Genomic DNA, 57,671 nt, shown 5'->3' with positions numbered 1-57,671 from the left:
CACATAGCGGAGCAAGTAATAGTGTTGTTTTTTATTCGCCCTGCATCTTTTACAAAGCGATATTCATATAAAACTCGTTTTAACGTGTCTAGGTCAGTTAGCCCGCAAGACTCGTCAGAGGTATTGTTTAGCTCATCAAGTGCAGCTGTAAGGTTTCCTGCGACCATTTCGGCATGATTGAGAATAACCTTAGCGTGGGACTCTATCCTGTTATCTGCACTAGCCAACCATAAAAGCTGTGTCACTCCAAATGAGAACAGCACTCCAACTGTCAGGCATCCAGCTAAATAGCACAGAGTGCTTTTTTCGAGCTTTTTCATGCGCACCGCACCACCCATGATTCCCTATTTCCGCCTTATGCCATATCTCTGTGGGGTTGCATAGGGGCTATATGAGCATTTTCAACCATCACGCTATGCGTGACGGCGCTGGACAAATCCAGCGCCAAATGCTGGCCCTAACAAGTCAGGGCCAGCCGGACAAATCCGGCTAAAAACCAAAGCCTCGGACAAGTCCGAGGCGCTGGACAAATGTAAGGGATCCATCATCCCCACATTCCAAGCGTCCACCTGATTCACGATGCTGCGCTCCCGATTTCTTTCTGGAGCCAGCCCACCATGATGCGTCCCGACAGCAAAGTCGAAAAAGTCTACCTCTATCCCAAGTCCGTGGACTTTCGAAAGTCCATCGACGGGCTCACTGCCCTGGTCGAACTGGATATCAAAGTCGCCGTGTTCGACCCGGTACTTTTCGTCTTCCTCAATAAAGCCCGCAACCGCATTAAGGTGTTGTACTGGGAGCGCAACGGCTTCTGCCTTTGGCTCAAGCGCCTCGAAGCCGAGCGTTTCAAAACCTCCCCCGACGCCACCGACGAAGCTATCATTCTGACCGTCCAGGAACTGAATTGGCTACTCGACGGTTTCGATCTCTGGCGCAACCGTCCGCATCAGGTTTTGACACCCCGTTTCGTCGCTTGAGCCGGTATAATCCGGGCCATGATTTCAGTGCCCGATGACCTTCCTGACGACCCTGCCGCGCTCAAACAACTGCTTGCGCAGTTGTTGGCCGAGCGCACGGTCGATAAAGGCCAGATCGTCGATCTTAAAGAACAGGTCAAGCTGCTGCGCGACCGACTGTTCAATCGCAAGTCGAGCAAACCGTCGAGTCCAACACACCCCAACTGGCGTTGTTTAACGAACCTGAAAGCCAGTGGGTACCTGCCGCTGATGATGCTGACGAAGACGTTGTTGCCCCGACCGAGCCGCGTGGCAAACGCAAACCCCTGTCGGCTGACCTACCACGTATTGAAGTCATTCATGACTTGCCCGATCACGAACTGACTTGCGCCTGTGGTTGCCGCAAACACGTGATTGGCGAGCAAACCAGCGAACAGCTCGACATCGTGCCGATGCAGATCCGTGTGCTCAAACACGTACGCAAAGTCTATGGCTGCCGTGGTTGCGAAACTGCGCCGGTCACCGCTGGCAAGCCGGCGCAATTGATCGAAAAGAGCATGGCCAGTCCCAGCGTGCTGGCCATGTTGCTGACCACCAAGTACGTCGATGGCCTACCGTTGCACCGCTTCGAGACGGTGCTGAGCCGACATGGTATCGAGATTCCCCGGCAAACCCTGGCCCGCTGGGTCATCCAGTGCAGCGAACACGTTCAGCCATTGCTGAACCTGATGCGTGACCGCTTGCTGGAAAGCCCGGTGATCCATTGCGACGAAACTAGAGTGCAGGTGCTCAAAGAGCCGGATCGTGATCCGACCAGTCAATCCTGGATGTGGGTGCAGGCCAGTGGCCCGCCTGATCGACAAGTCGTGCTGTTCGATTACACCACCAGTCGCGCGCAGGAGGTGTTGCTGCGCCTGCTGGAGGGCTATCGCGGCTACGTGATGACCGATGATTACGCTGGCTACAACGCGTTGGCGCTACAGCCGGGTGTTGAACGACTGGCGTGCATGGCGCATGCCCGGCGTAAATTCGTCGAAGCGCAGAAGGTGCAGCCCAAGGGCAAGACCGGTCGCGCCGATGTTGAGCTGACGATGATCAACAAACTGTATGGCATCGAACGCGACCTCAAGGATGCCAGCGATGAACATCGATTTATCGGTCGTCAGGAACGAAGCCTGCCGATCCTTGAGCAGTTGAAAAGTTGGCTCGACAAGACGCACTCGCAAGTGACACCGCAAAGCGTACTGGGCAAGGCGTTGCATTATCTGGCAAACAATTGGAACCGCCTGGAACGGTATGTCGAAGCGGGCCATTTGCCAATCGACAACAACCTGGCAGAGCGCGCGATAAAACCGTTTGTGATCGGGCGCAAGGCTTGGCTGTTCAGTGACACGCCCAAGGGAGCCACGGCCAGCGCGCAGATCTACAGCTTGGTCGAAACCGCCAAGATCAACGGCCAAGAGTCCTATACGTGGCTGCGCCACGTACTTGAGCGACTGCCGCATGCGTCGTCAGTAGCAGACTACGAAGCGCTGCTGCCATGGAACTGTTCGCCAGAGATGCCACGGTAACCTTGGCTTCCACCTTGCGGTAGGTGGGGTTCATGGATCGGTTACAGACCTTCGCACCTTGGCGAGCCTCCGTGGTGGCGTTCAGGAAGGACAGCGCATGCTGTTCCTGTTCTGGTCACTCAATTTCATGGGTATGAGCTTCCAGGTCAACAGTATGAACTTTTGGGTTGAGGCCAAAGCCGTAGCAGAGAGGTTCTTCCCCAATGGTGATTGGGAAGAAGCGGCGCTTGGAACCGTGTTTGAGAAGGTCTGTCAGCATTGCAGAGGTGAGAAGGTCGAGTTTAATGGGGAAAGCTATAAGCCACTCTACACTCCCCGTAATTCAACGCTGATACGTGCTTTCAATATCACGCCGGAGGAACAACAACACATGATTACTATCATTGATCCAGTGGAAAGAGCACGCCGAGGAAAAGAAAGGAAAATATGGGAGCGCAGGCAGCGTGGAGCGAGTGAACAGAAGAATAGTGATGCCCGAACTAAGCCATGGGAAAAGTTAGGAATAGGCAAAACGACTTATTGCAAGTGTAAGAAGTTACAAAGGCAGCAAACTTGGGGGTTACAAGTAGGGTGAACTACTTCGTCCTGTTATCTAAGGGGATACTGCGGTGAGGGGGTTTTAAGTATTATTTGAATCTGCCTTTTAGACATGGTTTTGCTCTTGCAATTTCCAGCGCCGAAAGACCATTAAATCATTGTCTTGCTCTTGATTTTTTAAGTTTAAGTTTTACGATATAAAAACAACAATATTAGGCATTACATGACATTTAAAGTCTACAATCTCACCCTTAACAAGGGACTAAAAAGCGAAATGCAGACCAGGCTGACTATAAAGCAGGGCTTTGATATTTATCGTATTGAAAATGATAGTTTTTGGGAGTGTTACGCTGGTGAATGGGAGCGTAAAAGTCTCTCTTATAGTGGTATAACCAATCAGCACTATCTTGGTGATCTCAAATTAGACCGTGTAAGTGCATGCCTCTTTTACTATCAGGTTGATGTCTTCCTGCCCTTGCCGTAGTATTTGATAAATTTGTTCATGGTCGTCAGTTTAGTAAAAACCTAAATACTCTTCAGCGTATGTAGCTCGGTGGTGAAAACGAAGAATCTACTCTTCAGTTTCAAAAAGCATGAGTTTTCGTTGAATAAATTGGTAGAATGGCATTGGGATAATCATAGGAGGTCGAATATAACAATAGGTAAGGTTTTGGTTACGCCTAAACTACTGGCTGATTTTCAGCAGACCCTGCTACGAACTGAACAGCAAATAGAAATCCCACCAGAAATGGCCCGAGGGATGTTCTACACTGGAGAGGATGATGCTTTTGCCTTTGGTTAAACAACCCCGTAAGGGGAGCATCTTGGCGAATCCTTCTCCCTCCTAATCCAATAATTTTGCTTAGACCGAGAAAACTTCTCTTCTAAGGTCAATCACCTTTTGGATTTTCTCCCGATAGGTTTTCCAGATGGGTATATCAAAGGATATGCTTTGTTCAACAATCAGGCGTGCATGAGCTTTGCAATGCCCATCAAGAAATCGCCATGCATCCATTTTAATGCTCAAATCGTCTTGATTAAATATTGCAGGATTGAAAGAAAGGAAAAACTCTAAGACTTTAACCCCTTCGATTCGGTCGGATAGAATTATCTTTTCTAATTCACGAATTGAATTATTGATCTGAATGACTGCGCCTTCATAATCCTTTGCTTTATCCATTGCCACGCACTCCTCTTTTCCCAAGCATATACACAACCTACAAGGCTGTCAATTTATTTGCCATCGCACGAAAGTCTTGGTGAGACAAAAGTTGGAATTTAACTATATCAGGGATAATAGCCCGTGAGGGAACATCTTGGCAAAGGCTGTTCACATATGCACTTAAAATTTTGCTCTGGAATGCGCCATTGGTATTCAAACCAACACGGCGCAAAGCGCGTATCATTTTGGATTGCGCATTCGAATGTGATTTCCTCTGACCAGAGCCTCACATTTTAGTTGGTAAATCTCTCCGACTCGAAAAGCATAAAAGTCTTGTGATTCTACCGGGACAATTTTCTTTTCTATCCTATGGTCTTCATCGTCGAGATCCATAGTGGTGACTAACGCCAAGCAGACAATTCCCTCATAATCGTTCGGGTCATTTCCACTGTCCAAGTCGAAATACCAGTCCTGAACCGATGAAATGCTATGGATTTCGATAATTTTCTGTCGCATCCTTTGCTTCCTGCTTTTGGTGTTTCACGACACTAAAAATAATTCTTTGCCCAAGGCAATAATACTTTGGTCTAATAAAAACCGCCTTGCTAGGCGGTTTGGTCAAGAGCTTTAAGGTGTTGTGCTGCCATTTGCGTTATCTCTACTGAATTTCAGCGCAATAACTCCGCTTCCGTTCGTCCCGCAATAAGTTGATACGTCTGATATTTTATAACAGTCATTGTATTTCACAGTTCCTACGCTATCCCATCCTACTGCTTTTTGAGATTTCACGATGTTCGCACAAACCTCTACCTGCTTCAGATGTGAAACGACTAGCGAGCACCGATACTCGCACCAGCAGATTAAGATTGCGGGCTCGCTGGATGTGATTTCAGGTGGCAAGCCTTGATTCGACTTCCTATCCAGTCACACAGGATCATTCGCACCGAAAGCAGCAGGCTTTCAGTAGATCGCACCGTACTGACTGATCACCACGCCTGAGGTTGTATTCAAATGTTTGGGTTTCTGCACTGCGCATCCAGCCAGTCGATAAACACCCGCAAGCGTGGCGTTAGACGTCGATGGTGGGGGTAGAGGATGGTGATGGGTAAATCCGGCGGTCGATGCTGGGGCAGTACTTCGATCAAGCTCCCGTGTTCCAGTTGACGGGCGACATGGTAATAAGGGACTTGGACGAGGCCGAAGTTAGCCTCGCAGGCAGCCACATAAGATTCTCCATTGTTGACCGCCAGGCTGGCTGGCAGGGTGCGAAGCAACACCTGGCCGTGGACGCAGAACTCCAAAGGTTGCAGCTTGCCGGTGGTGGCCGATAGGTAGTCCACGCAACGCTGCCCTTCGAGTTGTTCGAGCTTGGAGGGAAGGCAATAACGGGCCACATAGTCGGTACTACCGCAGGTGACCTGGCGCAACGGGGGCAAAGGGTGCGCGACCAAGGTTGAGTCCGACAGTTCGCCGACTCTGACCACACAATCGACGCCTTCTTGTACCAGATCAATCATTCGGTCACCGATGCCGATCTCCAGCATGATCTCGTGGTAGATTTGGTAAAAGGTGGGCAGTGCCGGGATGACCACCAGACGGCCGAAAGAGGCCGGCCAATTCAGGGCTAATGTAATTGCAGGTCTCATTTCCAGCGGATGGCAGGCTCAGGAAAGTATCGCTTGCCGACTCGAGGGCCAGTTTGCCGGCTTTGGTCGGCACAAAGTCCATTGTCGGCATTTCATCGTTGGTGCCGAGCTTTAGGAGTCTGCCATTGAACGTCACCGTTTTGTCGGTCAGCGTTGGTTGCTTGCAAGGTGTAGCGGCGTGCGGCGGCGGGCACGGTCAGTGATGTCGCTTGATACCGGGCAGTGTTGAGCACCAGCAGGGCGAGGCCGCTCGGTTGCTCACGTAGATGTTGCTAAGAGATCGTAGAGAAAGCGAGCACTAAGCTGTAACGTTTGGATAGGGGGTGAGCATCACTCCACCGGAAACTTGGTCATACGTCCGCGTGGTCGTCGAGTGCATGAAGCTTGATGGGATTATCTCCAAAGTCGTGAGAGTAGATGGAATGTACGGGAGGGCATCTCGATACTTGGTGCTGTTGATCGCAGTCATCTCGCCGTTTGAGGGAGTGATCATGAACGATTTCAGGTAGCATCTCTATTACAAGTCCCCGGCATGGTCGTCGATGAACTTGCTGAGACTTAACCGCATGCGCAATTCGGTCAAGGCGTAGGAGCAGTACTGGCATGTCCTTTCAATTTCTAAAGTTGATATCTTCGGCGAGCAGTGACGCCATGGTACAGCCCGACATTCTCATGTGCGAGCCAGTTAGAGGGCGTCAGATGCAGAGCCTGGCGGGTGTCGAGCCATGAGCTTGACTCTGGGTGAGGTCCTGAACCTGCCCGGCTTGGAAGACATGAGGGTCCGTGCAGGCGAGCTTTACTTGCAACGGCGAGTATGCTGGTCCTACGTGGCGGGAAATGAGGGTATCACCGCGTGTAAAATGGGCGGCGAACTAGTATTTATTTCGGAAATCAATTACCTATGTGACGAACGCAAGCTACTCACTTTGGTCGAGACTGGTGCTGTGTTGGGTATTGCCGGGATGGTGGTTCTTACTGGAGGCCCGTTTCCCCAGTGCATCCCGTCTGCAGTGATCGCTCGTGCTGAACAGTTGGGCTTGTCGCTGATCGAGCAGCCCTCTCCGCTGAAGTTGGTGTTTGTGACCCACCTGATCGATACGGCCCTGATGCATATGACTCAAGTGCGGCGCTCACGTAACCACATTCTCGGCCAGTTGCTGACCGGAGATTACCCGAGTCTGGCCATTGCCCGACAGCGGGCTGCGCATCTGCAACTGATGCTTGATATTCCACGGCGACTGGTCGTGCTGCGCTTGTCAGGTATCGAGACGCTGTTTGAGCGCCAAGGCTTGGCCCAAGGCGAGCAGCTGTGGCAAGCCACTCGCCAGTCCATGGAAGACCAACTTGAAGCCTGGGGTCGCAGCCGCCCGGGAACGATGACGGTAGAGATGCCGGGCGACCTCTTCGTGCTACTGCTGGCGGATGCCGATGACCTGCCGGCAGCCTTGACCACGTTGCGTCGGCAACTGATCGGAGTGGCAGGGGAGTTGGATATGTACATGGGCCTGTCGAGCGTTGCTGAAGATTGTGGTCATTACCGCCGAGTGCTCAACGAAGCGCGCCAGGCGCTGAATGTGGCGCAGAAACTGCGCCCGGAGAGCGGTTACTGCGATTTCAACGAGTTGGGCGTGTTGGGTTTGCTGCAGGGGGTAGTCGACCGCACGCTCATCGACGACTTCGTCGAAAAGACACTCGGCCCGTTGTTCGTGGCCGGCCGTAAACACCCTAAAGTACTCGTGCATACCCTCGACGCTTTGCTCACGGAAAATGGCAACGGGCTCAAGGCTGCCCAGCGCCTGGGACTTCACCGTAACACCATCAATCAACGTATCCAGCGCATCGAACAACTGAGTGGAAAATCCCTGGACGATCCACTTTTTCGTATGAATGCTTCGATCGCTATTATGGTATGGCACATGTCTGTCGCCCGAGGTAAGGAATAATGACATGAACATCATCAATGCGCGCCTGCGTAGCAAGCGTAGTCCGCTTCGTCCTGAATGGCATGACATCTAGCCAGATCCAAGTGATGGTCCAAAACTGTGCGGAATGACCGAGATTCCCCTGCAGAATTGTGGTGGCGCCCTCGTGGAGCGCACATTCACTTGGATGCCCTCACATTGCGGGCCAGCTGAGGGGAGCATGGCGAGGAAATCCTGGGCCGCGCCACGAAAACTAACGACAGGGTTGTTCAGTGAAGTGAAGAGACTACCTTTTTCCGCTCGCAGATTGGTGAGACACCAAAGAAACGACTGTAGCACTTTGAGAAGTGTGCTGGCGAAATGAAACCACAGGCGAGGGCGATATCACGCACTTGGGATTCACTGTGTAGCAATAGTTGCCTAGCCCGTGTCAGGCGTAGTTCCAAGTAATACTGACTCGGTGTGTTTTGAAGATGCTTGTGGAACAAACGCTCCATTTGCCGAACCGAGATCTCATTTAGTTCTGCAAGCTCTTCCAAGGTCATCGGGTCTTCAAGGTTGGCTTCCATGATTGTAACAATCTGACTGAGTTTGGGCTGAGAAGTGCCGAGCTTTTGCCGCAAAGGCACGCGCTGGCGCTCTTGCGAACCACGTACTCGATCACATAACAGCAGTTCAGCCGCATGACTGGCAATGTCCCGTCCGCCAGGTTCTCGGGCAATCAGTTGTAGGATCATGTCCATGGAGGCCACGCCGCCGGAGCTCGTGAAACGGTCACGGTCAAGCTCGAACAGTTGGTTGGAAATGATAATGCCGGGAAATCGCTCTTTTAGCGCCTCGATATCTTCCCAGTGGATGGTGCACCGATAACCCGTGAGCAGATTGGCGCGCGCTAGCAAATGGCTGCCTGTGCAAATTCCGCCCAATGGTACCTGGTCATGTGCCAACTTGCGAAGCCAGTTGAGGATGGGGCGGGTATTGTGGTCGGAGACTATCGGGTTTGGGCCCACCACGAACAGCATGTCCAGCTTTGGGGCATCCTTGATACTGAAATCGGGCAGGATTCGCATGCCGTTGCTGGCACTCACTGGCTCCATGTCGGCTGCAATGATCAGGGTCTGGAACATGGTTTTGCGTGCTGCCAGGTTGGCCATGCGCAAGGTTTCCACCGCCGAGGCGAAGCCAATGGTGGTGAAATTGGGAATGACCAGGAAACCGACGACCTTCAGCGGCGGGGCATCATTGACAGGGTATGCCGGTGCCGACGGCGAGGATTTCAACGTACCCATCAATATGACTCCTTGAATGCAAAAATGACGTGCTCTGCGTCTGTTTGTCGTAAATCGGCAATTCATTGTGTTTAGGTTGATGCATTTGTCAGAGTGATAGTACACGCAGTGCCTAAGCATTGGGAGGCGCCCCGGTGAAAAGCAAAAACCCTGCGAAAGCAACACCTTCACAGGGTGGGTAACGACCTGGCCTGGTCAGGCAGGCTTGCTCGCCACGGTGGCCGAAGTGCTCTTTTTAGACGAGAAAATGGCGCTCACGCAGACGATGGACAGCGCCAGCGCACCGGTTGCCACCACTTCCATGCGATGCCCTGGCATCACCAGCATCATCGTCAAGATACTGATGATGGAGAAGATGACCAGGTAGCTGAGCCAGGGGAACAGCCACATCTTGAAGTCCAGCGCAGTACCTTGGCTATCCATCCGTTTACGCAGAACCAATTGCGAAACAGCGATTGCCAGATAGACCAGAAGCGCTACCGCCCCCGAACTTGCCAGCAGGAAGGAAAACACCTCGTCGGGAGCAAAGTAATTGAGTGCTGTGGTCAAGAAGCCCACTGCGGTACTGGCCAGCACTGCAATCACTGGCACGCCCGCCGCTGAGGTGCGCTGCAGAACGCGAGGGCCGTCGCCGCGCTTGCTCAGCGAATAGACCATGCGCGATGCGGTGTAGATGGCCGAGTTGAGGCAACTGGCAACGGCAATCAGCACGACGATATCGACGATCATCTTGGCGTGCGGGATGTTCATCAGCTCAAGGGCCCGTTGATAGGAGCCGACCTGCACCAGCATGGGGTCGTTCCAGGGCACGATGGAGATGATCAGGAACACCGAGACGATGTAGAAGATCCCCATTCGCCACACCACGGAATTGGTGGCACGGGTGATTTGCTTGGAGGGGTTTTTCGACTCGGCGGCGGCAATTGTGACAATTTCGGTTCCCATGAAACTGAACACGGTGGTGAGCATGGCACCGATGACAGCGGTCATGCCGTTGGGCATGAAACCACCAAACTCATGACTCAGGTTGACCACACCGCTAACTGAAATATCGGGCAGCGCGCCTGTCAGTGCCAATGCACCCAGAGCAATGAACCCTAGCACCGCGATAACCTTGAGCATCGCAAACCAAAACTCGAATTCACCGTAGCGCGCCACACTGAACAGGTTGGTTACGGTCAGCAAACCGGTCACCACCAGTGCGAATTCCCAGGTTTCTATCGCAGGGAACCAGGCATGCAGAATGGCCGCTGCTGCAATGGCTTCGATTGGAATGACCAGCACCCAGAACCACCAGTACAGCCAGCCAATGGTAAAGCCTGCTGTACGTCCCATTGCGCGCTCGGCGTAGGTGGAGAATGACCCGGTATCTGGCGAGGCCACCGCCATTTCTCCGAGCATGCGCATGACCAGAACGACCAGTGTGCCAGACATGATGTACGCGAGAATTGCCGCAGGACCGGCTGCAGCAATGGCATGCCCCGAGCCGATGAAGAGGCCGGCGCCAATAGCGCCGGCGATTGACAACATGGTGACGTGGCGCTGCTTGAGGCCGGGGGCCAGAGTTGAGTTGCTGGACATGCTAATTACCCTTTTTATTCTTGAAGGAGGGTGAACTGCGAACGGCGGTGCTGCTCTGGGCTGGAGATCGGTGTTATTTCTGCAGGTCGAAGGCCTCCCGCACAGCGCTGCTAATGCCCTCTACACAAACTCGCAGAATCAACTCGCCTTTTTCTCGGTTGGCGCCCTTAGGCGAGGAAAGCGTTCCGCAGGCGGGGGTGCGTTCAGGGATGATGGGGAAGACATCGTAAGGTGGGAATTTTGCCGGAGGGTGGTCGACGGCGCGGCTCAGGTCGACCTTTTCAGGGTGCAGGGCCAGCATCAGTGAAGTTTCGAAAACGCCACCGTGTTCGATGTCCCAGCCGAGGAAACCTTCGGGGTAGAGCTCTTCGATGACCGCCGGCGCGTTGACGAAATCCCAGTAGGACAGAACGACCACCTTGAAATCGGTGATACCGCCATAACGCAGTTCGCGCAGCGCCAGGTCGATGCCTTCGACGATGAACATCGAGTTTTCATAATGGCCATTCATCAAAACCAGCTTGCGCGCCCCATGCCGGGCGAGTTCGCGGATGATGTCCTGGATGGTATGGGTCAGCGTTGCGCCATCCAGGCTGGTGGTGCCGGGAAAGTGGTTGCCACCTCCCGACTTCTGCTGTGACTTGTAGCCATAGGCCAAGGCGGGTAACACCAAGCCGTCGACTTCTCGCGCTACTGCCTTGCACAGGGCGGTAGGCAATAGCACATCCACCTCCATGCACATGTGATGACCGTGCTGCTCCAAGGCGCCCACCGGCAAGAAAATCGTGCTGCCGGAAGCTACCTTCTGTGCGTACTCAGGCCAGGTGAGTTCGCCAACCACTACGCTTTCGTTCATCGGTTATCTCTCTTTATTCTTGTATTCGTTGAAGTAGTCCGTTTGCAGCGAGCCAGTACCTGCAACGATTTGATCAGATCACAACGACATTCACTTGTCAGTTCCCGACCTGAATTTGACAAATGCTGACGGACCTGAGACCCAGGTGGGTCGGGTGGGGCAGGGGGCGAATTTGACAAATTACAGGTCGGAAAAACACAACTTGCCCTGATGGCAATCTGCTGCAATCGGTAATCACACAGGCGGTGAAAACCTTGGGGAGGCGGGGCGAAAGCGCGGCTGGGCCAAGGCACTTTTGATTACCGAGGGTATCTCCATGACGCGTCGCGCCGATTTTTCACGCCGTACATTCATCAAGAACAGCAGCATTTTGGCCGGTGTGGCGGCGCTCTCCGGGGTACTTCCGAACAGAACCTTTGGCGCAGCCGAAAAAGAACTGGTGATACTGGCGTGGGCAGGCCACGCCGCGCCCGACATCGTCGCGGATTTCGAGCGCGAGCATGGGGTCAAGGTGCGGGCCAAGTACTACACCGGCGGCGATAACATGCTGGGGCTCATTTCGCAGTCACCACCGGGCACCTTCGACCTGATCCTGTCGGATGCCGAGTATGTGCAACAACTCAACGCCGCCGACTATATCGAGCGACTGGACCCTGCCGATTATCCCTTCGATGACTTCTACCCAGAGTTTCAGCACTTTCCAGGGCACTGGCAGGGCGATGAACTGTATTCGGTCATGGTCCGCTTCGGCTTTCTCGGTATCGCCTTCAATACCCAGCTGCTGCCGGAGTCCAAGGCGAAAAGCTACCAGGTGTTCTGGGACGATAGCCTCAAGGGCAAGGTCGGCCACTTCGACTGGCACCTGCCAAACCTGGGCCAGATCAGTTTGCTCAATGGCAACAGGCTGCCCTACGACATCGACGCGGCGCAGTGGAAGAGGCTCCAGGACAAAACCATGAGCCTACGCGGACAAGTGGCCGGGTTCTTCGATTATGGCGGTACCTTCTCCTCCCTGAAAAACGGCCAGATCCACGCGATGTGTGGCATTGGCGACTGGATTACCGGGGTCTTGCAGCGTGCCGGGGCACCGGTAAAAACAGTGATACCCGAGGAGGGCGGCCTGCAATGGACCGAGTCTTATTGCATCGCCAAGAAAGCCCGCAGCCCGGAACTTGCGAAGAAGTTCATTCAATACATCACCTCCCCTGAAGGCCAGGTGAAGTCGGCGAAGATGGAGGCTTACCCGGCGCTGATTCCCAATAAGCGCGGCTGGGAGTTGCTGAACAAGACCGACCTTGCCGAAGCCAGACGCCAAGGCATGGTACTGGGCCAGCGCAATGTCATGGACGACATCCGCGAGGGGCGTATTCAGTATCGCGCGCTCCCCATGCAGCAGAGCCTGGAGGACTGGAACGACTTCTGGTCGCAGTACAAGGGTGCTTGATGGCGCCTACACAGGAGCGGCGTAATGAATTCGAACAAGCTATCGCCCCCACTGCCCGCCAGTGAGGAGCCTGCACGCACGCGTGGGCAGTTCGGCAAGCGCACCTGGCGCTTACCGGGGTATGGGCTGATCCTGTCGCTGCCGATACTGGTCTGGCAGTTACTGTTTTTTGTAGCGCCCTTGCTGTTTCTGCTGACCATCAGTTTTTGGCTGGTGCGCAACTTTCGCATGGTCCCTGCGTTCGAGTGGCTGAACTGGAAGTACCTGTTCAGCCGCGAGTACTTCTGGGATGCCTACTTGCACACCTGGGCGATGGCGGCGGGGGCCAGTGTGCTGATCAGTGCCGTAGCCTTTCCGTGCGCCTATACCATTGCCTTCAAGTTCCGCGAATCGACCCGGCAATGGTTGGTGCTGTTGTTGATCACGCCATTTTTTACCAGTTACCTGGTGCGCACCTATTCCTGGCAAGTCTTTCTCAGTGACCAGGGGCTGCTCAATAGCGCCCTGGCGTTGCTGGGGATTGGGCCGTTGCCCTTGCTCAATACCAGTTTTGGTAGCTATGTGGGTTACTTCACCCTGTGCCTGCCGCTGGTGGTGTTGCTGCAGTTGTTCAGCCTCATGTACATCGACCGCACTCTGATCGAAGCTGCCCACAACTTGCGCGCGGGCCGTCTGCGCACGGTATTTGGGGTAGTGATTCCATCGGCGCGGGTCGGCATCGTCATCGCCGCACTGTTCTGTTTCATCATGACCTTCGGTGACTTTGTCAGCCCGCTCTATCTGGGGGGCGGCCAACCACCAACCTTGAGCACCCTGATTACCGACACGACCAAATCGGGGCAGCAATGGCCACGCGCGGCGGTTATTGCCACGACGATGATCGTGACCTTGCTGGCCACGGCGTTCCTGACGGTTCGCCACGCCTACAGGAGGCGCGCATGAACGAACACCGTGTCATCAACTTCATGCTGCGCAGCTTCGTCGTCCTGGTGTTCTTGTTCATCCTCACGCCTATCATTGGCAGCTTCGTGTTTTCCTTCAACGTCGACCGCTTCCCATCCTTGCCCCTGGGTGGCTTCAGTTTGCGCTGGTACGAAGCGATTGCCGCCGACCCGCAAGTCTGGCAAGCCTTCAACAACAGCCTGGTCGTCGGTGTGGTGGTATCGCTGGTTTCCACGCTGCTGGGCTTCACTGCCGCCTATACCGACTTTCGTTATCACTTTTTTGGCAAGTCGGTGTACATGGCATTGGCACTGCTGCCTCCTACCATTCCGGTGGTGATTCTGGGCCTGGCGATGCTCGCGTTCTTGTCGCGAATCGGCCTGTCCGGCGAGCTGTATGCCGTCATGATCTGCCACATCGTCATGTGCTCACCATTCGCCATGGCGGTGATTCGCATGCGCCTGGCGCAGATGGACCCGCAACTGGAGGCCGCCGCCTGGAACCTGAGCGCCAGCCAATGGCAGGCCATGCGCTACGTGATCCTGCCGTTCACCGCCCCGAGCATTTTCGCCGCACTGTTCGTGACCATGGCCGTGTCGTTCGACGAGTTCGCGGTGGCCTGGTTCGTTTCGGGCCTTAACGAGACAGTCCCGGTACGCATCCTCAATACTTTGCAAGGGCAGGTCAGCCCGACCATCAATGCGATAGGCACGATCGTTTTCATCACCACGATCACGCTGACGATCGTTGCCCAGGTTTTGCTCATGCGCCGGCAGAAGAAACCGGCTGACGGCAAAAAAAGCTGAACATCCCATGCCGACGCAGGAGCTCCCCATGACTCAACCGTTAGTGGTATTCGATAACGTGACCAAACACTTCGGCAGTTACGTCGCTGTCGAACCGATGAACCTGGAAATCTACAAGGGCGAGTTCGTCGCGATCATGGGCTCCAGTGGCTGTGGTAAAACCACCACGCTGCGCATGCTTGCCGGGCTCGACAAGCCCAGCAGCGGTGAAGTTCGCTTGAACGGCGAGCGCATCAACGACCTGTATTCCTGGCAAAGGGACACCCCGCTGGTGTGGCAGAACCTGGCGCTGTTCCCCTTTCTGAGCGTGCTTGAAAACGTTGAGTTCGGTTTGCGCATGCGCGGCATGGGCAAAGCTGAACGGCGCAAAAAAGCCCTGCACTGGTTAGAGCGCCTGGACCTGGGCGAGTTTGCCAACCGTGATATCAGCATGCTTTCTGGCGGGCAACGGCAGCGGGTGGCGCTGGCGCGTTCACTGGTCACCGAGCCCCCGATACTGCTGCTGGACGAACCGCTCAGTGCCCTCGATGCGCACTTGAGCGTGCGCATGCAGGCGGTGTTGACTGGGTTGCAGAAGGACCTTGGCATCACCTTCGTCTATGTCACCCACAGCCAATCCGAAGCCTTCGCCATGGCTGACCGCGTGGTGATCATGAGCCGTGGCCGGGTTGAGCAGATTGGCACGCCCAAGGATATTTTCTTCGAACCGCACAACCGTTTTGTCGCTGAATTCGTCGGCGGCAAGAACATGCTTGGCGGCGTTGTGCTTGGCTTCGACGACACCGGGCTGGTGCAACTGGACTCGGCGTATGGTCGCTTTCTGGCACGCTTGCCCGAAGACCGATCTGTTGCGGTAGGGGAAGAGGTCACCCTGTGCATCAGTGCCGAACATATCAACCTCGCCGCGCAACCGACCACAGCCAGCCGCCTGGCGTGTACCGTGATGGGGGAGGAATTCATTGGGTCAATGGTCAACATATACCTGGAAGCCGCCAACGGGCTGGAACTGCAAGTGCAGAAGCCGTACGCGGATTACGACCTACTTGGGCTCAAGAGCGGGCAGAGGGTGCATGTCGGGTGGGACGATGCGCGGGCGCTGATTTTACGTGGCAATTAGAGGTCGATATCTGACATCTGCGCAGGGGCGGCAGCGTGGACAATTGTAGACGTACCCACGCCCAGTTGACCCGAAGGAGGCAGTACATGCAGCAATTGACTGAAACCAGCGAAAAGCTGGCCAGCGCCGTGCGTATTGGCTTCCTGCTGGCCGAAGGGTTCGATTTCTATGCCTTGGCCGCTGCGCTGGAACCCTTGCGCCAAGCCAACGACGTGGCCCGCTGCGTGGTCTGCGAATGGCAGATACTGAGCCTTGAGGGCCAGCCGCTGAAGGCCAACAATGGCATCGTGGCGGCCACCTTGCAACTGAGCCAGGCCAAGCCCCTCGATGTGCTGATTCTGTGCCTTGGCAGTGAATTGCAGTTGTGTACCGACGACAGTGTCCGCGAATCGCTGGCGCTGCTGACCAAACCGACCTGCCGCACGCTCGATGTCGGCGAATTGGCCGAATTGATCAGCGTTGCCCGGTTGTCCCCGTAGCGCGTGTTCACCCGCTACCAGAGCTGAACCTGCCTCGATAATTATATTGATCCGCGCCTGCAATGGGCGCGACATCGCGCGTTTCCTCTCCTTCATTCCCCCTCATCTATACCTCTGCCTGTTCTTGCCGCAGCGAGGCCTGTACGGCAGTGGCGGGCAATATTGTCCTTTCCACAGCGGCGTTTACAGCAAGGCGGATCTGATCATCTAGGGGTCGGATTCGCGCAAAAAAGGCCGCCTTTTATCTGTTCGAATGATCTCCAGTGGCACCCAAAACAGGGCCTCTCTACTGATCACCTACCAAGGAGTGAAGACATGCAAATGCCGAAAACAATACAGATTCAAAACGGCGAAAAAGTTAAGCCGACGTTCTCGCACCAGGAATACGCCAACCGTCAATCCAAGTTGCGCAGCTATCTGGCCCAGAGCAATATCGACGCCGCCGTCTTCACGTCTTATCACAACATCAACTACTACAGCGATTTCCTGTATTGCTCGTTTGGCCGTCCTTATGCCCTGGTGGTGACTCAGGACGCCGTGGTGTCGATCAGCGCTAACATCGACGGTGGCCAGCCATGGCGGCGTACCGTGGGCACCGAAAACATCATCTACACTGACTGGCAGCGCGATAACTACTTTGTCGCGATTCAACAAGCCTTGCCCAAGGCCGGACGTATCGGGATCGAGTTCGACCACTTGAACCTGGTCAACCGCGACAAATTGGCCAGCCGTTATCCCCAGGCCGAGCTGGTGGACGTCGCCGCGCCATGCATGCGCATGCGCATGATCAAGTCGGCTGAAGAACACGCCATCATTCGTCACGGTGCCCGCGTTGCCGATATCGGTGGTGCTGCGGTGGTTGAGGCTCTGCGTGACCAGGTGCCTGAGTACGAAGTTGCGCTGCATGCCACCCAGGCCATGGTCCGTGAAATTGCCCGTACTTTCCCCGATTCCGAACTGATGGACACCTGGACCTGGTTCCAGTCTGGTATCAACACCGATGGCGCGCATAACCCGGTAACCTCTCGCAAGGTCAATAAGGGCGACATTCTGAGCCTCAACTGCTTCCCGATGATCGCCGGTTACTACACCGCGCTGGAGCGCACGTTGTTCCTCGACCATTGCTCCGATGAGCACCTGCGCCTGTGGGAGGTCAACGTCAAGGTCCACGAGGCCGGCCTGAAGCTGATCAAGCCAGGCATGCGTTGCAGCGATATTGCCCATCAGTTGAACGAGATTTTCCTCGAGCACGACTTGCTGCAATACCGCACCTTCGGTTATGGCCATTCGTTCGGCACCCTGAGCCATTATTACGGCCGTGAAGCTGGTCTTGAGCTGCGCGAAGACATCGACACCGTGCTGGAACCTGGCATGGTCGTGTCCATCGAGCCGATGATCATGCTGCCCGAAGGGCTGCCGGGTGCGGGTGGTTACCGCGAGCATGATATTCTGATCGTTAACGAAAACGGCGCTGAAAACATCACCAAGTTCCCATACGGCCCAGAACACAACATCATCAAGAAGTAACCGAGCAAGCCGCACAGGAAACTGTGCGGCATTTTTTATCAGTATGTCGTTGTCCATGCCCAAGGTTCAAGGAGGACATGTGTGGAGTACACTACAGCGCACGCTCGCAATGAACGGGGGCTGCCGCAACCTGGCAAAATTGCCAAGGGTTCGCGGCTTTTTTATTTCGCCTGCAGCATCATTTTCGTAGCCTTCAACCTTCGCACTGCATACCCAAGCCTCGGCGCTGTGCTTGCCGATATATCCAGCGACCTAGGCCTGACGCCTGCCGTCGCCAGTGCAATTACCACGCTGCCTGTACTTTGCCTGGGGTTGTTCGCGCCCGTGGCGCCCTGGCTTGCCCGCAAAATAGGCACAGAGCGCACGATATTGGTATTGATGGTGGCATTGTCCGTAGGGCTATTGATACGTGGCGCCGGGAACGTCAGCGGCCTGGTGGTCGGTTCGATCGTCATTGGCAGCGCCATCGCCATCATCAACGTATTGCTCCCTGGGCTTATCAAACGCGACTTCGCCAAGATCACCGGGCTGATGGCCGGCCTCTACTCCATGGCGCTGTTGAGCGGGGCGGCGACTGCCGCAGGGTCCACCCTGGCGCTGCAAAGCACCTTGGGCGGTGGCTGGACGACGGCGTTGGCGCTGTGGTCAGTGCCGGCAGCGGCAGCCTGTGCCTGCTGGCTTTTCCAACTGCCCAAGGGCAGTGCGCTGGCACCCAAGGCTGCGCCGCGCGTACGAGGGGTGTGGCGCTGCGCGCTAGCCTGGCAACTCACGCTGTTCATGGTGCTGCAATCGATGTATTCGTTTACCGTGTTTGGATGGCTCGCCCCGTTTCTGAATGGGCGGGGGATGACACCGCTGGAGTCCAGCGTCATCGTCTCCAGTTCAATCCTGCTACAAATGGTCGCTTGTCTGTTCGGGCCGCTGATAGCCACACGCTTGCCGAGTCAATCCTGGTTCAATGTGGTTGTGGTGGTGCTCACCACGGTCGGTTTTCTCGGCTGCCTGTCCGCGCCGCTCGACACGGTATGGCTGTGGGGCGGGGTACAAGGCATCGGGCAAGGTGCCTTGACTTCCATTGCCATCACCATGATTGTGCTGCGCTCGGCAAACGCACAGGTTGCGGCAGAACTTTCGAGCATGGTGCAAGGCGTCGGCTATGGCCTGGGCGCACTCGGGCCGTTGCTAGTCGGGGTGCTTTATACGCCGGTCATTGGCTATGCGCACGTTGAGATATTTCTTAGCGGGGTAGGCGTAGCGATGCTGTATTTCGGATATACCTCAGGTCGACGCCGACTCGTGGCAGCCCGCCATTAGCGCTATCCTCCAGCTGACACCTAGTCACCGGAGCGCTCGGAACATCAAGCGAAGCGGTACAGATCCACTTGGAACTTGACGCAGAAAAGATGAAGCTGCGGCTACAGACTGTCGAGCATCTTTTTGGAACTCCCAAATACTGGATGAGAAGCACCCACTTCCTGGCCAAAGCCCTGCCCAGATCCAACTACCCGATTATCCCGATGAAGCAGATGACCTTCGCCGATGCTGAGTCCGCCGGTATGTGTGAGCAGACCCGCAATGAGTTGTTTCTTATCGAGAAGGATCAAGTGATTCCATGGAAGGATTTGATTGCTCTGATTTAGCCGCACTACGCGAAAGTCGAAGGCGGTCTTCCAGCCTATAAACGCGGTTCCCTGGCAGAGCTCGTTGCATAGGGGCGTGCGTGTTTCCTCGGAGATCAGGTGCTCCACCATGTTGCAATGCTCAGCAGCGCAACGCCAAACCCCAATGCCACCACAGCGCCCGGTCGGGGGGCCGAGCTTTCTTCGCGGATGTGCCGCGCTGACCTGCGATAGCCGCCGCCAATCAACAGCGAATAGACGGTGCCGATAGCCACTGCCATGAGCATGAGTGTGGTCATGGCAACGTAATGGGCCAGGGGATGACGAAAAACGATGCATCCCAATACCAAGGTAGACAGCACCGTGCGCTCCCAGGTCAATGCCGTGCGCTCGGGCTGCAGGCCTTGGTCGTCATGCAGGGGCATGTTGGGTGCCCTCAAGGCAGCAACAGCAGGGTGGAAACGATCAACCCGAACAAGCCCAGCAGCGGTGCCAGGATCGGGTACGGAAGCGCTTGCCGATGACGCAGGGCACGCTCGACGTTGTGCCAGCGTAGGGTCGCATTGACGCTCACCAGCAACGCCATGCCAGTCAGGGCATGGGACAGCAGCGTTTGTGGGCGGCCGGCCAACAGCTCCAGCGGCAGTGCATCCAGTGCGATGCCGCTGGCCAGCAGGGCAAGGGCCGTGCGGATCCAGGCCAGAAAGGTGCGTTCATTGGCGAGCGTGAAGCGTGGGTCGGGCTCGCATCCATCGGCCAGTGCAACGACCTGACGGAATCTGGATTTAAACGATTTTTCAGCGGGTGGATGCTGCATGGCAACAAACCTTCTATTTAAACGCCGGTGTTGTACGGTCGATTGACCGCCTGCGTTGGCATTCTGAATGGTTTTGTTTGTCTGGCTAGGGCAGTTCTTGCTGAATGCTATGCACTTCTTGGCAACGGCCTTACTAAAAAAGCACAGCGTTGCTCGAATATCTGCATAGCCCACACATTGGGCGGTTGGCTAAGGTCAGGCTGGGTAAAGCATCCGACCAATTATATTTTAAAGAGGTGAACTATATGGCGTCCGGGAAACTGCACTCCGCGCAAAACGTGCCACTGCCTTTCGGTGTTGACGACATAAAATCCATGATCGGCCGCAAAGTCTGGAACGTGCTGGGTACTTCGTATTGGCCGATTCTTGGCGGGGATGATCAAAGCAGTTTTGCCTGGTTGACCTATGACCCGCCCGGCAGCTTCATACCGCCGCATACGCACCCTATCCAGGATGAGCATGTGTTCGTCCTGGAAGGCGAGTATTCGTTGTACATGGATGGCGAGTGGGTTACCGCCAAGCCGGGTGATCATGTCTGCTGGCCACGCGGCTCGAGCCATGGGTACCGCATCGATGCGGACAAGCCCGCCCGCGGGCTGTTCTGGGTAAGCCCGGGCAACGACCTGTCCAGCCTGTTCGATGAGCTGCACAACCAGGCCAGCCCCGAAGAAGTGGTCAGGCTGTCTGGGCTGCGCAACATCCTGTTTGCCAAACCCGGTACTTCGCCGAATTTCGAATGAACCAGTGGCTCAGCCATCCCGCTGGGGTGGCTGTTTGCACAAAGCAGAAATGAATATAAACCCAGCGAGAACCGCATAGTGATATGCCCAGTGCCTGAATTAAATTGATTTGGCAATAACCCGCTTTTTTAATTAATGAGAATAAGAAGGTAGTCAGATGAGCCAGGCAAATCATTCCGGAATGACTGTTCACACACTCGGCACTGGTGGTGGGCCAGTGGTCTCCGCCAGCCGCGCCGGTATCTCGACAGCGGTTGTTGTTGATGGCTGTTCCTATGTATTCGACTGTGGCATGGGCAGTATTCGTAACTACCGCTCTCATTGCACGTGGGATCAACTGCGTGCGATTTTTATCACCCATCACCATTCTGATCATATTTACGACCTGGGCTCTTATTTGCTGACTGGCTGGCAGATACCGGGCGAGTCCTTCAGCCAGCCGATTCACGTTTACGGCCCGGCCAAACCGCCGCGCGTACCGGCCCTGCATAACCACGGCGATCACCCTGTGGTGCCCGGTTGCTGCGGTGGGGACCACCCGATGGTCGGCACAGCTGATGTCGTGGATGCATTGATCAACCGGGTATTCGCCTCTGACGTTGCCATCCGCATGGCCGACGAAGGGCGCTCCAGCCCCAGCCAGTGGGTTTATGGCCACGACATCGAAGTGCCGGCCGCAGCCAAGGCTGACCCCGTGCTGGCCCGTCATCCGGTGATGGACCCATTCGAAGTTTATCGAGACGAGAAAGTCGTGGTTTCGGCCATTCTGGTTGATCACCGCCTGTGCTACCCAGCCTTCGGTTTCCGTATCGACAGCCAGTACGGGTCGGTGGTGATTTCCGGTGACACGACGTATTCGGAAAACTGCATCCGCCTGGCCAAGGGCGCCGACGTGCTGCTGCACGAGGTCATCGACCTGGATGCTATCCTCGCCACCTTCCCCGAAGGGCCGACCCGCCAAGGTATTGCCGTGCACCTCGAGGAGTCGCACACCTCGTACGAGCAAGTCGGCAAGGTGGCGCAGGCAGCGGGTGTCAGCCAATTGATCCTGCACCATATCGTGCCGAATGTGCCGGGCGCGGCAGACATCGAAAAAATGCTCCGGGCCGCTCGCCGTGACTTCAGCGGCATGGTCTACGCGGCAGAAGATAACGATAGCTTCCGCGTTGCTGGCACTGTAACTGCAGCTTCCTCCAACACTGTTTTGCATGCGTCTGAAGCCGTCGAGGTGTGAACATGACAGAGCTGACTCAAACCGCATATCCGCCTCATACACTGCGTGCTGCGGTCGCCAAGGGGCAGATGAATCGCCGCGCCTGGTTGATCACCGGCATGCTGGTGATCTTTCAGATGATCAACTTTGCCGATAAGGCTGTACTGGGATTGGTTGCCGAGCCTGCGATGAGTGAGCTCGGTTTGTCGGCGAGTGAGTTCGGTTTCATCGGCAGCGCTTTTTTCTTTCTGTTTGCAATCAGTGCAGTGTGTGTAGGTTTTCTCGCGGCCAAGGTGCCGACCCGATGGATCTTGTTGACCATGGGGGTGCTCTGGTCGGTGTTGCAGTTTCCAATGCTGTTTGGCGGCGGCGCTGCAATACTGCTGGTGACCCGGATAGTGCTTGGCGCCGCCGAGGGGCCCGCTACACCGACGACCCTGCACCATGTGCATGGTTGGTTCCCGGCGCGGGAGCGCGGTTTGCCTAGCACCCTGGTCGCCATTGGCTCAACCTTGGGGCCGATCGTTGCAGCGCCAATCCTGGCCTATATCATTGCCCACCCGCAGTGGGGGTGGCGCTGGGCATTCGGTTTTCTCGGGTTGGTCGGTTTGATCTGGTCGGTACTCTGGCTGGTGGTCGCCAAGGAGGGCCCCTACAGCCATCTCAAGGGCAAGCATCAGGAGGACGCGCCAGGCGCGGAGCCGGCGCCAGACCAGGCTCCTGCCAAGGCGCGAGCGAGCATTGCAGAAAAGTCGGACACGCTTGAGCAGGTGCCTATTTTTCGGGTGTTCTGCTCGCAAATGTTCATCATTGCCACGCTGGCAGGTGCCGGTTGCTTCTGGGCGCAGGGCTTTTTGACCACCTGGTCGCCCCGTTACCTGGGGGCGGTAGTGTCGCTTTCGCCCGAGATGGTCGGGCTGGTATCGACCTTTCCGTGGTTGTTCGGCGCGTTGACCTTGGGTGTACTGGGTTATGCGTCACGGGTAATGATGCGCCGCGGTGTTTCGGTTTACCTGTCCTTGGGCGCCTCGTTCGGCCTGGTCCTGCTGCTGTCCGGGGTCTGTTTCCTGATTCTTCCGCACCTGCAAGGGTACGCCGCAGTCACCTTGCTGGTGGTTGCCGCAGGGCTGGCGATGACCTTTCCCCTCGCGCCAACGGCAGTGGCCTTTTGCGTTGCGTCCAAACAACGTGGGGCGGTCATGGCAACGCTGACGGCCGTAGCGTCGCTAGGCGGCATCGTGGCGCCGGTCATGGTCGGCCTTCTGATGGAGCGGGCAGGGTACCTGCAAGTGGGCAAGGGCGCGCCACAAAGCCTGGAAATGACCGCTCGGCTGGCCGAAGGGATGAATGCTTCGTTCGCCTACATTGGTTGTTACCTGGTGGTAATGGGCTTTGTCAGCATCCTTTGCCTCAACCCTGACCGTACAGCGAAGAAACTACAGCAGCGTTTTGCCTAACGCCCTGAGGGCTCGCTCCCGCCCCGTGCAGGGGCGACACAACGTCGCTCCTGCACGCATTCACACACCGGCGGCCCCCTCCGATTCAGTAAGTGGTCATAAAAATAACAAGGTAGGTCGAGTGCCGGAGCTCTGCCTTTCGGCCAACTGATCTGCTCCCACGGCTGTGCTTTGCACACCTCAGAAGGGCTCACCTCGATGTTCCATAAAAATTGGCTGGCCAGCGGCGTTGCTGCGGGCTTGATGGGGATGTTCGTGCCGATTTCTGCCCAGGCAGACTTCGTGAAAGACCGCCAGATCAGTCTGGGGCTTCGCAACTTCTACCTGGATCGCGACTTCAAGCAAAACGGCGCGCCACAGTCACGGGTCGGTAGCTGGACCCAGGGGTTCGATTTTCGTGCCATCTCTGGCTACACCGAAGGCCCCTTGCAATTCGGTCTCGATGTGTCCGGGCAATATGCCTATCGCCTGGATGGCGGCGGTGGTCGGGGGCCGGATAGCGTCATTCCCTACGATGACAGCAAAGGCCAACAGGTACACGACTATGGCCGCGCTGCCTTGACCGGCAAGGTGCGCTACTCCAGGACCGAGCTTAAAGTCGGGGAGCACCGCCCGCTGCTGCCGGTTGCCTTTATCGACGATACACGCCAGTTGATCACCACCTACCACGGTCTGTTGCTGGAGTCGCGTGAAGTGGACGGTTTGGTGCTGACGGGTGGGCGCTTTACCGAGATCAGCAGTCGCGAGTCGTCCAATCGCGAAAAAATGTACCTGTTCACCGGGCCCAACGGTCCGCGCCGCACCAGCGATGGGCTGAACTTCGCCGGCGCCAGCTACGCATTCACCCCGCGTCTTTCCGCTACGTACTTCTATGGGCAACTGGAAGATATTTATCAGCAGCAATACCTGGGCCTCACCCAAACCAACGATCTGGGTAACGGCTTTGCGTTGAAGACCGACCTGCGCTATTTCAACAACAACGAGGATGGGCAGGCCCTGTACGGCAACATCGACAACCGTTCCTACGGTTTGCTCACCAGCCTGAGGAAGAACTCGCACACTGTCGCGGTCGGTTATCAGCGCATGCTCGGTGAAAGCACATTCCCGACCCTCAATGGCTATGCGCCGCAACCCTACCTGGTGAACTGGTCTGCTGTCGGCTTCGTCAAACCTAATGAAAGTTCCTGGCAGTTGCGTTACGACCTGGACTTTGCCGGCTACGGTGTACCTGGCCTGAAGCTGATGACCCGCTACCTGCGCGGCACCGGCATCGATCGCGGCAACAACGCCCTGGACCAGAACGTCGAGAGCGAGCGCAATCTCTTTATCAGCTACGTGGTGCAGAGTGGCCCGCTTCAGGGCGTTGCATTCGAGTGGCGCAACATCGACGTCAAGACGCGCTATGGCAACGGTCAGGCCTCTGGGGTGGATTACCAGGAGAACCGCTTGATCACCAGCTACACCTTCAAGTTCTAGTGACCCGCAGGCCGCCCTCAGGGGCGGCCGCGTTCATGCTTCAGGCGGTTTCAGCCAGCAGGGCAGGCCGCTTGGTACAGGTTGTCGATCAGCTCAAGCAGCATGCCACCCGCCCCCTCGAATTCCTGCAAAACCGTGAAATGATCACGGCCTGCGACCTCCAGGCAGGTCGCCGGGCTACCCGTTAGTGCCCACGCTTCCATCATGCTGCGACTCTGCTCAAGAAACGCTGGCGTTTCTTCTCCCCCGACGACAAAAGCTGCAGGCACCAGCGCACCGCTCACGCGGGTTAGTGGCGAGCAAGCCTGCGCCTGTCGCATGTCCAGGCGCAGTTTGTCATTCAGGCTGGTTTCGATCAGTGGCGCCAAATCATAGATCCCGCTGATCGGTACTATTGCTGAGATGGGGCGCTGCTGCGGCGCGAGTGCGGTTTGCGCCATGGCCAACTCGACCGCAAGGTGCGCCCCCGCCGAATGCCCCGCAAGCATGAGCGGCAGGCGGCGGTCCCTGGCCGGGAGTTTCGTGAGGCTGAACAGTAGGCCGTGACTTACGCTGGCGACGATCTGATCGACAGCTACATCAGGGCACAGTGGGTAGTTCAGTAGGGCGACGTTAAAGCCGCGTGCACTCAGCGCCGAGGCAATGAAGCGAAACTGTGCCTTGTCTCGCGACTGCCAGTAGCCGGCGTGCAGATAGACCAGGTTGGCTTTGGCGGTGCCTTTGGCAAAGCACAGGTCCAGGGTCTGCCTGGGGTGTAGACCGTAGCGCAAATCCAGATACCAGGTGCGCTCACGTAGCACCTGGTCGTTGGCCAATTGGTACTGCTCGAACAGGGCGGTGAAGCTGGGGCGATACTGCCCGGTGACGTATTGGTATTCTGCTGTGTTTTTTGGCATGGCTCAGTCTCTTGCGTTGAAGTCAGGCTCAACAGAAACAACCGAACCGCCAAGCGGCGGTTCGGCATTCGAAAAGTGCAGCCTCAGGGCTCAGGTGTTGCTCTGGGCGAATTTTTCGTAGTAGAGGTGGCTGTTTTCCAGGCCTTGCTCATTCAGCCAGTTCTTCACCGACTCGACCATCGGCGGCGGCCCGCACAGGTACATGTCGAACGGCGCGCTGTGCATATGCGGCAACTCGAAATGTTCGGTGACATAGCCGCATTTGCCGTGCCAAAGAGGGTCGGCGTCGCTGATTACCGGGGTAAAGCTGAAGTCGGGAATGCATTTGGCGTAGCCTGCGATCCGCTCCAGTTCGCAGAGGTCCGCCGCCTGCCGAACGCCGTAGTAAAGGTGCACGGGTTGGCCACACCCACCACGTTCGGCAATTTCGTCGAGCATGCCGAGGAACGCCGACAGGCCTGTGCCGCCGGCAACCATCACCAGTGGCCGGGTGATGTGGCGCAGGTAGAAGGCCCCCAAAGGCGCCTCGAATACCAGCTCATCGCCAACCTGGCAACGTTCACGCATGTAGTTGCTCATCGCCCCGTCAGGCAGCAGGCGAATCAGGAACTGCAACTGGTTGGCGCTGTTGGGCTGATTGGCAAAGGAGTACGAGCGCTTGTGATCGGTGCCTGGCACCTGAATGCGGGCGTACTGGCCGGGCAGATAATCCAGGCGCTGTGCTGCCGCGCTGGCATCGACATGAAGGATCGCCGTGGGCGGCGAAACCTGTACCACGGCGCTGACAGTGCCGCGTTGTTCAACGGTGCCCGCGCCATGGCAGAGCGTTGAGTCGAAATCGAAATAGAACGCTGAATCCGACTGCACGCGTGTCTGGCAGGTCAGCACTTTGCGCAGGGCAAGGTCAGTGGCCGAGAGCGCCTCGTCGTCCACGTAGTCCTGGGTGTACTGCCCAGACTCACAGCGGCCCTGGCAGGTGGCACACACACCTTCGCGGCAATCCAGCGGAATCTTGATGCCTGCACGCAGCGCCGCATCAAGCAGCACTTCGTTGCCCTGAACGGTGCAGAACAGGGTTTTTCCATCGGCAAAGTTAAAGGCAACCTTGTACGTCATGATGGGTAATCCGCCCTGTCAAAGATGGTAGAAGTCGAGCACCGAATTGATCGTGTCGTTGAGCAGCACCACATGCTTGCGGGCAATCTTCCAGCTCTCGCCGTCGGGCCGCAGGCGGTAGGTGGCGCGGCCAAAGAATTGCTCGGCGTTCTGCAGGCGGTAGTACAACGTGTGCCAGTTGACCTTTACTTCCAGCTCATCACCTTCCAGCGGGGCAACGCGGACGTTGCTGATCAGGTGCAGGGTGCGCGGCATGGGAATGGTCGAAGCCGCTTTGCCGGTGCGAATTCGAAACACCCGATCTTCCAGCCCGCCGCGATTGGCGTAGTAGATCAGCGACATGCCTTTCTTTGGGTCAAGGGTGTAGACGTGCTCCGAGTCCCACTGCGGCAGGTGAAATTCGCTGTCCTCACTGAACATGGCCAGGTAGGCATCCCAGTCCTGGGCATCGCAGGCTTCGGCGTTACGGTAGAAAAACTGTTCGACGCGGTATTGCAGTTCGCCATTCATGTTCACACCTCCTTGAGCTTGAGGGATTGTTGTTCTTCGGCCTTGCGGGCCAGGCCCTCAAGCAGGAAGCGCTGCCAGTTGCCATGCTGGTTGACGTACAGGCCTTCGTGGGTGAACTCGGTGCCAGTCAGGGCCGGGGCAATGCCGATGGTCTCGCTGTTGCGGGTAGGGCCTTCGACCCACTTGCCGCTGCCGCGTGAAATGTCGCTCCAGCGCTCCAGGCGCGCCTGGAAACCGCGCTGCGCTTCACGAAACTCCACCAGGTCGTCCGGCGTACCAAGGCCCGAGACATTGAAGAAATCTTCGAATTGACGAATGCGGTTCTCGCGGTCGGCGTCGGACTCGCCTTTGACGCCTAGGCAGAAACTGTTGATCTCGGTCTTGTTCCAGGCCAGTGGGCGGATAATGCGCAGCTGCGAACTGATCTGGTCGAGGAAGAACATGCTTGGGTAGATGTTCAGGTTGCGCAGGCGGTGCATCATCCATTCGGCCTTGCCCTGGCCGTGCTCTGCAACGAGGCGCGGCATGATCGCGGCGTAGCCGGGGCGTACGGCCGGGTTGGGCATATCACTGAACAGCACGCTGTGGCCGTTGTGGAAGGCAAACCAGCCGTCATCGGTTTCCTTGTCGCCGGCCCCCAGCTTGCTGTAGTCCAGGGTGTCGTTGGCGGTCAGGCCTTTCTCGGCGTTGACCTGCTGGCGATGTTGCACAGTGGCCACGTAGTTATAGTGCACGGTGCTGACGTGATAACCGTCAAGGCCATTTTCGTTCTGCAGCTTCCAGTTGCCTTCGTAGGTGTAGGACGACTTGCCCGGCAGCACTTCAAGTTCGCCCGTGGCGGACTGCGCGACCATCATGTCGAAGAACACCCGGGCGTCGCCCAGGAAGTCTTTCAGCGAGTCCTTGCCGTGCACATCGAGGCTGACGAAGACAAAGCCCTTGTAGCTTTCGATGCGGGCTTTTTTCAGGCCGCGCGTGGCCTTGTCGAAATCTTCTGGGTATTCGCCCGGCGCCTTGACCTTGACCAGGCGACCGTCGCTTTTGTAGCACCAGGCATGGAAGGGGCAGGTAAAGGTCGATTGGTTGCCCTTGCCGACGCGGGTCAAGGTCGTACCACGATGCTGACAGGCGTTGATCAGGGCGTTGAGCTGGCCTTCGCCGTCCCGGGTGATGATCAGGGGCTGACGGCCGGCGCGTAGGGTCACGAAGTCGTGCTTTTCGGCGATCTCGCTTTCGTGGCACGCGTAGATCCAGTTTTTCTCGAAAATCAGCTCCATCTCGAGATCGAACAGCGCCGGCTCAGTGAACATGTCACGGGCGATGCGGTACACGCCTTGCGCTGGGCGAAAGTCCAGGCAGCCCTTGATGAAGTCCTGCCACTGGGCAATTGATTTGGTGCTCATGGAGTCTGACCTTTGCTTGCTGCGGGAATGTTTTGATTAAACCCCCCAGCCCGCTCCGGCACTATTCAGCTACCACGTGATTACTATCCAGTTTTGCGCTTTTCATCAGGCCGCTGGCTGGACTGATGGTGCTTGACGTGGGCGCGCCAGAGAAATAGCGTGGCCCAGCGTGCTACCGCAAAAGCGCATGAATGAGACGTTCGCGGTTCGGGCTCGATGAGGAAATGCCATGCGTTACTCCCACAATAAAAACAATGCCAGTCGTCAGCAGTTCTCAACCGTTCTCAACACGCCGGCGCAAGCCGTACAGTGGATGTTGAGCATCAATGGGCCACATGCCCTTGAAGTCCCCAGGCCTGACGAGCTGGATTTTCGTCATCACGGCACGATCATTGGCAATGCCGCTATCGGGGATATCGAATACTCGACCCTGGTGAGCGTGAAGATCCAGGATCTGGAGGAGAGCTACAGCATCAACTTGCCGGTATACGGAGAGCAAAGCATCGAGCATCAAGGCAAGGCCTTCGTTTCCAACCCTTCGGTGGGCGTGATCCTCTCGCCCAACCAGTCCTTGCGCATGACCATCGGTGAGAAGTGCCGGAAGAAAATGGTCAAACTTTCGCGCAGCGCGCTGGAGGCAAAGCTATCGAAGTTGCTGGGTCGGCAAATCGTGCAGCCTATACTTTTCGAGCCCATGGTGCATGTGGAAGGGGCGATGCAAGAGTGGTGGAAGCTGGTGGAAAGTGTTCAGTCGATGCTGCAGACCGAGAACTCGTTGTGCGACCTACCCGAGGTTTGGAGCAACTTTGAAGGTAGCTTGATCACGAGCCTGCTGTTCTCTCAACGGCATAACTATTTTGATGAATTGCAAGCGCGGCAAACCGGGCGCCCGCAGTACCTGGCCCAACTTGAAGGGATGTTCAATACATCCCTTGAAACACCACTGACGCTTGAAGACCTGGAGCACGCTGCGGGTGTTTCACGCGAGCGCTTGTATCGTGATTTTCATACCCATTACGGTATGACGCCGATGGCGTACTACCGCCAGTTACGCTTCGAACAGGTGCGTGTACGGCTGACTCAGGCACGCGCTTCGGAAAAGGTCTCCAGCATTGCCATGGATTATGGTTTTCAGCAATTCGGCCGTTTTTCCAAGGAGTACAAGGAGCGTTTTGGGGAGCTGCCTTCTCAAACTTTGAAATCGCACCGCGTCAACTGACGAGTTAGCGCTCATTATTGAAGGTGAATACCCTTAAGGATGATCTCAAATAGCCGGATAATTTCCGGCTACAGAGCCGTCTGCCTACCTACCGTATGTTTAGCAATCTCATCATTACTTCAACCCCGGCTTCGCCGATAAGGAACATTAAGGATAGTCTGAAATAGCCGGATATTTTCCGGCTATCGAGCAGCCAACACATCAAAAAACGACGTACGTTGTAACCTGATCAGCATTCTCTGTTATTCGGGCCCATCGACCACTGCAAGGTGCTTCGCAGCAGCCATTTCCTGCATTGCGCGCGCACCTCTCCTGCGCACGCTAACAAATGTCGGCGTGCCATCCACAGGTTCGACAAAGCGAATAGCGTCAGCATCCGAGCGGTGTTGTTGGCCAATCCTCGAAAGCGTACTTTCGTATAGCTAAACTGGCGCTTGATCACCCGAAACGGGTGCTCGACCTTGGCTCGCACCTGGGCCTTGGCCTTCTCGATCTTGCGGGTCGCTTAATACGGCGTTGCGCTTGCCATGCTTCTTGTACGTGCTGCGCCGGGCTGCAATCTGATGGTGCCTTGGCGAAGCGACAGACCTTTGTCCTGCCAGTAGCGATTGATGACTTCCAGGATGCCCGCTGCCAGTTGGTGTTTCTCCAGAAGGTGCCGGAAGTTCATGATCGTCGTGTCTTCGGGGATCGGAGCGCTGAGCGTCAGACGAGCGAACTGGCGCATCGAAGTGATCTCGTACAGCGCCTCTTCCATGGCTGGATCACTGAGAGAAAACCAGTTCTGCAGCAGATGAATGCGCAGCATGGTCTCTAGCGGATAGGGCTTGCGGCCACCGCCAGCCTTTGGGTAGCGAGGCTCGATCAACGCCACCAGTCCACTCCACGGAACCACCTGTTCCATCTCGGCCAGGAAACGCTCGCGACGGGTTTGCTTGCGCTTGCCGGCGTACTCGAAATCGGAAAAGCTCATCTGACTCATGGGACTGGCTGTAGCTCGTGGTGGAGTGGTGGGCTATTTCAGCACAGCAGGCGGGCGCTGTGCTGAAACTTGATCGGAGAATCCTTAAGGATTTTATTTTCTCGCGGTTTCCTGATAGGTCTGAATTTCAAGGTTTGTGACAGCTTTGAGAAATTGTCTGGATGAGTTGAGCCCGCAGTGTTTAAGGCGCTGAGATAACAGGTGTTATTGTCGAAAACCTTCAGGTAGCGCAGCAACTCAGAAGGGCCCGGGTTGTAGTCCTGGCCAAAGCGAGCCCGGTCGTGGGTGTGGTAGTTACTGAAGTGGGTGGTGAAGCTAATGACGACCAGCACCTTCTCACCAGTTTCAGGGTGCGTGCGCACCACAGGATGCTCGGCATCCGGGTAGCGATCCTTGAGCGCCAGGCGCTTTTCGATCGGCATGGCGGCGCCAAAGCTGGCCTCGATGCTGTGCCGGGCGCGCAGGCCTTCGATCTTGTCCTTGACGTCCGCAGGCAGGCGCTCGTAGGCCACCACCATGTTCGCCCACTAGGTGTCGCCGCCCGCGGGCAGGCATTCCAGGCAGCGGAGCACCCATGGAAGGGCTTTCGCGTCAGGTAGTGTCAGTGTGCCAGCCGTTCTCGTAGCGGTCCACCGGGGTTCCCGGTGATTTGTGGATCTGCACCAGGCCAGGGTAGTCCGGGTGGCTGCCGTCCACCGGGTGATCTTCCCGCTCGGCGAAGCGCCGGGCGAACGCCACATACTCGGCGTGGCTGATGTCCCGGTTGCGCAGGAACAGCACTCGGTGCTTGAGCAGTTGCTGGCGAATCTCGGCGAACAGCCCAACGTCATGTATGGCGTCGGCCAGGTTCAGGCCAACCAGTTCGGCACCGATGGTGCAGGTCAATTGTTCGACTTGCATGATGTGGTCTGCCCTTAGATGCAGAAGATCGATGAGCCGGTGGTCTTGTGTGCTTCAAGGTCGCGATGGGCTTACACGGCATCCTTTAGCTCGTGGCGCTGGTTGATATCGATCTTGAAGCGGCCACTGCTGACATGGTCAAACAGCTCGCCGGCCATGGCGGCTTTTTCGGCGGGGTCGGCAATGTAGTCGGCCAGGGCCGGGCGGGTCAGCATCAGCGAGCCTTTGATCGCCAGGATCTGCGGGTCGAATGGCTCGATCATGCCGGAGGAGGTGCCCACACAGACCATCAGGCTTCGGCGATTGAGGGAATCCAGCGAGCCCATGAAGGTACTGCGCCCGACACTGTCGAACACCACGTTGACGCCCACGCCGTCGGTCAGCTCGCGCACGCGCTTGGCTACATCTTCGTGGCTGTAGTTGATGATGTGGCTGCAGTCATGTGCACGAGCCAGCTTGGCCTCGGTCGACACGGTGCCGATCACGTTCAGGCCGAGCAGCTTGGCCCATTGCGAGACGAGCAGGCCGACACCGCCGGCGGCGGCGTGCAGCAGGATGCTGTCACCCGGCTTGAAGTCGTACAGGTGGCGCAGCAGGTATGACGTGGTGAGGCCGCACATGGTCATGGCTGCGGCAGTTTCGCAGCTGATGCCAGCAGGCAGCTTGATTAGCGGCGCGGCGGGGATGACGCGCTCGGTGCTGTAGGCGCCTAGGGTATTGATGAAGCCGGTAGAGGTGACGCGGTCACCGACGGCGACGTTCAGGGCTACCACCACGACTTGGCCATGGCGCCGCGTCCACCTGTTCAGAAGATCTTGAAGGGCACGTTGACGATCAGCCGAAATTCCTCGATGTTACCTTCAACCTGATACTCACTGGCGCGATGCCACACATACCCACTGATTATGCTGGCCCCCGCCAAGCGGCCTGACTGGGTCACATAATTGACGAAAGCCCCGACTTCGTAGTGGCTTTCGTCGCTTTGCTTGAGTACCGACGAATAGATGCCTTTGGCCCCACTATCATAGTGAGTGCCATCGATACCCCAGCCCTTGATGTACCACAGGTTGGTCTTGAAACCCGGCAGGCCGTAGGCAGCAAAGTCGTTAATGTAGTTAACCTGGAATGAGCGTTCGTTCGGGCCGTTGTAGAACGACAACTGGGTATTGGGCAGATTGATCGCATTGGTTTCGGCCACGTAGTCGAAATATTCATCACCCTTGATTTGCTGCAAACCCAGTCTCAAGCTGTGGTTCTTGTACTTGGGTGTCACGCTGATGCCATACGCCTGCTGCTCGATCTTGCCAGCCACCTCCCGCCCGCTGGACTGCGTGTTATAGAAATCGAACTGCACATCGGTGTTGATCGTGTCCCCTTTGAATTGCCTGCCAAGGCCCACGTACTCGCGATCCCAGATGTCTTCGAAACGTGAAACATAGAGGTTGGCGCGCCAACCGCTCCTGGCCAGGTAATCGGCACCGGCGTAGGCGACCCAGTCGCCGCTGACTCGGCGGGAGCCGAAACTGGGGCTCAAGTCCTGGCTACCGGCACCGGTTCGCGGCGTGGCTTTGTCGAAGTAGCCGGACTTGAACGTCAGCCCCTCGATTTCGTTGCTTTCAAGTGAGATCCCATCGTAAGACGAAGGCAGTGTTCGAGTGTCGGCATATGCCATGACGGGTGTCTTGACCTGGTGCCTGCCAACTTTGAGGACGGTGTCTGAGACTTTGAACTTCAGCACTGCAATGCCCAGTTTGCTCCAGTCATCGACCACGTTACCGTCCTTGTCCACCAACAGCCGATTGCTGCCGCCTGCGGTCGCCAGTTTGCCGCGTTCAAGCGCCACGGCCGAGTACAGCGACAGATCCAGGCCAATGCCGACCATGCCTTGGGTAAACCCGGAAACATAATCGAGCTTGAACCCTTCCAGCCATGCCGTGCGGTCACGCACCGGGCGGCGTCCTTCGGATGTCTGGGCGTAATAGTAAGTGTCTTTGCTGGCGATCTCGTGGGAGTACCATTGGCGGGTATTGAGGGTCAGCGAACTGTCCTCGATAAAGCCGGCCTCGCTGGCTTGAGCATTCATCGGCGTCAAAATGAAGACGGCCGAAAGCCCTACGACCACTTGGGTCGAACGAACGGTATGCATAACGTGCTTCCTTATGGATCTTTTTATTGTTGTGAAGGTGCAATCACGCTCGGTCGCCGAGACTGATGTTCGCGACCTGGGGCGCTCTGCGCATCCGCGAAGAGCGCCCAAGCATTTCAGCTGTGCAGGTAACCCTGGACTAACGCCACCCAGCAGGCGGCCCCCAGTGGGATGACGCGGTCATTGAAGTCGTAATGATCGTTGTGTACCGAACAGCCGGTAAACTCACCGTGGCCATTGCCGAGGACGAAATAACAGCCCGGCCTTGCGTTGAGCATCCAGGCGAAGTCTTCGCTGCCCATCAGCCGTACCGGCATTTGCTTGAGCACATTTTCGGCGCCTAGTACCGCCTCGACCACCGCGCGCAAGCGTTCGGTCTCGGCTTCGCTGTTGACCAGCACCGGGGCCAACAATTGGTAGTCGATCTCAGCGCTGACCCCGTAACTGGCGGCTTGGCCGGCGACGATTTCGCGGATGCGGCGCTCCACCAACTCGCGGATTCTTGGCGTGGCGGTACGCACGCTTACCTGCAGGCAAGCCGTTTGCGAGATGATGTTGTAGGCGCTGCCGGCATGTACCGTACCGACCGTGATCACGGCCGCGTCGTCCGCAGCAAGGTTGCGTGAGACCACGGTCTGCAAGGCGCCGATGATTGCGCCCAGCGCGGGAACCGGGTCGATTGCCCGCTCCGGCATTGCGCCGTGCCCGCCTCGTCCGTTAAGGGTGATGGTCACCCGTTCCGAAGAGGCCATGAAGCCGCCGCTTTGCACCACGGCCTGGCCAACTTCAAGGCCAGGCATGTTGTGGTAGGCGTACACCGCATCGCAAGGGAAGCGCGTGAACAGGTCATCTTCAATCATCAGCCTGGCCCCGGCCAAGCCTTCCTCATCGGGCTGGAAAATCAGGTTCAGGGTGCCATCGAAGCTCGCCGAACGCGCCAGTTGTTCGGCGGCGGCCAGCAAGGTGGCAGTGTGGCCATCATGACCGCAGGCGTGCATGCGCCCTGGGTGCTGGCTGGCCCACGGCAGGCCATTTTTTTCCAGAATCGGCAGGGCGTCCATGTCGGCGCGGATACCCAGGCTACGCTTGCCGTCGCCACGCCTCAGCACGCCCACCACGCCGTGGCCGCCGACACCGGTGTGAACCTCGTAGCCCCAGCCGCCGAGCATCTCGGCAACCAGCGCTGAAGTGCGCGGAGTGTCGCCGCCCAACTCGGGCGCGCGGTGAATGTCCTGGCGGATCAGGGCGAAATGGGCGGCGCTGTCCTGCAGTTCATTGATGATCTTGAAAATGCTCATGGCTGAGTCCTTATTGGCGAATGAGTGAGGTTCAGGCGCGGCCTGGGTGTTCAGGGAACAGCCGCAGCGCGGCCAGGCTCAGCGCTACGGCGCCAATCAGGTAGGCCGCCGGCGTCAGCGGGTTGCCGGTCAGGCCGATCAGCCAGGTCACCAGCAGCGGCGAAAAACCACCGAACAGGGTGACGCCGAAGCTGTAGATGATCGACATGCCGGTCACACGTTGCTCACGTGGGAAGGCTTCCATCAGCAGGGACATGAACGGTCCGATGCCGACGGCCAGCGGCATAATCAACAGCACGATGGCCAGCATCATCAGCAGCGAATTGCCACTGCCCAACAGCAGGAAGGAGGGGTAGACCATAATCAGCGGCATGCCCATGGTCCAATACAGCATTGGCTTGCGGCGGGGCATGCGGTCAGCCACGCGCGCAGCGATCGGCGGCATGATCGCCAGCAGGGCGCTGGCCAAGCCGACCAGGGCGAAGGCGGTGCTGGCTGGATACTGCAGGGTACGAATCAGGTAGGTCGGCATGTAGAACACCACCAGGTACATGCTGACCGTAGAGCTGGCCATCGTCGCGATGCCCAGCAGCAGGGTGCGCCGTTGGGTGTTCAGCAGCTGGTTCAGGGGAGTGGCTGCATCGCCTGGGGCGTGGGTTTCATCCAGGTGGCGGCGAATGTACCAGCCTACCGGGCCGATCAGCAGGCCAATCACGAAAGGCACCCTCCAGCCCCAGCCTTCAAGGGCTTCAGGGCTGAGCAGGTGGCTCAGCAGCAGCCCACTGAGGGCACCCAGCAACGCCGCGGCGCCTTGGCTGGCACCCTGCCAGCTGACCATGAAGCAGCGGTTTGCGGTGCTGCCGGATTCCATCAGAAACGCCGAGGCCGTCCCCACTTCGCCACCGGCCGAAAGGCCTTGCAGCAAGCGCCCTAACACCAGCAGCACGGTGGCACTGATGCCGATGCTGGCATAGGTAGGGCAGAAGGCGATGATTGCGGTGCCGACGGTCATCAGGCCAATGGTCAACGACAAGGCGGCCTTGCGCCCGTGACGGTCAGCGACCCGGCCAATCAACACACCGCCCAGTGGGCGCATCAGAAAGCCCACGGCAAAAGTTGCCAACGACAGCAACAGGCCGGCGAAAGCTGAATCGCTGGGGAAGAACAGTTTGCCGATGATGGCGGCGAAAAAGCTGTACACCGTGAAATCGTAGATTTCCAGGGCATTGCCCAGGGATGAGGCAATGACCACTCGGCGCATGTCAGGCGAGGTTGGCTGTGTACGTGACTGGTCGGCTGTCGCGCAGGTCGCACTAGCGGTTGTGGTTTTCATTCTGCGTTCCTGAACCCATCTGCTTGTTGTGCCGCCAGTCTTGGGCCTGCAGGCACAATCTGCACTTGGCATTTCTGCAAGGCCCTCACAAACGGTACAGGCGCAGTTGCCCGACAGCGTTGCGTGGGCAGCCGCTGGGCAGATTCGACAGGATGTGCACCACAGGTGGGCAGGAAGTGTGACGATTCAGATGTATGCGGGCCGGTAAATGCCTGTAATCAGGGTGACACAGGCGCTTGCCGGCACTTTTATCAAGGCCTTGAGTTTTGCTACATGTGAGGCCTAGGGCTGCTGCGTAGCGTTCTCCAGCGACTGGCGCAGCATGCCGAACAGCTGGCTGGCGGTGGTGGTCAGGTAGCTGCGGTTGATGCACACCAGGTTGATGAAGTAGTCCGGTATCGGCTCCTGCACCTGAACCTTGTGAAAGTGCCTGGACAAGTCGCTCAAGCCAACCAGATCATGCCCCAGCGCGGGCTCGCTGATGGGCATCACCGCATCGCTGTCGATCAGCAACTTGACGGCCAGGTTCATGGCCGTGCATTCGAATACCTGGCGGGGGCGGGCCAGGGCGCTGCCTTGGAACAACTGGTTGAACTGTGACTGCGCATCGCTCAACGGGTCGACGCTGATCCAGGTGGCTTGCTGCAACTGGCGCAGGGATTTGGCATGGCGCAGCGGGTGGTCCCTGCGCACCACCACCGCGCCGGCAAGCCTGCACAGCGGTTGCCAGTCCAGGCCAACGGTGCTGGCCGGCAATTGCGAGGTCAAGGCAAAGTCCAGCAAGCCGTCGCGTAGGTGTTGCAGCAGTTGCGTCGGGCGCATTTCCAGTACCCGCAACGTGACGTGCGGATGTTTCTGCTGGAACGCCAGCAGCACTTGCTTGAGGGGAGACAGCAGCGCCGTCACCGGGGTAACGCCCACGGTAATCTCGCTGACCACCTGGCCTTTCATGTCTTCGATTTCCTGGCGCGCACGGCGCACGCTTTCCAGCGCCTGGCGGGCATGCCCGAGCATGCGCTGGCCATATTCGGTCAGCGTCATGCCCTTGTTCGAGCGCACCAGCAATGTGATGCCCAGTTCACTCTCCAGCTCCTTGATCGCCCGGCTCAGTGCCGACTGTGTCAGGTGCAGAACCGCCGATGCGTCTTGCAGGCTGCCCGTTTCGTGGATCGCTACCAGCGCGCGAAGTTGATGCAGTTTCATTATTGTTCCCAGCGATTGAACCGAGCTTTTTGCCGGCAAGTTTGCCAGATAGGCGCTCTGGGTGAGAAGCGCGACCGGCCCCGCAAGGCTGGCAGGGAATACGCAGGGACCGACCCAGATTCATATGGGGTTCGTAAACAAGCTGATCGGCTATTCCCTTGCGCTTGATTGCACACTCACGCAGAATGGCTCGATTGAAATATCTGCACCCCTGTATTTCGCGGTTGCCGAGAGGGCAATCGACACCCTTTAACAGCGTTCAGCAACATCGACGGCGCCATCCCTGGCGACGTTCACAGGCCAAGTGCTTTCATCCTCGACCCTGCCACGGGTCAGTCGAACTCAAGCCGCCTGGAAGATGTGGGGACGCTTTCCATTTTCGTTCATGTGCGCAGCAAGTTGCCCCAACGCGGGGTCCAGATCTGCAGGCGATAGCCGAGCATGACGTCTTAGTGCAATCACTTGTGCCAACCGCATAGGGAGTATTCGCGCACCCGATAATCCTATCCCTCTCAGGAGGCGTTGAAGTGAAGTACGCAACAGGAGAAAGCCCATGCCCTTCGAACCGCCCTCAGATCAGCACCGCGACGGTGTCGATCCGATCACGTCAGGAGGCGTGAAGTCGATCCCTGCGCTTGAGCGCAGCAAATTTGGCGGTACCGACCGCCAGCCCAGGCGCCCGAGCGACGATGACGATACGCCCGTATCGCGCAGCGACCTGAGCAAAGGCCATGACGAAGTAGTCGAGCATCACGAGGCTTACATCAACTGGAGCGTCCTGTTGATTTCGTCCGTGGTGATACTGGTGTTTTCCATCACCACGATCCTCATACCCGATGCAGCACGCTCGGCAATGAGGCGGACCACTGACTGGATTGCGACAAACCTGGGTTGGTACTACGTGCTGACGATGACGCTGGTCATCGGTTTCGTGCTGTGGGTCGCGTTTTCCAAGGAAGGGGATGTGCGCATCGGCCCTGACCACTCACGGCCGCAGTACAAGCTGGTGACGTGGGTCGCCATGCTGTTCGCCGCTGGGGTCGGGATAGACATGCTGTTCTATTCGGTTACCGGCCCGGTCGTGCAGTATCTGCACCCGCCCAGTGGCGCCGGCGGGACTGCCGAGGCCATGCAGGACGCAGTGATCTGGACCATGTTCCACTATGGCATCGCGGGTTGGGCGATGTATGCCTTGCTGGGTATGGCCATGGGTTACTTCGCCTATCGATGGGACATGCCGCTGTCGATTCGCGCCGCGCTCTATCCGCTGTTTGGCAAGCGCGTGCGCGGCCCGTTGGGCGATGGCATCAGCATCATTGCGCTGGTCGGTACCGTGTTTGGCGTCGCCACATCGATGGGCATCGGCGTGGTACTGCTGAGCGTGGGTTTCTCGCTGATTTTCGGTCTGGAGCAGGGCCTTACCTTACAGATCGTACTGGTAGTGGGGGCTGTGGCACTGACCATCGCGGCTACCACGTCCGGGGTCGACCGTGGCATCCGCTGGATCGCCGAACTGAACCTGTGGAGCGCCGTGGCCATGATGCTCTACATTCTGCTGACCGGGCAGACGGCATTCCTGTTGAATGCCCTGGTGTCGAATATCGGCCAATTTCTGGTCACCTTCCCCGCCCGGACGTTTCAGACGTTTGCCTATGAGCCAGAAGGGGCTGGGTGGATGGCGGGCTGGACGTTGTTTTTCTGGGCCTTCTGGTTGGCCTGGGGGCCTTTCGTTGGCGTGTTCCTGGCGCGGATTTCGCGGGGGCGCACCTTGCGTGAATTCGTCCTGGCGGCAGTCACCGCGCCGGTGCTGTGCGATTTCATCATAGTCTCGCTGTTCGGCAACAGCGCACTTTTTCAGGTGCTTCAGGGCAACACCGAGTTTGCCCAGCTGGCGATGGACAGCCCCGAGCGGGGTTGGTATGCACTGCTGCAGATGTTCCCAGGCCCGATGTTTCTTATTGGACTGGCGACGCTGTCAGGCTTGCTGTTCTACCTCACCAGCGCCAATTCCGGCGCTATGGTGATGTCGAATTTTTCTGCAACGATTCCCGACCCTTCTCATGACGGCCCCAGCTGGCTGCGGATCTTCTGGGCCTTGCTCACGGCCATGCTCACCGTAGCGATGCTGGTCGCAGGCGGGGTGACGACCATGGAATATGCAACGCTGATCTTCGCGCTACCGGTGACGATCATTGCTTATCTGGTGATGGCATCGTTCTACAAGGTATTGCGCATGGAACGCGCTGAACGCGAGGGGAGGGTGCTGCGCCGGCCCTCTGTGGCGGCTATCGGGGGGCATGTCCCTGAGCGCTCCTGGAAGCAGCGGCTCGAGCACTTGCGAGCGTACCCATCGATGCGCCAGGCTACCCAGTTCCTCAACCGCACAGTTGGGCCAGCATTGGACGAAGTCGCCGCTGAATTTCGCAATCAAGGCTATGACGTCACGCGGGAAAGCGTGGTCAATGCACACGGTATCGAGGAGCCGTTGTTGCGGGTATCGATGGATACGTTCCGTGATTTCCATTACCACGTCGCCATTGTCGAGGCGCCAGTGCCCATGTTCAGTGGCCGCATGACACGCGAGATCGATGTCTACTATCGGTTGGAGGTGTACACCCAGACGGGGTCGGGTGGTTATGACCTGATGGGGCTGACCAAACAGCAGGTCATCGACGATGTACTCGATCGCTATGAGACACACCTGGCGTTCCTTGTCTTTTCCAGCGAGAACGCTACCGCCTCTGTGCTGACACCCCGGCAGTACCAGCCCCCTGAAGCGCCCGATGAATCCGGGCAGGGCCCGCGCTGACAGGTCGATGCGGTTCGCCAGCAGGTGCCCAGGCCCCTGCTGGCGGTTGGTTTTACTTCAGTGTCTTGAGGTAGGCAACGAGGTTTTGACGGCTCTGAGCGTCAGCTTGGCCGGGGTACATCATCATGTTGCCCGGTACGAGGTCTGCTGGCTTGGTCAGCCACTTGTCCAGGTTGGCGTCATCCCACTTCAGCTTGGCCGCTTGCAGTGCGGCAGAGTAGTTGAAGGCGGGAGCCTGGCCGCTGCTGCGATCGAACACGCCTAGCAGGCTGGGGCCCATCAAGTTTTTGCCCTGTTCAGTGCTGTGGCAGAAACCGCATTGCGTGGCGAAAAGGGCCTTGCCTTGAGCGGCATCGCCCTCGGCCAGCGTCAGGGGGGCGACCAGGAGCAGGGCGCTGGCAACCAGCAGTTGTGCAGGGTTCATTTCACTTCCTTCGGATTTAACCGCCACGTCAGGCATGGCGGGGCTTCAAGAACATTCAGAAAGGGTTGGCGAGGTCGATACCCGACTTGCCTGGCGAGAGGATGTTGTTGGGGTCCAACGCACGCTTGAGGGTGTGCTCGAGCTTGCGCTTGACCGGGCCGTAGCTGTTCGCGACGCGATCCTGGAAGGCCGTGTTGACGCGGTAGACGGCGTAGCCTTCCTGCTCGAACACATCCAGCAGTTCGGCGAAGCAGGCATTGGCGCGCAGGGTTTCTTCCGCGTTGCTGCGGTCGTACAGCACATCGATCACGTGGTGCATGTCGCGCCAGCCGACGATGAACTCGCCGACATAGTCCAGCCCATGCTTGTTGAGGGTTTTCTTGGCCAGTGCCTGCTGCTTGTCGCACTCGCTGCCTCGGGCCTGGCTCACCGGCGCGAACCACATCGAGCCACCGCCGCCACGCCAGTTGTACAGGCCGAATTCCTGCAGGTTGGGCACCCCGGACATCAACTGCGCACGGTACTTGAACGGCTGGGTGTCACCGGCCTCCTGCTGGGTGAAGATGCGGCCTTTGCCCAGTTTCTTCAGGGCGTCGGTAACGATCTTCCAGTTGACGTCGACCTGTTCCTGGGTGCCGTACAGCGCGGCATAGACGTTCCAGGCGCCGAGGTTCTTGTCTTTCTGGATCTGTTTGAGGATCGCGTCGGACGTCGCCCCCGGCTCGTTGGTGTAGTCGGCGCGCCGGGTATTGCAGGTGGCGGCCTCCCAAAGCACACCGGCGATGACAACCGAGTTGGGAATGACCTGGGCGATCCGCAGCGGGCGGATGAATTCGACGATCTCGGCGATATCCGAGGCGTTGTCGAACTTGATCTCGAACGGCTTGAACACGGGAGGCTTGGGCATCAGCCAAAAGCCCATCTTGGTACAGATGCCATAGTTGGCCTGGGTGAACATGCCGTCCAGGGTCGGGCCGTAACCCCACTTGAACACCTGCCAGGCATTGTCGCCTTTCACGCCGCCCATGCCGGTGCGGTACACGTCGCCATTGGCCAGCACGACTTCCATGCCGCACTGCATCAGGAAGTGCTCGCCGTAGGGCGTGTAGCCCACGCCGCGATCCATGGTGTTGCCCAGCGGCCCGGCGATGGCCGACGGTGCGGAGAACGACAGCATCAGCGGCAGTTTGTGTTCCTGCAGATAGTCGTACAACTGCTGGTAGGTCACCCCCGGCTCGACCAGGGCCGTGCACAGTTCCGGGTCAACATGGAGGATCTTGTTCATCTTCTTCAGGTCGAGAATGACCTGGCCGCGCTGGCTTGGGGCCGCCGAGCCATAACCGAAGTTGCGCCCGGTGGAGATGGTCCACACCGGGATCTTGTGTTCGTTGCAGATCTTTACCACGCCTTGCACCTGCTCGACGGTGGTGGCGGTGACGGCGGCGGACGGGGTGTGCTCGGCGGTGTCCACGGCCATCATGATCTTGGTGTAAGGGATCAGCTGATCGTCCTTGATCAGGACGTTTTCATCGCCCAGCAGGGCCCGGAACTTGGCAATGGCCTGATCGAAGTTGGCGAGGTCGACGCCGCGCGGGAGCAGGGTGGTGGTGTTTTGCTCAGTCATGTCTTACAGCTCCTTCAAGCCTCGATCGAAAACGAAACGAAATGACCGGTCAGCACCGCCGACCGGTTGCCGACCACAGGCGCTTGCCCGATGTGCGTGGTGCCCAGGGTGGCGAGGGCGTAGCCGAGTGTGGCCGCCCATTGGTCCGAGGCGCCTTTGTCACGGCCGGCAGCCGACGCGCGCAGGGGGGGCTGCTGGCCGCGCAGGCGATGCTCGGTAAGGCTGAAACCTGCGCCGCAGGCGTTCAGGCTCAGGCCGAGTTGCGGGGCGCAGCCACTGGCCGTTTCGCCGCTGAGCAGGCGGTGGTGTGAAGCGTGGGCTGCGGCGTGGTGCTGGCCAAGCCACTGCACGTGCGCACCGGCGCTGCGCGCGAGGTCGACGATCAGTGCGGCACTGGCATCGTCGACCAGGCCGATGATGCGTTGCGGTGTGGCGATACGCAGGCGTTTCTCAAAGCCAAGGATGAAGTCCAGGCTGAGGTCGGTACGTTGGACCTTGACTTGCTTGCCGGCGGGGCTTGCGTTGACGCCCTGGAGGAAAGCCGCCTGCGCGGCTGCGCTGCTGACCAGTACCAGGGTTGGACGCGCCGGTTGTGGTTGTGTGCCCAGGGCACTGTTGGCCGCGCTGATGCCTGCGCTGCTCATGGCAATGCCGGCAAGGCTGGACAATGCCATGCCTTTGAGCACGAATCGGCGTTCGACGTTCATGGCTTGCCTCCGGCCGGGTTGGGCGCAGGCGCGGATGCTGTGGAGATGTACTCGGCAACCTGTTGCAGCGCGTTGTCGTCGATGAACGAGGCAGGGAAGGCGGGCATGGCGCGAAAACCATTGCGCACGATCGCAGTGATGTATCCCGGCGGCAGCTGGCGGCCGGTGATTTGCGGCCCGACCTGGTGTTCGTGGCAGTGGCCACACACCTTGGCGTAGACATTTTCGCCGCCTTTCCAGGCACCATCGCCATCGGCAGCGGCGTTATTGGCAAGCACGAGCAAGGGCAGGGCGAAGCAGGCGGCCAATGTCCGTTTCATCACGGCGCCGTCGCGAAGTGAAGACATTTCGTACTCCATTTTTGTTGTAGGTGGGATGGGCATAGGGCCGGGTCAGAACGGGTACGCTCTGGGCACGTGTTGCAGGGTGATCCAGTGGTCGGTGGTGAATTCGTCGATGGCCCAGTCGCCATTGAAGCGCCCCAAACCTGAGTTCTTCTCGCCGCCGAATGGCGCGTTGGGTTCGTCATTGACCGGGATGTCGTTGACGTGGGTCATGCCGGCGTGGAGGCGTTGGGCGAACCGCACGCCACGCTCCAGGCTGGAGGTGAAGACGGCGCTGGAGAGCCCGTATTCGCTGTTGTTCGCAAGCGTTAGGGCATGCTCGGCATCACGTGCAGCCTGAATGCCGACCAGGGGGCCAAAGATTTCTTCACGGGCGATGTCCATGTCGGCGGTAACGTTGCCGAAGACGTGAGGCGGCAGCACGTTGCCATGAGCCTCGCCACCCACCAACAAGGTGGCGCCTTCGGCGTGGGCAGTGACGATCTTCTGTTGCAGGCCCGCCAGTTGCTTGCTGTTGATCACCGGCCCGATGACCGTGCTGGCGTTGCTCGGGTCGCCGTAGGGCAGGGCCTTGACCCGTTCGACAAAGCGCTGGGTGAAGGCCTCCAGCAACGGTTGCTCGACGATGATGCGGTTGATCGCCATGCAGATTTGCCCCTGGTGCAGGAACTTGCCCACCACGGCAGCATTGACGGCCTGCTCGACGTCGGCATCAGCCAGGACCACGAACGGGCTGTTGCCGCCCAGCTCCAGCGCCACGTGCTTGAGGTGCTCGCCGCCGCTGGCGATGCGGCCGATGTTGCGCCCGACTTGGGTCGAGCCGGTGAAGGAAATGAACGCGGGCACCGGATGCTCGACGAAAGCGTCTCCGATCTGCGCGCCGGCCCCCACCACCACGCTGAGCACACCCGGCGGCAATCCGGCCTCCTCGAAGATTCGCGCAAGCAGCAGGCCGCCGGTGACCGGGGTATCGCTGGCCGGCTTGACCACCACGGCGTTGCCTAACGCCAGGGCAGGTGCCAGGGAGCGTGCGGTCAGGTGCAGGGGGAAGTTCCAGGGGCTGATCACGCCAATCACGCCCAGGGGAACCCGGTAGACGCGGCTTTCCTTGCCGGGCACATTGGACGCCATGATGCGCCCGTGCACGCGGCTTGGTAGGCTGGCCGACTCGAGGGTGATGGCGCGTGCGGCGCCCCATTCGATTTGCGCCTTGATCCGCGTGCTGCCTGACTCGCTGATGATCCAGTCGATAATTTCTTCACGGCGGTCGTCGAAGATCTTCACGGCATTGAGCAAGACCTGGCTGCGCTCGGCGGGGCCTTTGGCCGCCCACTCGAGCTGGCATTCGCGGGCCCTGCGGTAGGCGGCATCGAGGTCTTCGCGGTTGGCCAGGGTGATCTGCAGCAATCGCTTCTGCGTGAAGGGGTCGAACACCTCCAGCGATTGATCGGCGCTGCCGGCTCGCCATTCACCGGCAAGGGGCTGCAAGTGCAGGTTTTGATAGGCAGGGGAGTGGGAAAGCGTCATAGGGAGGTCACCTCTATTTTTTTATCGAGTGCACCTGCGCTGCATAACAACAACCGTGCCAATGCTTCGAAAAGATATATTCCTCAATGAATTCAATGGGCTGATGCATACAGCTGGCGCTGACAAGCGGTCGTTACTGGATGATTTTCGACGACGCCTGCAGAAATTCATGCAGAAAAATCGACGCAGTCAGCCTGTAGAAAGACAGAAGGTGTGCGGCTATCGGACAGATCGAGTGCCTACGCGCTTGCGCCGACCGCTCGCGCATTGACCCGGCTCGAGGGCTCGGCATACTCACAAGCTACTCACTTGTTCGTTGCTGATTGCTCATGACGCCTACCAAACCCACCCAGCCCGGTCGTCCTGCCGACGAAGAGTTCTTCAAGCAGATGCTTGGCAAGCAAAAGCGCCTGATCGTCGACCGCGCCAGCCAGTTTGGCGCCAGTGGCCTGCCATCGGCAGAACAGTTGGCGGAGACGGTGGCTTTTTCCCCGCAGGAAGGCAGCGTCTGGATGTGCGGCCAGCGCATGATGCTGCTGCAAGGCGCCGCGTTCGGCGCCATGCGCCGCGAACTGATCGAGGCGCTCGGGTTCGATAAGGCGCGCGGCCTGTTGACGCGCATCGGCTGGCAGGCCGGTGCGCGGGACGCGGCCCAGGTCAGCGCGCAATGGCCAGAGGGTGATGACGCCAGCCTCTACAGTGCAGGGCCGCGCCTGCATATGCTCGAAGGGATGGTCAATGTCGAAGTGGTGCGCTTTGAAATCGATTCAGGTGTCGGCCACTTCTACTCCGAGTTCCTTTGGCACAACTCGCTCGAAGACGATGAGCACATCGCGGCCTATGGCTTGGGCGGAGAACCGGCCTGCTGGATGGAGATCGGCTATGCCAGTGGCTATGCCTCGTCACTGCTCGGTCGCCTGGTCGTGTTCCGTGAGCAGGAGTGCCGCTCGATGGGGCACCCGGCTTGCCGGATTGTAGGCAAGCCGGCCGATCAGTGGGACGACATCGACGTCGATCTGGCCTACCTGATGCCGGACGACTTCCTTAGCCGCAGTACTTATGCTTCAGGTACCGCCACGGAGGTAGCCGAGCTGGAGGCGCCTATCGACGGCAAGCCAATGGTGGGCATCTCGGCGGCTTTCGTGCTCGCCACGCAGATGCTGCAGCGCGTGGCCTCGACCCAGGCAACCGTGCTGCTGACCGGGGAATCGGGCGTTGGCAAGGAGCTGTTCGCCCGCTCGTTGTACCAAGCCAGCTCACGCCAGCAGCGGCCGTTGGTGGCGCTCAACTGCGCGACCTTGCCGGAGAACCTGGTGGAAGCAGAGCTGTTCGGTGTCGAACGGGGTGCCTACACCGGTGCCGACCGCTCGCGTGCCGGACGTTTCGAGCGGGCCAATGGCGGCACGTTGTTTCTCGATGAAATCGCGACCTTGAGCCTGAGTGCCCAGAGCAAGATTCTGCGCGCCCTGCAGGAAGGTGAAATCGAGCGGGTAGGCGGCACGGCGCCGATCCGGGTCGATGTGCGGGTCATTGCCGCCACCAACCTGGACCTGCGCCGCGAAGTCGAGGCCGGGCGTTTTCGTGAGGATTTGTTCTATCGCTTGAATGTGTTCCCCATCCACCTGCCACCGTTACGCGAGCGCCGTGAAGATATCCCGCTGCTGATGAGCTATTTCCTGCGTCATTTCAGCCAGCGCCATGGGCGTCGGCTTGCGGGCTTTAGCACCCGGCTGGTCAACGCGCTGCTCACGTATCGGTTCCCAGGGAACATCCGTGAACTTCAGAACCTGATCGAGCGGGGCGTGATCAGTGCCGGGGAGGGCGAAGTCATCGACCTGGTGCACTTGGCCGAGATCGGCGCGCCCATGATGGCCACGGCGATTGGCCTGACACCTGAGGGGCGCTTGTCCGCGGGCGAGCGCCGTGACGAGCCGGCCAGGCAGGTAATCGAGCCCACAGCGCACATTCGGGAGCCGGTATTGGAGGGGCTGCTGGCGTTCGTCGCCGGGAGCCAGAAGGTGCTCAGTACACCGTTGGCAGATATCGAGCTGCAACTGGTGCATCTGGCCATGGAGCGCTCGGGCGGCAACATCACCCTGGCGGCACAGATGCTGGGCATGAGCCGCGCGCAAGTCAGTTATCGGCTCAAGGGCAGCTAGCGGCGGATCAAGGCGGATTTTCTGCGCTGCGCAGTTAGTCGTTACGCGCAGGCGATAACGGCTTATAAGCGGACTGCGGATACTGGACCTCTACAACAATAAAAATGTTTAGAGGCATCCATGAACGGTCAACACGCAACTGTGCCGCGCGCAGCGTACGCTGCTGGAAAACACCTAAGGGCAGTGGGTCTGATTGGGGTGATGATGCCCCTGGCCGCGCAAGCCGACTTTGTCGCAGACAGCCAGTTGAACCTGGGTCTGCGCAACTTCTACGTAGACCGTGATTTCAAGGGCGAAAAGCCGAGAACCTCTCGCGATGGCAGCTGGAGCCAGGGCCTGGACCTGCGTTTCACATCCGGTTATACCCAGGGCCCGCTCGCGTTCGGTGTCGATGCCGCCGCGCAATACGCCTATCGCCTGGACGGCGGCTCAGGTCGTGGCCCTGACAGTGTCTTGCCCTACAGCCAGAGCTCACGGGAGCAAGCCCGGGAATATGGCCGGGCGGCACTGACTGGCAAGGTGCGCTATTCCAAGACCGAGCTGAGGGTCGGCGAGCATCGGCCGACCTTGCCGGTGGCCTTCCAGGACGATTCCCGGCAACTGGTGACGACCTTCGATGGTTTCACGGTCAAGTCCAACGAGATCGACAAGCTCACGCTGACCGGTGGGCGATTCACCGGGATCAGCACCCGTGAATCCTCCAACCGTGAAAAGCTGTACCTGTTCACCCGCCCCAACGGCCCCCGTCGTACCAGCGATGGCCTGAACTTCGCCGGCGCCACCTACGCCTTCAGCCCCAACCTTGCTGCCAGCTACTTTTATGCACAGCTGGAGGATATCTACCAGCAGCATTATCTGGGCCTGACGCTGAATACCGAGCTGGGCGCAGGCTGCGGCCTGAAGACCGACCTGCGTTACTTCAACCACAACGAAGACGGTGATGCGCTGTACGGCAAGATCGATAACCGCTCCTATGGCGCCATGACCACCTTGAGAAAAGCCGGCCACGCCTTTGGTATGGGCTATCAACGCATGCTCGGCGAGAGTGCGTTCCCGACGTTGAACGGCTTCGTGCCGCAACCGTATCTGGTCAATTGGTCGGCCGTGGCCTTCATCAGGCCCAACGAAAGCTCATGGCAGGCGCGTTACGACTATGACTTCGTGGCCATGGGCATACCCGGCCTCAACCTGACCACCCGTTACTTGCGCGGCACGGGCATCGATCGCGGTGGGGACCTCAGCCAAACCGCCGAAAACGAGCGCGATCTGTTTCTGAGTTATGTGGTGCAGAGCGGTCCGCTCAAGGGCGTGGCCGTGGAGTGGCGCAACATCCACGCGCAGTTCAAGCATGGCAATGACTACGATGAGAACCGTTTGATCACGACCTACACCTGGAAATTCTGGTAGGCCTTGGCCGAGCTGGCCGCTGCGCCTGCAGCGGCCTTCCCATCAATCTGACCTGGCCAGCGTTTGCGAGGGCGGCTCGCCAAACGCTTGCTTGTAGGCGGCGGTAAAGTGGCTGGGTTGTGCAAACCCCCACTTGAAGGCCAGCGCCGACAACTGTACTTCACCCGGTTGGTGCTCCAGCAACACCTTGCGCATCGCCAGTAGCCGGCAATGCTGGATGTAGCGTTGCGGGCTGGTCCCCAAACCGTTGCGAAACGCCTGTTCCAGGCTGCGTCTGCTGGTGCCGCTAACAGTCACCAGTTGGGTGATGCAAAGCGGCTGTTCGAGATTGGCGTGGATGAAATCGACCACCCGTTTCACGGTGCCCGGCAACAGGCGCCGTGGTGGTTCGCTGTACAGGCTGGGCAGCAGGTGCAGCAGGTTTTCGCAAAACAGGTGCTGCACGTGGGACTGGCCGAAGGGCGTTGCCAGCAAGCCAGCGGTGTTGCCGCTTTCGCTGTCGACCATGCGCAGCAGGTTGCCCAGGCTGCGCATGGCCGGGTGATTACCCTGGAACAACAACGCCTGCGTCGGGCTCTGGGCATGGTGAACCTGATGGTGACGTTCCAGGTGATTGAGCAGCAAGGCCGCATCCAAGGCAATGACGATGGCCTTTGTCCCTTCATGCCAGGTGACGTCCACTTCCTGCCCGGGGCTGAACACCAATAGCTCACCCGCGTTCGCCTGCAAGCCCTGGGGGTGGCTGCTGATCGCGCCGTGCAAAGGCAGGATGCCATGCCAACAGCTCAACGGGCTTGAGCTCACGCGAACCTCGCGCCCCCACCACGCGCCGAACAGCTTCATTTGCGGCAAGGTCTGCAAGGTGAAGTCGATATCCAGCGTGCCTCGCCCGCCGAGGCGTATCCGCCGTTCCTCCAGGTGGTTGTTGAGCAGGGCTTCGGCGTCTTCGACATTGCGCGAGCGCAGCAAGGGCTCGGCTGCAAAGGGAATGGCCGAGCGGGCGTCGCCAGCAGTGGGCAGGCCGCTGTAAAGGGGCGTATTCATCACCGTAACCTTTATTGTTGTCTGTCTGGTTTGATCCAGTGCTATTCAGTCTTGGCCGCGGCTTCGCTGGTCATCGATTCGCGCCCATGGTGCGCGTACGCTGCTGTTGCTGCTGTACATAAGCCAGCAGGCGACGCGCCTCGGGGTGCTGCGGTTGTAGCATCAACAGGCGCTGCAAGAACGCGAATGAAGAGGCCCAGTTGCCTGACCGCGCATCCAGATAGGCACCTGCATACAAAAGATCCCTATCTTGCGCTGCGTGAGCAAGCCCGGCCACTACCACGCGTCGCGCCTGTTCAGGTTGGCCGAGCTGGCTGCGCAGCAAGCCGAGGTTGTAATACAGGCGCAGGTTCAGCGGCTGGCCGGGCAGGGCTTTCTCCAGCCACTCGATAGCCTGCTCGGGCTGCTGGCGCTCGGCCTGGAGCAGCCCCATGGCATAGGCCAGCTCGCTGAAGCCGGCGCGCTGCTCGCCGCGTTGCAAGCCGGCCTGTAGTGTTTCAAGGGCCTGGTCGGATTGCCCGCGAGTCAGCAGCAACCTGGCAAGTGCCACGCGCGCGGGCGTGAAGTCCGGATCTTGGCGCAGGACTTGGTGATATTGATCCAGTGCCTGTGCCTCATTGCCTTGACGTGCCAGCAGGCTGGCCAGGTTGAATCGCGTGCCCGGCAAGTCGGCGTTGGCGCTGAGCCGCGCAAGGTGGTCCTGGAGCAGGTGGCCGAGCCGGTCACGTTGGGCGGTCGGCAGTTGCGCCTGCAGGTCGGCCAAGGCGCGAGCCGCCTGATCGCGTACCGCCAGTGCCGGGTCATCAAGCAGGGCAGGCAAGTGTTGCAGGCGTTGCGCATCGTCGGCATTGGCCATGGCGCGCACCACGCTGCTGCGAACCAGTGGATCTTGATCGGTAAGCCCGAGGGCAAGCGAATCCAGCGCAGGCCCCTCGACGCCGCTCAGGACGTCGGCGGCAGAAGCCCGGACGATCGCCGGGCGTGTCGCGTCGGTGACCAACTTTGCGGCCAGGGCAATTGCTTGCGGATCGTGCGCTCGGGCGCCTTGCATCACCGGGCCATAATGCTCGGCACGCAGCGGGCCGAAGCGCTGGCTGATCTCGTTCGCGGCCCATTGTGCCGAGCGCTCTTTGTGGCATTGCGTGCAGGCGTTGGGCGCGCCGGTGATCGGCGTCAGGTCGGGCCTTGGCAGGCGGAAACTATGGTCGCGGCGTGCGTCGATCACCATGTAGTTCTGTTCGGGCGCATGGCAGTTGGTGCATTGCGCGCCGGGGCTACCAGGCTCATGAAAGTGGTGGCTGGGGCTGTCGTAGTCCTTCTTCTTCAGCGTGGGGAACCGCGGGTTGCCCTGCGGGTTGTGGCAGCTGGCGCACAACTGATTGCCCTGGGCGGGCAGCTCGCCGGTGTGCGGGTTGTGGCAGTCGCTGCAGGTCACGCCGGCGGCGTACATCTTGCTCTGCACGAAGGAGCCATACTCGAACACCTCAGCCTGTTGCTGGCCATCGGCATGATAGGCGCCAGGGGTCAACAAGGTAGGGTAGGCGCTATCCACCAGAGGTTTACCCGGCTGGCTGCCAACACCAAGGGTTTCCTGTTGTGCGTGACAGCGGGCGCACTGGTCGACTTCGTAACCCTTGGCTCGCGCCCCGAAGTCCACCTGTAAACCGCGTGCGCCGGCATTGTTGGCGAGCTGGCGCTGCGCCGTCGGCAACTTGGCCCATGCCAGATGCTGAGCGCCCGGCCCATGGCAACTCTGACAACCCACCGACAGCTCGCTCCAGGTACTGGCGAAGCTGTCCTGCCTGGCGTCGTAGCCTTTTTTCAGGTTGCCCGAGTGGCACTGGGCACACATGCCGTTCCAGTTCTGCGAGCGGCCGGTCCAGTGCAGGGCGTCGTCCGGGGTGAAGCGCTGGCCGGGGTAGAGCGAAAACCAGCGCTGCCCACCGTCGGCCTTGGCGCGGTTGTCCCAGGCAACGGTCAACGATTGCAAGCGACCACCAGGGCGTTCGATCAGGTATTGCTGCAGGGGATAAACCCCGAAGGTGTAGGCCACGGCGAAGTCCTGGCGTCGGCCCTGTTCGTTTTCGGCATTGACGTAAAACGTGCCATTGCGCGTGCTGAAACTCACCTCTACGCCGGCGGCGTCCGTGAAGGCCTGATCGGCGAAGTCGCCCCGCACATTGTCCGCGGTCGGCTTGCGCATCGACCAGCTGTGATGTGACTGGGACCACTGTTGCGCCTGTGAAGCATGGCAGGCCTGGCATTGGCCTGGGTCGACGTAGCCGTCGTCCAGCTTGCGCTGTGGCGGCTGAGACGGGGCGGCAAGCAGGCCGCCGGCCCATGCGCACAGCCATAGCAGGGCCATCCCCCGGGTGACATTCGCTGCGTGCCGACGAGCTTGCTTCATGTGCCCCACCTCTTGCCTGCCAGTGGGTGCGCGCCCCCGGTAAATAAAGGGGGATGATGAACGTCGAGCGGGCACTGCCCTAGCCCTCGGGGCAAATAATCACGCGGATGCATAAGCGCTTGCGCTGCAGCGTTATCGGCGAGCGGCGGGCCATCCGCATACTTGCAAGCACGCCAATAATAATAACCGAGGACACGCTTCATGAGCCCGTTTAAGACACGCCTGCTTGCTCTGATGGTTGCCATATGCAGCCACACGGCCATGGCCGCAGATGAGCGCCCGAACTTTCTGATCATCGTCGCCGATGACCTGGGCTACAGCGACCTGGGCAGTTTTGGTGGCGAAATCAGCACCCCGAACATTGACTCACTTGCGCGCGATGGTGTGCGCCTGAGCAACTTCCACACGGCGCCCACGTGCTCGCCGACCCGCGCAATGATGTTCTCTGGCGCCGACAGCCATGTGGCGGGCCTGGGCAACATGGGCGAGCTGCTGCAACCGTTCCAGAAAGGCCAGCCTGGCTACGAAGGGTATTTGAACGAGCGCATGGTCACGGTAGGGCAGGTGCTTCAGGATGCAGGTTACAACACCTACACCACCGGCAAATGGCACTTGGGTCGCACCGAAGAGACCAGCCCCAAGGCGCGCGGCTTCGACCGCTCGTTCATTCTGGTGCAAGGCGGTGCCAGCCACTTCGACGACCAGCACGCCATCATTGCCCAAGACCCCAAGGCGATCTACCGCGAAGACGGCAAGCAGGTGGAAGTGCCCAAGAGCTTCTATTCCAGCGAGTTCTACACCGATCGGCTAATCGACTACATCGAAGCCGACAAAGCCAGCAACAAGCCGTTCATGGCCGTACTGTCCTACACCGCGCCACATTGGCCGCTGCATGCGCCAGACGCTTGGCTGGACAAGTACAAGCACCGTTATGACGCCGGCTACGACGCGATCCGCCAGGCCCGCCTGGAGCGCCAGAAGCAGCTGGGTATTGTCGCGGCCAATGCAACGCCCAACACACCCATGGCCAAGGGCCTGCCGAACTGGGGCCAGTTGAGCGATGAGCAGCGCCAGCGCGAGGCGCGCAACATGGAGATCTATGCGGCGATGGTGTCCAACATGGACTACCACATTGGCCGACTGCTCACGTACCTGGAGAAAAACGGCAAGCTGGACAACACCTTCATCGTGTTCATCTCCGACAATGGCGCCGATGGCAATAGCCCGATCGACCTGCCTGGCAACAAGGAGTGGCTGGCCAAGGACTTCGACAACAGCCTGAAAAACCTCGGGCACAAAGGCTCGTATGCCGACTATGGCGCACAATGGGCCCAGGTCAGCTCCACGCCGTATCCGCTGTTCAAGGGGTTCACCAACGAGGGCGGCATTCGGGCGCCAGCCATCATCAGCGCGAAAATGCTGAAGAAGGCCCACCTGCAAGGCACGCTCAACAACGACATGGTCCATGTGATGGACCTGATGCCAACCTTGCTGGACCTGGCGGGGGTGCCGGCGCTGGGCAAGACATTCCAAGGTCGCCCGGTGCAAACCATCAGCGGCAAGAGCATGCGCCCATTGCTTGAAGGTCGGGCCATGGCCCAGCGTCAGATCGGCTGGGAACTGTTCGGCCGCAAGGCGCTGCGCAAGGGCGATTGGAAAATCATCTTGGTCAATCCACCTTACGGCACTGCCCAATGGCAGCTGTACGACCTCAAGAGCGACCCGACCGAAAGCCGCGACCTGGCCCAGGCCGAGCCGGGCAAGCTGAAGGAAATGCTCGTGGCGTGGGACCAGTACACGAAGGAAAACAACGTGCTCGATGGCAAGTTCGACCTCAAGTACGGGTTCCAGACTTGCCTCTACGAATACTGTTTCAAGTAGCCGTTGAGCACGATCATGCTGCCTGCTTGACTGGAGCAGGCGGCGGTCTTTGAGGACCCTGCAACCAGTCTCAGTAGCGGGCCACGCCTTGCTCGACTGCCAGAGTGGGTGCGGTGTAACCGGCAGCGCGCAAGCGCTCCAGGTCGGCGCAGGTGTAACACTGGTACTTGCCACGCAAATGCTCAGGAAATTCGCTGTACTCCAGAATACCTTCCAGCAAGGCCATCTCAAGTGACAACGAGGGTTGGCCTTGCTGCCCGCGCAGCCGATTGATCACAGCCAGAGCCACATCATTGAATGGTTGGGCGCGGCCACTGCCAACAGAACTGCCGGCGCACCTGTTGATCGAACAGGAACTTCGAATAGCCATAGACGTTCAGCGGGCGCTCACATTCGCGCTGTTCACGAAAGTCCTCGCCGGCTCCGTAGACGCGTGACGAAATGCAGGTGCGCTGCCCCGAACTGCTAATTACCAACTATTCAATGCTCGAATACATGCTAATGCGTCCCATCGAGCGGGACATCTTCGAACAGACCAAGGACTGGTTGAAAAGTGATGTTCGCAACGAGTTCATTCTGGTGCTCGATGAAGCACACAGATCGTGTCCCAGGAAGTGGTGTAACTCATCATGGCTCTGGCCATTGAGCTCGCCGTTTATTTGATCACGGCCGCCAGCTTGGCCTGTGGATTATCGCTGACGGCCTCAAAGGCCTCCAACTGCATGTACCGCCGTTGCAGGCACCACTCGTCGTTCTGCTCTAGCAGCATCGCCACTACCAGCCGTGTGATGGCTGGGTCGTTGGGGAAGATGCCCACGACGTCGGTGCGACGCTTGATCTCGGCGTTGAATCGCTCCAGAGTATTGGTGCTGTGCAGCTGCTGTCGGTGCGCCTTGGGAAACGCCATGTGTGCCAGTACTTCATCCTCGCAGCCGTCCATGAGCATTGCGATCTTGGGGTACTTCTCGCGCAGTCGGTCAGCAACCAGGTGCCACTGCTGGTGGCATTCGGCACGGCTGTCTTGGGCGAAAACTGTGCGCAAAAGCGCCGCCACCATGGTGCGTTGTCCTTTGCCGACATGGGCCATGGCGTTGCGCATGAAGTGCACGCGGCAGCGCTGCCAGGTTGCGTTGAAGACCTTGGAAACAGCTGCCTTGAGGCCTTCGTGGGCGTCAGAGATGACCAGCTTTACGCCGCGCAGGCCTCGTCGCATGAGGCTTCGCAGGAAGTCCGTCCAGAACGGCTCGGCTTCTGATGGGCCAACCCGCATGCCCAGGACTTCACGGCCACCATCGGTGTTCACGGCCACAGCGATTATTACGGCGCCCGAGACGATGCGCCCGGCCTCCCGCACTTAGACGTAGGTGGCATCTATCCAGAGATAGGGCCAGTCGCCTTCAAGCGGTCGGTCAAGGAAGGCGTGAACGCGCTCATCGATCTCACCAGCCAGCCGTGACACTTGGCTTTTGGAGATGCCGGTCATGCCCATGGCCTTGACAAGCTCGTCCAACGAACGCGTTGATATGCCTTGGATGTAGGCTTCCTGGATCACCGCCGCCATGGCCTTCTCGGCGGTACGTCGAGGCTCAAGAAAACCAGGAAAGTAGTTGCCTTGGCGCAGCTTGGGGATCTTAAGGTCAACGTCACCCGCACGGTTCTGCCAGAGGCGATCACGGTAGCCGTTGCGGCTGTTTGTCCGGTCAGGGCTTTTGACATCGAAGCCGGCGCCGCACAGGCCTTCGACATCGAACTCCATCATGCGCTGGGCAACGAACTGGATCATTTGCTTGAGCAGATCAGCATCTGCCCCTTTCTCAACCAACTCGGTCAATGCGATAGTGGGCTTGGTCATCGTGGTTTCTCTGGTGAGTGTTTGGTCTTCGCAAACTCAACGTTAGCCAAGAACCACGATGACCATCCTTTTTCGCCCGCAGGGCGCCTTCGGCTGGTTCAGTTACACCACTTCCCGGGACACGATCAGACCTCGAAAAACACTCGGCTGGAAAACACCTGCCGAAACACTGAATGAGTATCTGAAGTCTGTACAACAATCCAGTGTTGCGACGACCGGTTGAATCCGCCCAATATTGCTCGGCGCTATACCAGTCACTGCACCAGCGCCACGGTGTTCAGTGCTCCATGACAGATGGGTATGACTGCTACCAGAACGCGCTGGCTGAACGAATCAACGGAATCCTCAAGATGGAGCTGCTGTTGAGCAGTCCTGAAGATCTGGAACAAGCTAGGCAGATGGTTGCCGAAGCAGTGCAGATCTACAACACAGAACGGCCTCATATGGCCCTGAAAAACAAAACGCCCGATGCGGTGCATCAGGCGTTTTGAGGCCTGTCGGCCTACCTGAACAGGTGTAAACCTATTTCAGGACTAGACACGAGCAGCACCTTGCCTTTGTCAGGTTGCTTCGCAACCTGACAGTGCATAGCGAGCCCATTGCTCCATAAGCTGTTTTCGTTTTTCTAGCAGATCGCCTCGTCGATACGCTGCTTCAGTCGCGTTACTGATTTTATGCGCCAAGGCCATTTCAGGGACGATGTTGGCGAAGTTAGTTGTCTCGGCGGCCCAGTCTCTGAAGCTTGATCGGAAACCATGCATGGTGATGACTTCACCAGTTTCGTTGCGCCAGCCGGGCCCGTCGTTGGCTAAGGACTTCTCATCCATACCGCGTATTTTTTGTAGCATTGCCATGTTCGATAGCGGTCTACCAATGCTCCGGCCCGGGAAAAGCAGTCCGCTTTTGCTTTCCGCCTTTAGGCACCTGAGCGTATGAAGGGCGGCTTTAGATAACGGTACTCGATGCGGGCGCCCGGCTTTCATTCGGGCAGCCGGAATAGTCCAAATTTCTTCGTCCAGATCAATTTCTTCCCAGTACCCACCTATCACTTCGCTTGTGCGCAGAGCGCACAGCACGGTTAGCTTCACCGCAGTTGAACTGAGGTCCCTGGAATGCTCAAGTTCTGCCATGAAGGCTGGCAATTGCTCCCAGGGTAGAGCGGGATGATTACCACGGTCTGCCAGCCTTCTTCTAGGCAGAAGCTTGTCCAGATGACCTCGCCAGCGAGCGGAGTTTTCACCCGAGCGCAGTCGGCGTGCTTTGGCAGCATCGAGAACGAGCTCCAGCCGGTTTCTGACCCTGGCCGCTGTCTCAGGCTTAGGG

Annotated in this window: 45 protein-coding genes and 8 pseudogenes (1 of these 53 running past the window's edge); 23 read left to right on the top strand and 30 right to left on the bottom strand. The window is 58.5% G+C overall.

Annotated features, from left to right (window positions below):
• Window positions 1-320: the 5' end (the start) of an EAL domain-containing protein gene (locus PM2_RS30325; RefSeq protein WP_161775528.1), read on the bottom strand. Its footprint begins 1,231 nt before the window's first position; the window shows 320 of its 1,551 coding nt (coding positions 1-320); the start codon lies at window positions 318-320; the stop codon falls past the left edge of the window.
• 297 nt (window positions 321-617) lie between these two features.
• Between PM2_RS30325 and tnpB the strand changes: the two genes are divergently transcribed.
• The 3 genes and pseudogenes from tnpB (at window position 618) to PM2_RS24750 (ending at window position 3,101) form a co-directional block, all read left to right on the top strand.
• Window positions 618-977 carry an IS66 family insertion sequence element accessory protein TnpB gene (gene tnpB / locus PM2_RS24760; RefSeq protein ID WP_028699721.1) on the top strand — a complete coding sequence of 120 codons (360 nt, stop codon included), beginning with the start codon at window positions 618-620 and terminating at the stop codon, window positions 975-977.
• An 18-nt stretch (window positions 978-995) separates the two neighbouring features.
• Window positions 996-2,527, top strand: a pseudogene (tnpC, locus tag PM2_RS24755) (IS66 family transposase).
• Between the two features lie 97 nt (window positions 2,528-2,624).
• Window positions 2,625-3,101 (top strand): hypothetical protein, encoded by a 477-nt coding sequence (locus tag PM2_RS24750; protein ID WP_028699720.1) that lies wholly within the window; start codon window positions 2,625-2,627, stop codon window positions 3,099-3,101.
• Window positions 3,102-3,926: 825 nt separating this feature from the next.
• On the opposite strand, the gene PM2_RS24745 is transcribed toward PM2_RS24750, so the two are convergent.
• The 3 genes from PM2_RS24745 to PM2_RS24735 all read right to left on the bottom strand — a co-directional run bounded on the left by PM2_RS24745 (window position 3,927) and on the right by PM2_RS24735 (window position 5,872).
• Window positions 3,927-4,250: a hypothetical protein gene (locus PM2_RS24745; RefSeq protein ID WP_136915578.1), complete on the bottom strand. Its 324-nt coding sequence runs from the start codon at window positions 4,248-4,250 to the stop codon at window positions 3,927-3,929.
• 216 nt (window positions 4,251-4,466) lie between these two features.
• Complete coding sequence (locus PM2_RS24740; RefSeq protein ID WP_028699718.1) at window positions 4,467-4,742, bottom strand: hypothetical protein; 276 nt, start codon at window positions 4,740-4,742, stop codon at window positions 4,467-4,469.
• A gap of 491 nt (window positions 4,743-5,233) precedes the next feature.
• Window positions 5,234-5,872, bottom strand: a complete 639-nt coding sequence (locus PM2_RS24735) for a LysR substrate-binding domain-containing protein (protein ID WP_080694020.1) — start codon at window positions 5,870-5,872, stop codon at window positions 5,234-5,236.
• Between the two features lie 725 nt (window positions 5,873-6,597).
• Between PM2_RS24735 and PM2_RS24730 the strand changes: the two genes are divergently transcribed.
• Window positions 6,598-7,815: a PucR family transcriptional regulator gene (locus PM2_RS24730; protein WP_028699717.1), complete on the top strand. Its 1,218-nt coding sequence runs from the start codon at window positions 6,598-6,600 to the stop codon at window positions 7,813-7,815.
• Between the two features lie 248 nt (window positions 7,816-8,063).
• Here the strand turns inward: PM2_RS24730 and cahR are convergent, their stop codons facing one another.
• From cahR to PM2_RS24715, 3 genes are all read right to left on the bottom strand, one after another.
• A complete protein-coding gene (gene cahR / locus PM2_RS24725; protein ID WP_028699716.1) occupies window positions 8,064-9,083 on the bottom strand; it encodes a transcriptional regulator CahA in 1,020 nt (339 codons plus the stop codon).
• Between the two features lie 195 nt (window positions 9,084-9,278).
• Window positions 9,279-10,664: a GABA permease gene (gene gabP, locus PM2_RS24720; protein ID WP_028699715.1), complete on the bottom strand. Its 1,386-nt coding sequence runs from the start codon at window positions 10,662-10,664 to the stop codon at window positions 9,279-9,281.
• Window positions 10,665-10,737: 73 nt separating this feature from the next.
• Window positions 10,738-11,520: a creatininase gene (locus PM2_RS24715; protein ID WP_016488025.1), complete on the bottom strand. Its 783-nt coding sequence runs from the start codon at window positions 11,518-11,520 to the stop codon at window positions 10,738-10,740.
• A 316-nt stretch (window positions 11,521-11,836) separates the two neighbouring features.
• Here PM2_RS24715 and PM2_RS24710 point away from each other — a divergent pair, with 316 nt between their 5' ends.
• The 8 genes and pseudogenes from PM2_RS24710 to PM2_RS30850 all read left to right on the top strand — a co-directional run.
• Window positions 11,837-12,964 carry a polyamine ABC transporter substrate-binding protein gene (locus PM2_RS24710; RefSeq protein ID WP_028699714.1) on the top strand — a complete coding sequence of 376 codons (1,128 nt, stop codon included), beginning with the start codon at window positions 11,837-11,839 and terminating at the stop codon, window positions 12,962-12,964.
• 24 nt (window positions 12,965-12,988) lie between these two features.
• Window positions 12,989-13,906 carry an ABC transporter permease gene (locus PM2_RS24705; RefSeq protein WP_028699713.1) on the top strand — a complete coding sequence of 306 codons (918 nt, stop codon included), beginning with the start codon at window positions 12,989-12,991 and terminating at the stop codon, window positions 13,904-13,906.
• Window positions 13,903-14,712, top strand: coding sequence for an ABC transporter permease (locus PM2_RS24700; RefSeq protein ID WP_028699712.1), 810 nt, complete (start codon window positions 13,903-13,905; stop codon window positions 14,710-14,712). Before PM2_RS24705 ends, PM2_RS24700 begins: the two co-directional genes overlap by 4 nt.
• 28 nt (window positions 14,713-14,740) lie before the next feature.
• Window positions 14,741-15,829 (top strand): ABC transporter ATP-binding protein, encoded by a 1,089-nt coding sequence (locus PM2_RS24695; RefSeq protein ID WP_028699711.1) that lies wholly within the window; start codon window positions 14,741-14,743, stop codon window positions 15,827-15,829.
• Window positions 15,830-15,915: 86 nt separating this feature from the next.
• Entirely contained in the window at window positions 15,916-16,308 is a 393-nt protein-coding gene (locus tag PM2_RS24690) for a type 1 glutamine amidotransferase family protein (RefSeq protein ID WP_028699710.1), read from the top strand.
• Between the two features lie 315 nt (window positions 16,309-16,623).
• Window positions 16,624-17,835 carry a creatinase gene (gene creA / locus PM2_RS24685; protein WP_028699709.1) on the top strand — a complete coding sequence of 404 codons (1,212 nt, stop codon included), beginning with the start codon at window positions 16,624-16,626 and terminating at the stop codon, window positions 17,833-17,835.
• Between the two features lie 81 nt (window positions 17,836-17,916).
• A complete protein-coding gene (locus PM2_RS24680; protein WP_028699708.1) occupies window positions 17,917-19,149 on the top strand; it encodes a CynX/NimT family MFS transporter in 1,233 nt (410 codons plus the stop codon).
• A gap of 203 nt (window positions 19,150-19,352) precedes the next feature.
• Window positions 19,353-19,472 (top strand): annotated as a pseudogene (locus PM2_RS30850) (IS5/IS1182 family transposase); the annotation flags it as partial.
• A 98-nt stretch (window positions 19,473-19,570) separates the two neighbouring features.
• On the opposite strand, the gene PM2_RS24670 reads toward PM2_RS30850, so the two are convergent.
• Window positions 19,571-19,879 carry a DUF202 domain-containing protein gene (locus PM2_RS24670; protein WP_042132572.1) on the bottom strand — a complete coding sequence of 103 codons (309 nt, stop codon included), beginning with the start codon at window positions 19,877-19,879 and terminating at the stop codon, window positions 19,571-19,573.
• 11 nt (window positions 19,880-19,890) lie between these two features.
• The gene (locus PM2_RS24665; protein WP_028699706.1) at window positions 19,891-20,271 is read right to left on the bottom strand and encodes a YidH family protein; all 381 of its coding nucleotides are present in this window, start codon (window positions 20,269-20,271) and stop codon (window positions 19,891-19,893) included.
• Window positions 20,272-20,585: 314 nt separating this feature from the next.
• Here PM2_RS24665 and PM2_RS24660 point away from each other — a divergent pair, with 314 nt between their 5' ends.
• The 4 genes from PM2_RS24660 (at window position 20,586) to PM2_RS24645 (ending at window position 25,157) form a co-directional block, all read left to right on the top strand.
• Complete coding sequence (locus PM2_RS24660) at window positions 20,586-21,011, top strand: cupin domain-containing protein (protein ID WP_080694022.1); 426 nt, start codon at window positions 20,586-20,588, stop codon at window positions 21,009-21,011.
• Window positions 21,012-21,168: 157 nt separating this feature from the next.
• Window positions 21,169-22,245 carry an MBL fold metallo-hydrolase gene (locus tag PM2_RS24655; RefSeq protein WP_080694019.1) on the top strand — a complete coding sequence of 359 codons (1,077 nt, stop codon included), beginning with the start codon at window positions 21,169-21,171 and terminating at the stop codon, window positions 22,243-22,245.
• Window positions 22,246-22,247: 2 nt separating this feature from the next.
• Window positions 22,248-23,681, top strand: a complete 1,434-nt coding sequence (locus PM2_RS24650; RefSeq protein WP_051564711.1) for an MFS transporter — start codon at window positions 22,248-22,250, stop codon at window positions 23,679-23,681.
• Window positions 23,682-23,879: 198 nt separating this feature from the next.
• Window positions 23,880-25,157: an OprD family porin gene (locus PM2_RS24645; protein ID WP_028699704.1), complete on the top strand. Its 1,278-nt coding sequence runs from the start codon at window positions 23,880-23,882 to the stop codon at window positions 25,155-25,157.
• Between the two features lie 50 nt (window positions 25,158-25,207).
• On the opposite strand, the gene PM2_RS24640 is transcribed toward PM2_RS24645, so the two are convergent.
• From PM2_RS24640 to antA, 4 genes are all read right to left on the bottom strand, one after another.
• Window positions 25,208-26,053, bottom strand: coding sequence for an alpha/beta hydrolase (locus PM2_RS24640; protein ID WP_028699703.1), 846 nt, complete (start codon window positions 26,051-26,053; stop codon window positions 25,208-25,210).
• Between the two features lie 90 nt (window positions 26,054-26,143).
• Window positions 26,144-27,169 (bottom strand): anthranilate 1,2-dioxygenase electron transfer component AntC, encoded by a 1,026-nt coding sequence (gene antC / locus PM2_RS24635; protein ID WP_028699702.1) that lies wholly within the window; start codon window positions 27,167-27,169, stop codon window positions 26,144-26,146.
• An 18-nt stretch (window positions 27,170-27,187) separates the two neighbouring features.
• Window positions 27,188-27,679: an anthranilate 1,2-dioxygenase small subunit gene (antB, locus tag PM2_RS24630; RefSeq protein WP_028699701.1), complete on the bottom strand. Its 492-nt coding sequence runs from the start codon at window positions 27,677-27,679 to the stop codon at window positions 27,188-27,190.
• Window positions 27,680-27,681: 2 nt separating this feature from the next.
• On the bottom strand, window positions 27,682-29,082 hold the full coding sequence (gene antA / locus PM2_RS24625) for an anthranilate 1,2-dioxygenase large subunit (RefSeq protein WP_028699700.1): 1,401 nt from the start codon (window positions 29,080-29,082) through the stop codon (window positions 27,682-27,684).
• 229 nt (window positions 29,083-29,311) lie between these two features.
• Here antA and PM2_RS24620 point away from each other — a divergent pair, with 229 nt between their 5' ends.
• Window positions 29,312-30,301: an AraC family transcriptional regulator gene (locus PM2_RS24620; RefSeq protein ID WP_033740702.1), complete on the top strand. Its 990-nt coding sequence runs from the start codon at window positions 29,312-29,314 to the stop codon at window positions 30,299-30,301.
• A gap of 298 nt (window positions 30,302-30,599) precedes the next feature.
• Here the strand turns inward: PM2_RS24620 and PM2_RS24615 are convergent.
• The 7 genes and pseudogenes from PM2_RS24615 to PM2_RS24585 all read right to left on the bottom strand — a co-directional run.
• Window positions 30,600-31,283, bottom strand: a pseudogene (locus tag PM2_RS24615) (transposase); the annotation flags it as partial.
• 221 nt (window positions 31,284-31,504) lie between these two features.
• A pseudogene (locus PM2_RS24610) lies at window positions 31,505-32,183 on the bottom strand (TauD/TfdA dioxygenase family protein); the annotation flags it as partial.
• A 71-nt stretch (window positions 32,184-32,254) separates the two neighbouring features.
• Window positions 32,255-32,944: pseudogene (locus PM2_RS24605) on the bottom strand (quinone oxidoreductase family protein); the annotation flags it as partial.
• A gap of 44 nt (window positions 32,945-32,988) precedes the next feature.
• Window positions 32,989-34,329, bottom strand: a complete 1,341-nt coding sequence (locus tag PM2_RS24600) for an OprD family outer membrane porin (RefSeq protein WP_028699699.1) — start codon at window positions 34,327-34,329, stop codon at window positions 32,989-32,991.
• 116 nt (window positions 34,330-34,445) lie between these two features.
• The gene (locus PM2_RS24595; RefSeq protein WP_033740700.1) at window positions 34,446-35,627 is read right to left on the bottom strand and encodes a M20 aminoacylase family protein; all 1,182 of its coding nucleotides are present in this window, start codon (window positions 35,625-35,627) and stop codon (window positions 34,446-34,448) included.
• Between the two features lie 31 nt (window positions 35,628-35,658).
• Complete coding sequence (locus tag PM2_RS24590; protein WP_028699697.1) at window positions 35,659-36,960, bottom strand: MFS transporter; 1,302 nt, start codon at window positions 36,958-36,960, stop codon at window positions 35,659-35,661.
• Window positions 36,961-37,242: 282 nt separating this feature from the next.
• Window positions 37,243-38,163 (bottom strand): LysR family transcriptional regulator, encoded by a 921-nt coding sequence (locus PM2_RS24585; RefSeq protein ID WP_028699696.1) that lies wholly within the window; start codon window positions 38,161-38,163, stop codon window positions 37,243-37,245.
• Between the two features lie 553 nt (window positions 38,164-38,716).
• Between PM2_RS24585 and betT the strand changes: the two genes are divergently transcribed.
• Window positions 38,717-40,972 carry a choline BCCT transporter BetT gene (gene betT, locus PM2_RS24580; RefSeq protein WP_028699695.1) on the top strand — a complete coding sequence of 752 codons (2,256 nt, stop codon included), beginning with the start codon at window positions 38,717-38,719 and terminating at the stop codon, window positions 40,970-40,972.
• Between the two features lie 52 nt (window positions 40,973-41,024).
• On the opposite strand, the gene PM2_RS24575 is transcribed toward betT, so the two are convergent.
• The 5 genes from PM2_RS24575 to pchA are packed head-to-tail and all read right to left on the bottom strand — an operon-like array spanning window position 41,025 to window position 45,598.
• Window positions 41,025-41,396 carry a c-type cytochrome gene (locus PM2_RS24575; RefSeq protein WP_028699694.1) on the bottom strand — a complete coding sequence of 124 codons (372 nt, stop codon included), beginning with the start codon at window positions 41,394-41,396 and terminating at the stop codon, window positions 41,025-41,027.
• A gap of 55 nt (window positions 41,397-41,451) precedes the next feature.
• Entirely contained in the window at window positions 41,452-43,020 is a 1,569-nt protein-coding gene (locus tag PM2_RS24570; protein WP_028699693.1) for an FAD-binding oxidoreductase, read from the bottom strand.
• A gap of 14 nt (window positions 43,021-43,034) precedes the next feature.
• Window positions 43,035-43,727, bottom strand: a complete 693-nt coding sequence (locus PM2_RS24565) for a hypothetical protein (protein ID WP_028699692.1) — start codon at window positions 43,725-43,727, stop codon at window positions 43,035-43,037.
• On the bottom strand, window positions 43,724-44,074 hold the full coding sequence (locus PM2_RS24560) for a c-type cytochrome (protein ID WP_033740698.1): 351 nt from the start codon (window positions 44,072-44,074) through the stop codon (window positions 43,724-43,726). Before PM2_RS24560 ends, PM2_RS24565 begins: the two co-directional genes overlap by 4 nt.
• A 45-nt stretch (window positions 44,075-44,119) precedes the next feature.
• A complete protein-coding gene (gene pchA / locus PM2_RS24555; protein ID WP_028699690.1) occupies window positions 44,120-45,598 on the bottom strand; it encodes a 4-hydroxybenzaldehyde dehydrogenase in 1,479 nt (492 codons plus the stop codon).
• Between the two features lie 329 nt (window positions 45,599-45,927).
• On the opposite strand from pchA, the gene PM2_RS24550 reads away from it, so the two are divergent.
• Both PM2_RS24550 and PM2_RS24545 read left to right on the top strand, forming a co-directional pair.
• The gene (locus PM2_RS24550; RefSeq protein ID WP_028699689.1) at window positions 45,928-47,757 is read left to right on the top strand and encodes a sigma-54-dependent Fis family transcriptional regulator; all 1,830 of its coding nucleotides are present in this window, start codon (window positions 45,928-45,930) and stop codon (window positions 47,755-47,757) included.
• A 201-nt stretch (window positions 47,758-47,958) separates the two neighbouring features.
• Window positions 47,959-49,164 (top strand): OprD family porin, encoded by a 1,206-nt coding sequence (locus tag PM2_RS24545; RefSeq protein WP_224372348.1) that lies wholly within the window; start codon window positions 47,959-47,961, stop codon window positions 49,162-49,164.
• 42 nt (window positions 49,165-49,206) lie between these two features.
• On the opposite strand, the gene PM2_RS24540 is transcribed toward PM2_RS24545, so the two are convergent.
• Window positions 49,207-50,208 carry an AraC family transcriptional regulator gene (locus tag PM2_RS24540; RefSeq protein WP_028699687.1) on the bottom strand — a complete coding sequence of 334 codons (1,002 nt, stop codon included), beginning with the start codon at window positions 50,206-50,208 and terminating at the stop codon, window positions 49,207-49,209.
• A 70-nt stretch (window positions 50,209-50,278) separates the two neighbouring features.
• Window positions 50,279-52,615, bottom strand: coding sequence for a tetratricopeptide repeat protein (locus tag PM2_RS24535; protein WP_080694017.1), 2,337 nt, complete (start codon window positions 52,613-52,615; stop codon window positions 50,279-50,281).
• 201 nt (window positions 52,616-52,816) lie between these two features.
• On the opposite strand from PM2_RS24535, the gene PM2_RS24530 reads away from it, so the two are divergent.
• Window positions 52,817-54,496 carry an arylsulfatase gene (locus tag PM2_RS24530; RefSeq protein WP_028699686.1) on the top strand — a complete coding sequence of 560 codons (1,680 nt, stop codon included), beginning with the start codon at window positions 52,817-52,819 and terminating at the stop codon, window positions 54,494-54,496.
• Between the two features lie 70 nt (window positions 54,497-54,566).
• Here PM2_RS24530 and PM2_RS30320 read toward each other — a convergent pair.
• Both PM2_RS30320 and PM2_RS24520 read right to left on the bottom strand, forming a co-directional pair.
• A pseudogene (locus PM2_RS30320) lies at window positions 54,567-54,936 on the bottom strand (ADP-glyceromanno-heptose 6-epimerase); the annotation flags it as partial.
• Between the two features lie 215 nt (window positions 54,937-55,151).
• A pseudogene (locus tag PM2_RS24520) lies at window positions 55,152-56,348 on the bottom strand (IS256 family transposase).
• A gap of 58 nt (window positions 56,349-56,406) precedes the next feature.
• On the opposite strand from PM2_RS24520, the gene PM2_RS30845 reads away from it, so the two are divergent.
• Both PM2_RS30845 and PM2_RS24515 read left to right on the top strand, forming a co-directional pair.
• Entirely contained in the window at window positions 56,407-56,571 is a 165-nt protein-coding gene (locus PM2_RS30845) for a hypothetical protein (protein ID WP_154670341.1), read from the top strand.
• Between the two features lie 7 nt (window positions 56,572-56,578).
• Window positions 56,579-56,839, top strand: a pseudogene (locus tag PM2_RS24515) (transposase); the annotation flags it as partial.
• Window positions 56,840-56,908: 69 nt separating this feature from the next.
• Here PM2_RS24515 and PM2_RS24510 read toward each other — a convergent pair.
• The coding region (locus PM2_RS24510) for a tyrosine-type recombinase/integrase (RefSeq protein WP_042132564.1) at window positions 56,909-57,671 on the bottom strand (763 nt) is incomplete at its 5' end.

The sequence above is a fragment of the Pseudomonas monteilii NBRC 103158 = DSM 14164 genome (genome assembly GCF_000730605.1).
GTDB lineage: Bacteria > Pseudomonadota > Gammaproteobacteria > Pseudomonadales > Pseudomonadaceae > Aquipseudomonas > Aquipseudomonas monteilii.
The sequence above is the reverse complement of the archived record's forward strand: the minus strand, read 5'-3'. Positions and strand labels throughout refer to the sequence as shown.

Bases quoted from the DNA above. Each gene is read 5' to 3' on its own strand.
- antA (WP_028699700.1), bottom strand. From the start codon at position 29,082: ATGAGCACCAAATCAATTGCCCAGTGGCAGGACTTCATCAAGGGCTGC.
- pchA (WP_028699690.1), bottom strand. From the start codon at position 45,598: ATGACGCTTTCCCACTCCCCTGCCTATCAAAACCTGCACTTGCAGCCC.
- PM2_RS24705 (WP_028699713.1), top strand. From the start codon at position 12,989: ATGAATTCGAACAAGCTATCGCCCCCACTGCCCGCCAGTGAGGAGCCT.
- PM2_RS24550 (WP_028699689.1), top strand. From the start codon at position 45,928: ATGACGCCTACCAAACCCACCCAGCCCGGTCGTCCTGCCGACGAAGAG.
- PM2_RS24660 (WP_080694022.1), top strand. From the start codon at position 20,586: ATGATCGGCCGCAAAGTCTGGAACGTGCTGGGTACTTCGTATTGGCCG.
- PM2_RS24655 (WP_080694019.1), top strand. From the start codon at position 21,169: ATGAGCCAGGCAAATCATTCCGGAATGACTGTTCACACACTCGGCACT.
- antC (WP_028699702.1), bottom strand. From the start codon at position 27,169: ATGACGTACAAGGTTGCCTTTAACTTTGCCGATGGAAAAACCCTGTTC.
- cahR (WP_028699716.1), bottom strand. From the start codon at position 9,083: ATGGGTACGTTGAAATCCTCGCCGTCGGCACCGGCATACCCTGTCAAT.
- PM2_RS24730 (WP_028699717.1), top strand. From the start codon at position 6,598: ATGAGCTTGACTCTGGGTGAGGTCCTGAACCTGCCCGGCTTGGAAGAC.
- gabP (WP_028699715.1), bottom strand. From the start codon at position 10,664: ATGTCCAGCAACTCAACTCTGGCCCCCGGCCTCAAGCAGCGCCACGTC.
- PM2_RS24670 (WP_042132572.1), bottom strand. From the start codon at position 19,879: ATGCCCCTGCATGACGACCAAGGCCTGCAGCCCGAGCGCACGGCATTG.
- PM2_RS24650 (WP_051564711.1), top strand. From the start codon at position 22,248: ATGACAGAGCTGACTCAAACCGCATATCCGCCTCATACACTGCGTGCT.
- PM2_RS24590 (WP_028699697.1), bottom strand. From the start codon at position 36,960: ATGAAAACCACAACCGCTAGTGCGACCTGCGCGACAGCCGACCAGTCA.
- betT (WP_028699695.1), top strand. From the start codon at position 38,717: ATGCCCTTCGAACCGCCCTCAGATCAGCACCGCGACGGTGTCGATCCG.
- PM2_RS24535 (WP_080694017.1), bottom strand. From the start codon at position 52,615: ATGAAGCAAGCTCGTCGGCACGCAGCGAATGTCACCCGGGGGATGGCC.
- PM2_RS24640 (WP_028699703.1), bottom strand. From the start codon at position 26,053: ATGCCAAAAAACACAGCAGAATACCAATACGTCACCGGGCAGTATCGC.
- PM2_RS24710 (WP_028699714.1), top strand. From the start codon at position 11,837: ATGACGCGTCGCGCCGATTTTTCACGCCGTACATTCATCAAGAACAGC.
- antB (WP_028699701.1), bottom strand. From the start codon at position 27,679: ATGAATGGCGAACTGCAATACCGCGTCGAACAGTTTTTCTACCGTAAC.
- PM2_RS24575 (WP_028699694.1), bottom strand. From the start codon at position 41,396: ATGAACCCTGCACAACTGCTGGTTGCCAGCGCCCTGCTCCTGGTCGCC.
- PM2_RS24750 (WP_028699720.1), top strand. From the start codon at position 2,625: ATGCTGTTCCTGTTCTGGTCACTCAATTTCATGGGTATGAGCTTCCAG.
- PM2_RS24585 (WP_028699696.1), bottom strand. From the start codon at position 38,163: ATGAAACTGCATCAACTTCGCGCGCTGGTAGCGATCCACGAAACGGGC.
- tnpB (WP_028699721.1), top strand. From the start codon at position 618: ATGATGCGTCCCGACAGCAAAGTCGAAAAAGTCTACCTCTATCCCAAG.
- PM2_RS30845 (WP_154670341.1), top strand. From the start codon at position 56,407: ATGACCATCCTTTTTCGCCCGCAGGGCGCCTTCGGCTGGTTCAGTTAC.
- PM2_RS24665 (WP_028699706.1), bottom strand. From the start codon at position 20,271: ATGCAGCATCCACCCGCTGAAAAATCGTTTAAATCCAGATTCCGTCAG.
- PM2_RS24690 (WP_028699710.1), top strand. From the start codon at position 15,916: ATGCAGCAATTGACTGAAACCAGCGAAAAGCTGGCCAGCGCCGTGCGT.
- PM2_RS24700 (WP_028699712.1), top strand. From the start codon at position 13,903: ATGAACGAACACCGTGTCATCAACTTCATGCTGCGCAGCTTCGTCGTC.
- PM2_RS24715 (WP_016488025.1), bottom strand. From the start codon at position 11,520: ATGAACGAAAGCGTAGTGGTTGGCGAACTCACCTGGCCTGAGTACGCA.
- PM2_RS24645 (WP_028699704.1), top strand. From the start codon at position 23,880: ATGTTCCATAAAAATTGGCTGGCCAGCGGCGTTGCTGCGGGCTTGATG.
- creA (WP_028699709.1), top strand. From the start codon at position 16,624: ATGCAAATGCCGAAAACAATACAGATTCAAAACGGCGAAAAAGTTAAG.
- PM2_RS24620 (WP_033740702.1), top strand. From the start codon at position 29,312: ATGCGTTACTCCCACAATAAAAACAATGCCAGTCGTCAGCAGTTCTCA.
- PM2_RS24560 (WP_033740698.1), bottom strand. From the start codon at position 44,074: ATGTCTTCACTTCGCGACGGCGCCGTGATGAAACGGACATTGGCCGCC.
- PM2_RS24735 (WP_080694020.1), bottom strand. From the start codon at position 5,872: ATGAGACCTGCAATTACATTAGCCCTGAATTGGCCGGCCTCTTTCGGC.
- PM2_RS24595 (WP_033740700.1), bottom strand. From the start codon at position 35,627: ATGAGCATTTTCAAGATCATCAATGAACTGCAGGACAGCGCCGCCCAT.
- PM2_RS24695 (WP_028699711.1), top strand. From the start codon at position 14,741: ATGACTCAACCGTTAGTGGTATTCGATAACGTGACCAAACACTTCGGC.
- PM2_RS24530 (WP_028699686.1), top strand. From the start codon at position 52,817: ATGAGCCCGTTTAAGACACGCCTGCTTGCTCTGATGGTTGCCATATGC.
- PM2_RS24570 (WP_028699693.1), bottom strand. From the start codon at position 43,020: ATGACTGAGCAAAACACCACCACCCTGCTCCCGCGCGGCGTCGACCTC.
- PM2_RS24545 (WP_224372348.1), top strand. From the start codon at position 47,959: ATGATGCCCCTGGCCGCGCAAGCCGACTTTGTCGCAGACAGCCAGTTG.
- PM2_RS24600 (WP_028699699.1), bottom strand. From the start codon at position 34,329: ATGCATACCGTTCGTTCGACCCAAGTGGTCGTAGGGCTTTCGGCCGTC.
- PM2_RS24740 (WP_028699718.1), bottom strand. From the start codon at position 4,742: ATGCGACAGAAAATTATCGAAATCCATAGCATTTCATCGGTTCAGGAC.
- PM2_RS24540 (WP_028699687.1), bottom strand. From the start codon at position 50,208: ATGAATACGCCCCTTTACAGCGGCCTGCCCACTGCTGGCGACGCCCGC.
- PM2_RS24565 (WP_028699692.1), bottom strand. From the start codon at position 43,727: ATGAACGTCGAACGCCGATTCGTGCTCAAAGGCATGGCATTGTCCAGC.